General features: G+C 72.6%; 65 protein-coding genes. 62 read left to right on the top strand and 3 right to left on the bottom strand.

Annotated elements, in window-relative coordinates; genetic code table 11:
- Positions 1 to 745 precede the first annotated feature (745 nt).
- The 3 genes from ACL02T_RS33175 (at position 746) to ACL02T_RS33165 (ending at position 3,103) form a co-directional block, all read left to right on the top strand.
- Positions 746 to 868 carry a hypothetical protein gene (locus ACL02T_RS33175; protein WP_412834779.1) on the top strand — a complete coding sequence of 41 codons (123 nt, stop codon included), beginning with the start codon at positions 746 to 748 and terminating at the stop codon, positions 866 to 868.
- A gap of 294 nt (positions 869 to 1,162) precedes the next feature.
- Positions 1,163 to 1,558, top strand: coding sequence for a DUF302 domain-containing protein (locus ACL02T_RS33170; protein ID WP_412834778.1), 396 nt, complete (start codon positions 1,163 to 1,165; stop codon positions 1,556 to 1,558).
- 132 nt (positions 1,559 to 1,690) lie between these two features.
- Positions 1,691 to 3,103 (top strand): MBL fold metallo-hydrolase, encoded by a 1,413-nt coding sequence (locus ACL02T_RS33165; RefSeq protein WP_412834777.1) that lies wholly within the window; start codon positions 1,691 to 1,693, stop codon positions 3,101 to 3,103.
- Between the two features lie 78 nt (positions 3,104 to 3,181).
- Here ACL02T_RS33165 and ligD read toward each other — a convergent pair whose 3' ends face one another.
- On the bottom strand, positions 3,182 to 4,198 hold the full coding sequence (gene ligD / locus ACL02T_RS33160) for a non-homologous end-joining DNA ligase (protein ID WP_412834776.1): 1,017 nt from the start codon (positions 4,196 to 4,198) through the stop codon (positions 3,182 to 3,184).
- Positions 4,199 to 4,322: 124 nt separating this feature from the next.
- On the opposite strand from ligD, the gene ACL02T_RS33155 reads away from it, so the two are divergent.
- Positions 4,323 to 4,625, top strand: a complete 303-nt coding sequence (locus ACL02T_RS33155) for a hypothetical protein (protein ID WP_412834775.1) — start codon at positions 4,323 to 4,325, stop codon at positions 4,623 to 4,625.
- An 82-nt stretch (positions 4,626 to 4,707) separates the two neighbouring features.
- Complete coding sequence (msrB, locus tag ACL02T_RS33150; protein ID WP_412834774.1) at positions 4,708 to 5,157, top strand: peptide-methionine (R)-S-oxide reductase MsrB; 450 nt, start codon at positions 4,708 to 4,710, stop codon at positions 5,155 to 5,157.
- Here msrB and ACL02T_RS33145 read toward each other — a convergent pair.
- Complete coding sequence (locus tag ACL02T_RS33145; RefSeq protein WP_412834773.1) at positions 5,120 to 5,452, bottom strand: helix-turn-helix transcriptional regulator; 333 nt, start codon at positions 5,450 to 5,452, stop codon at positions 5,120 to 5,122. The genes msrB and ACL02T_RS33145 overlap by 38 nt on opposite strands.
- Positions 5,453 to 5,541: 89 nt before the next feature.
- Here ACL02T_RS33145 and ACL02T_RS33140 point away from each other — a divergent pair, with 89 nt between their 5' ends.
- From ACL02T_RS33140 to ACL02T_RS33030, 23 genes are all read left to right on the top strand, one after another.
- Positions 5,542 to 5,739: a helix-turn-helix domain-containing protein gene (locus tag ACL02T_RS33140; protein ID WP_412834772.1), complete on the top strand. Its 198-nt coding sequence runs from the start codon at positions 5,542 to 5,544 to the stop codon at positions 5,737 to 5,739.
- Between the two features lie 69 nt (positions 5,740 to 5,808).
- Positions 5,809 to 6,291, top strand: coding sequence for a hypothetical protein (locus ACL02T_RS33135; RefSeq protein WP_412834771.1), 483 nt, complete (start codon positions 5,809 to 5,811; stop codon positions 6,289 to 6,291).
- The gene (locus ACL02T_RS33130; protein WP_412834770.1) at positions 6,288 to 6,503 is read left to right on the top strand and encodes a hypothetical protein; all 216 of its coding nucleotides are present in this window, start codon (positions 6,288 to 6,290) and stop codon (positions 6,501 to 6,503) included. Before ACL02T_RS33135 ends, ACL02T_RS33130 begins: the two co-directional genes overlap by 4 nt.
- Positions 6,497 to 6,880 (top strand): hypothetical protein, encoded by a 384-nt coding sequence (locus ACL02T_RS33125; protein ID WP_412834769.1) that lies wholly within the window; start codon positions 6,497 to 6,499, stop codon positions 6,878 to 6,880. The genes ACL02T_RS33130 and ACL02T_RS33125 overlap by 7 nt, the downstream gene beginning before the upstream one ends.
- A complete protein-coding gene (locus tag ACL02T_RS33120) occupies positions 6,877 to 7,224 on the top strand; it encodes a hypothetical protein (RefSeq protein ID WP_412834768.1) in 348 nt (115 codons plus the stop codon). Before ACL02T_RS33125 ends, ACL02T_RS33120 begins: the two co-directional genes overlap by 4 nt.
- Entirely contained in the window at positions 7,221 to 7,808 is a 588-nt protein-coding gene (locus tag ACL02T_RS33115) for a hypothetical protein (RefSeq protein ID WP_412834767.1), read from the top strand. Before ACL02T_RS33120 ends, ACL02T_RS33115 begins: the two co-directional genes overlap by 4 nt.
- A complete protein-coding gene (locus ACL02T_RS33110) occupies positions 7,805 to 7,987 on the top strand; it encodes a hypothetical protein (RefSeq protein ID WP_412834766.1) in 183 nt (60 codons plus the stop codon). The genes ACL02T_RS33115 and ACL02T_RS33110 overlap by 4 nt, the downstream gene beginning before the upstream one ends.
- Complete coding sequence (locus ACL02T_RS33105) at positions 7,984 to 8,922, top strand: hypothetical protein (protein ID WP_412834765.1); 939 nt, start codon at positions 7,984 to 7,986, stop codon at positions 8,920 to 8,922. The genes ACL02T_RS33110 and ACL02T_RS33105 overlap by 4 nt, the downstream gene beginning before the upstream one ends.
- Positions 8,922 to 9,203, top strand: a complete 282-nt coding sequence (locus ACL02T_RS33100; RefSeq protein ID WP_412834764.1) for a hypothetical protein — start codon at positions 8,922 to 8,924, stop codon at positions 9,201 to 9,203. Before ACL02T_RS33105 ends, ACL02T_RS33100 begins: the two co-directional genes overlap by 1 nt.
- A complete protein-coding gene (locus tag ACL02T_RS33095) occupies positions 9,200 to 9,940 on the top strand; it encodes a hypothetical protein (RefSeq protein WP_412834763.1) in 741 nt (246 codons plus the stop codon). Before ACL02T_RS33100 ends, ACL02T_RS33095 begins: the two co-directional genes overlap by 4 nt.
- Before the next feature lie 65 nt (positions 9,941 to 10,005).
- A complete protein-coding gene (locus ACL02T_RS33090) occupies positions 10,006 to 10,236 on the top strand; it encodes a zinc finger domain-containing protein (protein ID WP_412834762.1) in 231 nt (76 codons plus the stop codon).
- 202 nt (positions 10,237 to 10,438) lie between these two features.
- The gene (locus tag ACL02T_RS33085) at positions 10,439 to 11,143 is read left to right on the top strand and encodes a hypothetical protein (RefSeq protein WP_412834761.1); all 705 of its coding nucleotides are present in this window, start codon (positions 10,439 to 10,441) and stop codon (positions 11,141 to 11,143) included.
- Complete coding sequence (locus ACL02T_RS33080) at positions 11,140 to 11,517, top strand: hypothetical protein (protein ID WP_412834760.1); 378 nt, start codon at positions 11,140 to 11,142, stop codon at positions 11,515 to 11,517. Before ACL02T_RS33085 ends, ACL02T_RS33080 begins: the two co-directional genes overlap by 4 nt.
- Entirely contained in the window at positions 11,514 to 11,807 is a 294-nt protein-coding gene (locus ACL02T_RS33075; protein WP_412834759.1) for a hypothetical protein, read from the top strand. The genes ACL02T_RS33080 and ACL02T_RS33075 overlap by 4 nt, the downstream gene beginning before the upstream one ends.
- Positions 11,804 to 13,000: a hypothetical protein gene (locus ACL02T_RS33070; protein ID WP_412834758.1), complete on the top strand. Its 1,197-nt coding sequence runs from the start codon at positions 11,804 to 11,806 to the stop codon at positions 12,998 to 13,000. The genes ACL02T_RS33075 and ACL02T_RS33070 overlap by 4 nt, the downstream gene beginning before the upstream one ends.
- Positions 12,997 to 13,215 (top strand): hypothetical protein, encoded by a 219-nt coding sequence (locus ACL02T_RS33065; RefSeq protein ID WP_412834757.1) that lies wholly within the window; start codon positions 12,997 to 12,999, stop codon positions 13,213 to 13,215. The genes ACL02T_RS33070 and ACL02T_RS33065 overlap by 4 nt, the downstream gene beginning before the upstream one ends.
- Positions 13,215 to 13,385, top strand: coding sequence for a hypothetical protein (locus ACL02T_RS33060; protein WP_412834756.1), 171 nt, complete (start codon positions 13,215 to 13,217; stop codon positions 13,383 to 13,385). Before ACL02T_RS33065 ends, ACL02T_RS33060 begins: the two co-directional genes overlap by 1 nt.
- Positions 13,382 to 13,651, top strand: coding sequence for a WhiB family transcriptional regulator (locus tag ACL02T_RS33055; protein WP_412834755.1), 270 nt, complete (start codon positions 13,382 to 13,384; stop codon positions 13,649 to 13,651). The genes ACL02T_RS33060 and ACL02T_RS33055 overlap by 4 nt, the downstream gene beginning before the upstream one ends.
- Positions 13,648 to 14,067: a VRR-NUC domain-containing protein gene (locus ACL02T_RS33050; protein ID WP_412834754.1), complete on the top strand. Its 420-nt coding sequence runs from the start codon at positions 13,648 to 13,650 to the stop codon at positions 14,065 to 14,067. Before ACL02T_RS33055 ends, ACL02T_RS33050 begins: the two co-directional genes overlap by 4 nt.
- Positions 14,064 to 14,315 carry a hypothetical protein gene (locus tag ACL02T_RS33045; RefSeq protein WP_412834753.1) on the top strand — a complete coding sequence of 84 codons (252 nt, stop codon included), beginning with the start codon at positions 14,064 to 14,066 and terminating at the stop codon, positions 14,313 to 14,315. The genes ACL02T_RS33050 and ACL02T_RS33045 overlap by 4 nt, the downstream gene beginning before the upstream one ends.
- Complete coding sequence (locus tag ACL02T_RS33040) at positions 14,308 to 14,514, top strand: hypothetical protein (RefSeq protein WP_412834752.1); 207 nt, start codon at positions 14,308 to 14,310, stop codon at positions 14,512 to 14,514. Before ACL02T_RS33045 ends, ACL02T_RS33040 begins: the two co-directional genes overlap by 8 nt.
- On the top strand, positions 14,507 to 15,364 hold the full coding sequence (locus tag ACL02T_RS33035) for a hypothetical protein (RefSeq protein ID WP_412834751.1): 858 nt from the start codon (positions 14,507 to 14,509) through the stop codon (positions 15,362 to 15,364). The genes ACL02T_RS33040 and ACL02T_RS33035 overlap by 8 nt, the downstream gene beginning before the upstream one ends.
- 97 nt (positions 15,365 to 15,461) lie before the next feature.
- Positions 15,462 to 15,848, top strand: a complete 387-nt coding sequence (locus tag ACL02T_RS33030; RefSeq protein WP_412834750.1) for a helix-turn-helix domain-containing protein — start codon at positions 15,462 to 15,464, stop codon at positions 15,846 to 15,848.
- A gap of 57 nt (positions 15,849 to 15,905) precedes the next feature.
- Here ACL02T_RS33030 and ACL02T_RS33025 read toward each other — a convergent pair whose 3' ends face one another.
- Positions 15,906 to 16,163: a hypothetical protein gene (locus ACL02T_RS33025; RefSeq protein WP_412834749.1), complete on the bottom strand. Its 258-nt coding sequence runs from the start codon at positions 16,161 to 16,163 to the stop codon at positions 15,906 to 15,908.
- 90 nt (positions 16,164 to 16,253) lie between these two features.
- On the opposite strand from ACL02T_RS33025, the gene ACL02T_RS33020 reads away from it, so the two are divergent.
- From ACL02T_RS33020 to ACL02T_RS32855, 34 genes are all read left to right on the top strand, one after another.
- Complete coding sequence (locus ACL02T_RS33020) at positions 16,254 to 16,790, top strand: hypothetical protein (RefSeq protein WP_412834748.1); 537 nt, start codon at positions 16,254 to 16,256, stop codon at positions 16,788 to 16,790.
- Complete coding sequence (locus ACL02T_RS33015; protein WP_412834747.1) at positions 16,787 to 17,554, top strand: DUF2637 domain-containing protein; 768 nt, start codon at positions 16,787 to 16,789, stop codon at positions 17,552 to 17,554. Before ACL02T_RS33020 ends, ACL02T_RS33015 begins: the two co-directional genes overlap by 4 nt.
- 17 nt (positions 17,555 to 17,571) lie before the next feature.
- Positions 17,572 to 17,733: a hypothetical protein gene (locus tag ACL02T_RS33010; protein WP_412834746.1), complete on the top strand. Its 162-nt coding sequence runs from the start codon at positions 17,572 to 17,574 to the stop codon at positions 17,731 to 17,733.
- Positions 17,730 to 19,790 carry a cell division protein FtsK gene (locus ACL02T_RS33005; protein ID WP_412834745.1) on the top strand — a complete coding sequence of 687 codons (2,061 nt, stop codon included), beginning with the start codon at positions 17,730 to 17,732 and terminating at the stop codon, positions 19,788 to 19,790. Before ACL02T_RS33010 ends, ACL02T_RS33005 begins: the two co-directional genes overlap by 4 nt.
- 119 nt (positions 19,791 to 19,909) lie before the next feature.
- Positions 19,910 to 20,077, top strand: a complete 168-nt coding sequence (locus ACL02T_RS33000; protein ID WP_412834744.1) for a hypothetical protein — start codon at positions 19,910 to 19,912, stop codon at positions 20,075 to 20,077.
- Between the two features lie 67 nt (positions 20,078 to 20,144).
- Positions 20,145 to 20,726 carry a hypothetical protein gene (locus ACL02T_RS32995; protein ID WP_412834743.1) on the top strand — a complete coding sequence of 194 codons (582 nt, stop codon included), beginning with the start codon at positions 20,145 to 20,147 and terminating at the stop codon, positions 20,724 to 20,726.
- Positions 20,727 to 20,983: 257 nt separating this feature from the next.
- Positions 20,984 to 21,217, top strand: coding sequence for a hypothetical protein (locus tag ACL02T_RS32990; RefSeq protein WP_412834742.1), 234 nt, complete (start codon positions 20,984 to 20,986; stop codon positions 21,215 to 21,217).
- A 171-nt stretch (positions 21,218 to 21,388) separates the two neighbouring features.
- Positions 21,389 to 21,844, top strand: coding sequence for a phage terminase small subunit P27 family (locus ACL02T_RS32985; RefSeq protein ID WP_412834741.1), 456 nt, complete (start codon positions 21,389 to 21,391; stop codon positions 21,842 to 21,844).
- Entirely contained in the window at positions 21,819 to 23,597 is a 1,779-nt protein-coding gene (locus ACL02T_RS32980) for a terminase large subunit (protein ID WP_412834740.1), read from the top strand. Before ACL02T_RS32985 ends, ACL02T_RS32980 begins: the two co-directional genes overlap by 26 nt.
- Positions 23,597 to 23,788, top strand: a complete 192-nt coding sequence (locus tag ACL02T_RS32975) for a hypothetical protein (protein WP_412834739.1) — start codon at positions 23,597 to 23,599, stop codon at positions 23,786 to 23,788. The genes ACL02T_RS32980 and ACL02T_RS32975 overlap by 1 nt, the downstream gene beginning before the upstream one ends.
- Before the next feature lie 2 nt (positions 23,789 to 23,790).
- A complete protein-coding gene (locus tag ACL02T_RS32970; RefSeq protein ID WP_412834738.1) occupies positions 23,791 to 25,722 on the top strand; it encodes a phage portal protein in 1,932 nt (643 codons plus the stop codon).
- A gap of 9 nt (positions 25,723 to 25,731) precedes the next feature.
- On the top strand, positions 25,732 to 26,334 hold the full coding sequence (locus ACL02T_RS32965) for an HK97 family phage prohead protease (protein WP_412834737.1): 603 nt from the start codon (positions 25,732 to 25,734) through the stop codon (positions 26,332 to 26,334).
- Positions 26,335 to 26,397: 63 nt separating this feature from the next.
- Positions 26,398 to 27,612: a phage major capsid protein gene (locus tag ACL02T_RS32960; RefSeq protein ID WP_412834736.1), complete on the top strand. Its 1,215-nt coding sequence runs from the start codon at positions 26,398 to 26,400 to the stop codon at positions 27,610 to 27,612.
- Between the two features lie 94 nt (positions 27,613 to 27,706).
- A complete protein-coding gene (locus ACL02T_RS32955) occupies positions 27,707 to 28,192 on the top strand; it encodes a hypothetical protein (protein ID WP_412834735.1) in 486 nt (161 codons plus the stop codon).
- Between the two features lie 2 nt (positions 28,193 to 28,194).
- Complete coding sequence (locus ACL02T_RS32950; RefSeq protein WP_412834734.1) at positions 28,195 to 28,329, top strand: hypothetical protein; 135 nt, start codon at positions 28,195 to 28,197, stop codon at positions 28,327 to 28,329.
- Positions 28,326 to 28,880, top strand: a complete 555-nt coding sequence (locus ACL02T_RS32945; RefSeq protein ID WP_412834733.1) for a hypothetical protein — start codon at positions 28,326 to 28,328, stop codon at positions 28,878 to 28,880. Before ACL02T_RS32950 ends, ACL02T_RS32945 begins: the two co-directional genes overlap by 4 nt.
- Positions 28,877 to 29,230 carry a phage head completion protein gene (locus tag ACL02T_RS32940; RefSeq protein WP_412834732.1) on the top strand — a complete coding sequence of 118 codons (354 nt, stop codon included), beginning with the start codon at positions 28,877 to 28,879 and terminating at the stop codon, positions 29,228 to 29,230. The genes ACL02T_RS32945 and ACL02T_RS32940 overlap by 4 nt, the downstream gene beginning before the upstream one ends.
- Complete coding sequence (locus tag ACL02T_RS32935) at positions 29,230 to 29,595, top strand: HK97-gp10 family putative phage morphogenesis protein (RefSeq protein WP_412834731.1); 366 nt, start codon at positions 29,230 to 29,232, stop codon at positions 29,593 to 29,595. Before ACL02T_RS32940 ends, ACL02T_RS32935 begins: the two co-directional genes overlap by 1 nt.
- Entirely contained in the window at positions 29,595 to 30,020 is a 426-nt protein-coding gene (locus ACL02T_RS32930; RefSeq protein WP_412834730.1) for a DUF3168 domain-containing protein, read from the top strand. The genes ACL02T_RS32935 and ACL02T_RS32930 overlap by 1 nt, the downstream gene beginning before the upstream one ends.
- A gap of 13 nt (positions 30,021 to 30,033) precedes the next feature.
- Positions 30,034 to 30,465 carry a phage tail tube protein gene (locus ACL02T_RS32925; RefSeq protein ID WP_412834729.1) on the top strand — a complete coding sequence of 144 codons (432 nt, stop codon included), beginning with the start codon at positions 30,034 to 30,036 and terminating at the stop codon, positions 30,463 to 30,465.
- A 37-nt stretch (positions 30,466 to 30,502) separates the two neighbouring features.
- On the top strand, positions 30,503 to 30,862 hold the full coding sequence (locus ACL02T_RS32920; RefSeq protein WP_412834728.1) for a phage tail assembly chaperone: 360 nt from the start codon (positions 30,503 to 30,505) through the stop codon (positions 30,860 to 30,862).
- On the top strand, positions 30,859 to 31,197 hold the full coding sequence (locus ACL02T_RS32915; protein WP_412834727.1) for a phage tail assembly protein T: 339 nt from the start codon (positions 30,859 to 30,861) through the stop codon (positions 31,195 to 31,197). The genes ACL02T_RS32920 and ACL02T_RS32915 overlap by 4 nt, the downstream gene beginning before the upstream one ends.
- Before the next feature lie 21 nt (positions 31,198 to 31,218).
- On the top strand, positions 31,219 to 33,891 hold the full coding sequence (locus ACL02T_RS32910) for a phage tail protein (protein WP_412834726.1): 2,673 nt from the start codon (positions 31,219 to 31,221) through the stop codon (positions 33,889 to 33,891).
- 18 nt (positions 33,892 to 33,909) lie between these two features.
- The gene (locus ACL02T_RS32905) at positions 33,910 to 34,329 is read left to right on the top strand and encodes a hypothetical protein (protein ID WP_412834725.1); all 420 of its coding nucleotides are present in this window, start codon (positions 33,910 to 33,912) and stop codon (positions 34,327 to 34,329) included.
- Positions 34,330 to 34,370: 41 nt separating this feature from the next.
- On the top strand, positions 34,371 to 36,245 hold the full coding sequence (locus ACL02T_RS32900; RefSeq protein ID WP_412834724.1) for a hypothetical protein: 1,875 nt from the start codon (positions 34,371 to 34,373) through the stop codon (positions 36,243 to 36,245).
- Positions 36,242 to 39,403 carry a phage tail protein gene (locus ACL02T_RS32895; protein WP_412834723.1) on the top strand — a complete coding sequence of 1,054 codons (3,162 nt, stop codon included), beginning with the start codon at positions 36,242 to 36,244 and terminating at the stop codon, positions 39,401 to 39,403. Before ACL02T_RS32900 ends, ACL02T_RS32895 begins: the two co-directional genes overlap by 4 nt.
- The gene (locus ACL02T_RS32890) at positions 39,400 to 39,687 is read left to right on the top strand and encodes a hypothetical protein (RefSeq protein WP_412834722.1); all 288 of its coding nucleotides are present in this window, start codon (positions 39,400 to 39,402) and stop codon (positions 39,685 to 39,687) included. The genes ACL02T_RS32895 and ACL02T_RS32890 overlap by 4 nt, the downstream gene beginning before the upstream one ends.
- Positions 39,684 to 39,848 carry a hypothetical protein gene (locus ACL02T_RS32885; protein ID WP_412834721.1) on the top strand — a complete coding sequence of 55 codons (165 nt, stop codon included), beginning with the start codon at positions 39,684 to 39,686 and terminating at the stop codon, positions 39,846 to 39,848. The genes ACL02T_RS32890 and ACL02T_RS32885 overlap by 4 nt, the downstream gene beginning before the upstream one ends.
- Positions 39,845 to 40,249 (top strand): hypothetical protein, encoded by a 405-nt coding sequence (locus tag ACL02T_RS32880; RefSeq protein ID WP_412834720.1) that lies wholly within the window; start codon positions 39,845 to 39,847, stop codon positions 40,247 to 40,249. Before ACL02T_RS32885 ends, ACL02T_RS32880 begins: the two co-directional genes overlap by 4 nt.
- 8 nt (positions 40,250 to 40,257) lie before the next feature.
- Positions 40,258 to 40,524 (top strand): hypothetical protein, encoded by a 267-nt coding sequence (locus ACL02T_RS32875; RefSeq protein WP_412834719.1) that lies wholly within the window; start codon positions 40,258 to 40,260, stop codon positions 40,522 to 40,524.
- Positions 40,521 to 41,459 (top strand): N-acetylmuramoyl-L-alanine amidase, encoded by a 939-nt coding sequence (locus tag ACL02T_RS32870; RefSeq protein WP_412834718.1) that lies wholly within the window; start codon positions 40,521 to 40,523, stop codon positions 41,457 to 41,459. The genes ACL02T_RS32875 and ACL02T_RS32870 overlap by 4 nt, the downstream gene beginning before the upstream one ends.
- A 110-nt stretch (positions 41,460 to 41,569) precedes the next feature.
- Positions 41,570 to 41,797 carry a hypothetical protein gene (locus tag ACL02T_RS32865; protein ID WP_412834717.1) on the top strand — a complete coding sequence of 76 codons (228 nt, stop codon included), beginning with the start codon at positions 41,570 to 41,572 and terminating at the stop codon, positions 41,795 to 41,797.
- 1 nt (position 41,798) lies between these two features.
- Positions 41,799 to 42,140 (top strand): hypothetical protein, encoded by a 342-nt coding sequence (locus tag ACL02T_RS32860; RefSeq protein ID WP_412834716.1) that lies wholly within the window; start codon positions 41,799 to 41,801, stop codon positions 42,138 to 42,140.
- A gap of 30 nt (positions 42,141 to 42,170) precedes the next feature.
- On the top strand, positions 42,171 to 44,951 hold the full coding sequence (locus ACL02T_RS32855) for a sialate O-acetylesterase (RefSeq protein WP_412834715.1): 2,781 nt from the start codon (positions 42,171 to 42,173) through the stop codon (positions 44,949 to 44,951).
- Positions 44,952 to 45,193 lie beyond the last annotated feature (242 nt).

The raw sequence follows: 45,193 nt of genomic DNA, 5'->3' as shown, positions 1-45,193 counted from the left end.
TAATACTAGCTCGACACACTGTTGAGTTCTCAAAAGACACCCGCACACCATGGCTCACCTGACGGAGAACTTCCGGGGCATTCCCCACCGTACACCCACACAGATCCACAAGAATCCAGGGGGGTCCAGCTCGGGGGGCGGCCAGCGGGCCTGTTGACCGAACCCCAGGGGCTCGTTCTGTCCGGCGTCTCGCTGACGACGAGAAAGTTACACGCCCCGGCCGGCGACTGCAAAACGGGGGTCCCCATCCCGAAAACGAGCCGAATGTGCAGGTCACGGCGCTGCGCACCGCGGCGCCGGCCAGGTTGACGCCAGATCTCGGGCGTCATGACGGCGCTCACATTCTCGACCACGATGCCGTGCCGACGAGCTGGGAGCGCGTGCCTCGCCGACCTCGCTGCCCATCCACCGCACGTCCACCACGCGGGGCGAGCATCCCGGAAGCCCTGGCCGGGGCGCGCGGGCGGGCGCACCTCACCGCACGACCACCAGGTCTCCACGCCTGGACGCCCCACCGGCGTTCCTCGAGACGGTGGGCGGACTACAGGGCGACAGCGAACCTGAGTTGAACCGTCGCCTCGACGGCCAGGGTGCGCCTCTTCCGTCCGGTGCAGCGCGGAGGCGACCGCCGGGTGCAGCGCACCCACATCGCCCTCCCGGCCGGTGCGCCGCCGGGTCGACCGACCGGCACCGACCACCCGCGCGGCCGCCCCTGCGCCGCGGATGTCGCCGCCGAGGAGGCGACGTGCGGCTCCACGACGAACTCGTCCCGCACGTCGAGGCGTATCCCCACGTCGAGCGGGTCCTCGAGGGACCACGCGCGGCCTCCCTGGACGACCACGTGCCCGCGTTCGAACGCTGCGCCTGAGGTGGACTGCTCCTCCCGGCGCCGCCGGACCCCGATCCGGTCCTCGCGCGGGCCGGTACGACGGTTCTTCCCGGTCTGCAGAGCGAGTGTTGCCAGTGCGCGCCGGAACAGGGAACCAGCCCGCGGCGTTATACCCCCAGGGGTACGCCACGCACGTCCCGAGCCCGGGACCCGCGCGGCACGGCTCGAGTCACCGGCCGGCGTCCGTTGCGTGTACCCCCGGGCGTACCGGGTAGGCATGTCCTCGGTGCACCCGAGGAGAGCGAGTTGCCGTCACGCAGAGAGGAGCACCGGATGGACGTCGCCCGCACCATCACGCTCGACCAGCCGTACGACGAGGTCGTCCCCCGGGTCCGGGAGGCCCTGGCCGGGCAGGGTTTCGGGGTGCTGACCGAGATCGACATGACGGCGACGATGAAGCAGAAGCGCGGCGTCGACATCGAGGACTTCGTCATCCTCGGCGCGTGCAACCCCGAGCTCGCCGAACGGGCCCTGGAGGTCGACCGCCGCGTCGGGGTTCTGCTGCCGTGCAACGTCGCCGTTCGCGCGACGACCGACGGTACCGGCACGATGGTGCAGCTGATGAACCCGCAGCTGCTGGCCGGCGTGATCGACGACCCCGACCTCGCCCCGATCGCCGACGAGGCCGACCGGCGGATGGGCGTCGTCCTGGAGTCCCTCCGGCACTGAGCCGAACACGGACACGGCCGAACCCCGTACCTCCCGGCCGGCGCGCCCTGCCGAACGCCCTGGTCGGAGCCCGACGCGAACACCGCAGACCCGAACGTCACGGGCTTTGCGGGAGAGGGAAGTGAGGAGCCGATGAGCGAGACGACCGACACCACCGGCGAGGCGGACCGGGCGCAGTTCCGGGTCGAGACGATCGAGACCGCCGGTTTGGGGGACCGCAGCTATCTGGTCGACGACGGCGAGACCGCCGTCGTGGTGGACCCGCAGCGCGACATCGACCGGGTCACCGGTCTGCTCGACGAGCGCGGGCTGCGGCTGTCGCACGTGATGGAGACCCACGTGCACAACGACTACGTCTCCGGCGGGCTCGAGCTGGCCCGCGCCGCCGGTGCGACCTACGTCCTCGCGACCGGCGACGAGCTGGACTTCGCGTACCACCCGGTCCGCGACGGCGACCTCGTCGAGGCCGGCCGGCTGCGGCTGCGGGTGCTGCACACCCCCGGGCACACCCACCACCACGTCAGCTACGTCCTGCAGGACGCCGACGGGCAGGTGCACGGGGTGTTCACCGGCGGCTCGATGCTCTACGGCGCCACCGGCCGCACCGACCTGGTGCGCCCCGAGGACACCGAGCAACTCACCCGCGCCCAGTACCACTCCGTACGCCGGCTGGCCGCCGAACTGCCCGCCCGCACCCCGGTCTACCCGACCCACGGGTTCGGCAGCTTCTGCTCGGCCACCCCGGCCAGCCCCGATGCCTCCACCGTCGGCGCGCAGGCCGAGACCAACCCCGCGCTCACCCGCGACGAGCAGGACTACGTCGACACCCTGATCGCCGGGTTGACCGCCTTCCCGGCCTACTACGCCCACATGAGCCCGATCAACCGCCAGGGCCCCGACCCGGTCGACCTGTCCCTACCCGAGCTCGTCGACCCGGCCGAGCTGCGCCGCCGGCTCGAGGCCGGAGAATGGGTCGTCGATCTGCGCGACCGCAGCGCCTTCGCCGCGGGGCACCTCACCGGCTCGCTCGGGTTCGAGCTGTCCACCACCTTCCTGCCCTACCTGGGCTGGCTCTACCCCTGGGGCGCCCCGCTGACCCTGATCGGGGAGTCGGCCGAGCAGGTCGCCGACGCGCGGCGCCAGCTCGTGCGGATCGGCATCGACCGGCTCACCGGCATGGCCCACGGCGACATCGAGCGGCTCGCCGACGGTCAGCCGCTGCGCTCCTACCGGGTCAGCGACTTCGCCGGCCTCGCCGATGCCGTGGCGAAGCGGTCCGGGGAGTTCACCGTGCTCGACACCCGTCGCGAGGACGAGCGCGCCGAGGGCGGGGTCCGCGGCTCGATGCACATCCCGATCCACGAGATCGCCCGACGGAGCGACGAGGTCCCCGACGGGGAGGTGTGGGTCTACTGCGGCTCCGGCTACCGCTCCTCGATCGCCGCGTCGATCCTCGACCGGCCCGGTCGCGACCTCGTCCTGATCGACGACAGCTACGCCCACGCCAGCGACGCCGGCCTGCACACCGAGGAGCCCGACGCCTGACCCGCCACCCCCCCGCAGCCTGAGCAGGCCCCGGCCGTCGTCCTGCTCCTCGGCCTGCCCAGGACCTCGGCGGTCGCGTCAGTCCGCCCTTCGCGCCCGCGAAGGCTGCACCCGCATCGGCTCGTCCGGCATCTTCGGGTACTCCGGCGGGTAGGGCATCTCGCCCAGTCCGTCCTGCTCGTACCACTCGAGGGCCTGCTCGCAGCCGCCCCGCTCGCGCCCCATGTCCGCGTGCGGGTGGCCGCGCTCGGCGAGCAGCCCCGGCACGGTGCGCAGGGTGAAGTCCCCGGGGGCGACCTCCGGTAGCGACTCCCAGCTGAGTGGCATCGACACGGTCGCCCCGGGCAGGCCACGGACCGACCAGGCCGACGCGATGGTGCGGTCCCGTGCCGCCTGGTTGTAGTCGAGGAAGACCCGCTCGCCCCGCTCCTCCTTCCACCACGCCACCGTCGCCTTGTCCGGGATCCGGTCGGCGACACGGCGGGCGATCGAGATGACGGCGCGGCGCACCTGGACGAAGTCCCACTCCGGGCGGATCGGCGCGGACACGTGGAGTCCCCGCCCGCCCGAGGTCTTGGGCCACCCGGTGAGGCCGGCCTCGGCGAGCACCTCCCGGAGCACGCCGGCGACGGTCACCGCGTCGGCGAAGCCCGTACCCGGCTGCGGGTCGAGGTCGATGCGCAGCTCGTCCGGGTGGTCGGTGTCCGGCGCCCGGACCGGCCACGGGTGGAAGTCGAGGGTGCCCATGTTCGCGGCCCAGGCGAGGGCCGCGGGCTCCGACGGTGCGAACGTGTCCGCCGTGCGCCCGCTCGGGAAGGTGACCCGCGCGGTGCGCACCCACTCCGGTGCCCCCTTCGGCAGCCGCTTGGCGAAGAACGGTTCGCCCGCCACGCCGTCGGGATATCGCTTGAGGTTGGTCGGCCGGTCCTGCAGCACCTCGATCATCGGGCCGGAGACCGCGAGGTAGTACTCGACGACCTCGCGCTTGGTGATCCCGAGCGCCGGGAAGATCACCTTGTCCGGGCTGGTCAGGCGCACCTCCCGGGTGCCCTCGGGACCCGGGACCGGCACCAGCTCGACCGTCTTCGACGCCATGGGCGCAACCTACCGGGGCCGGCCGACGAAATCCCCTCGTCGCGGCGGCGACCAGGTGCCGGCCTCCCGAGACGTGGCCGGCAGACCGCGCCGACGAGCGGGTTCGCGGCGCTACGCTCGGGACATGACCCCTCCGGAGCCGCGCCACCGGGAGCCTGCGTGGGCGCATCGCTTCGACGACGACCTCGTCGGGCTCGATCCGGCGGACCCCGAGGCGCGCGCCTTCGCCCAGCACCTGGACCGGATGCAGCGCGACCGGCCCTCGTTCACGGTCGAGGGCTACCTCGACGGCGTGCGGGACTTCGCCGAGGCGGCGAACCGGGCCCAGGGCGGCCGGTACTGGGCGGCCGTGCTCGTCGTGGTGCTGCTCCTCGTGGGCGTGGCGTGGGTGGTCGGCAACGCGCTCGTCGTCGTGGTGGGCCCCTAGGGTCCGCCGACCCGAAACATCCGGGCGTGCTCCTGCGTTGGACGGGGAGGCACCCCGTGCCGGGAAGGATGAGCGTGATGCCATGGGTCTGTTCAGCAGGGAGTCCGGAGCGCCCGAGGCGGCGCAGGAGCCGGCACCGACCGTCGTGAGGTCCGACGAGGAGTGGCGGGCCCGGCTCAGCCCCGCCGAGTACCAGGTACTGCGGCAGGCGGGCACCGAGCGGCCCTTCGTGGGTGAGTACACCGACACGAAGACCGTCGGCGTCTACAAGTGCCGTGCCTGCGGCGCCGAGCTGTTCCGCAGCGAGACCAAGTTCGAGTCGCACTGCGGGTGGCCGTCCTTCTACGCGCCGGCGGACGCCGCCGTGATCGAGCGGGCGGACACCTCGCTCGGCATGCGGCGGGTCGAGGTGCTGTGCGCGGCCTGCCACAGCCACCTGGGCCATGTGTTCGAGGGCGAGGGCTACCCCACGCCCACGGACCTGCGCTACTGCATCAACTCGATTTGTCTGCAGTTGCAGCCCGTCGAGTAGCCAGCTCGTCAGCACCACCCGCCGCCGGCGTCCCCTCGGGCGCCGGCGGCGCTGTGTTCAGGCCGAGGATCCACCACGCAGGAACACCAGTCACCTCCGACACCTTCTCGGCCACGGTGATGAGGTCGCGCGGCTTCGCCGTCCCAGCCTCCCAGCTCGAGTAGGCCTGGCGCCCGACACCGAGCGCAGCTGCGAACTCCGTCTGGCCTAGCTGCGCCTCATCACGGCGCACCTTCCGTAGCCGATCCGCCAGCGACCACTTCGGGAGTCGAGTCTCCGCGGCGTCAGTCGTCATGCCACCGACGATAGCAATAGTTAGGTTTCTCGCCTAGAGGCGGCGGGTCGGCGTTGACTCTGCGGTGGCTATTGCTATCTTCCTGGGCCATGAGCGAGCCCACTGCCCATCGCCACGAGGACGACGACATGTTGTCGCTGTCCGAGGCCGCACGCGTTCTCGGCGTCGCGGCGAACACGCTGCGCAACTGGGCCGATGCCGAGAAGGTCACCGCAGTCCGGACCCCCGGCGGTCACCGCCGCTTCCGATACCGCGACGTGCGCCAGCTGCTGGCCGCGTCCTCCTGAACCCGGACACGAAAGCGGGGCCGCGCCCTGGCCGGCGCGACCCCGAAGAACCCCGAAAGAGGTGCCGTCATGGTAACCGAGCACGCCCCGACCGGCTCGTTCCCGGCCGTCGCGCCGGTCGACGAGGCCGTCGACCAAGCCATCGCGGAGAGCGAGGCCGCCGGCTGGTTCGACCCGGCCACCGCCGAGGAGCTGGCCCACGCCGAGGAGCAGGCGCAGCTCGCCATCGCCGGCGACGTCGCCGCCGGTCTCGAGGCGCTCGCCGTCCTCGTCCGCGAGCACCCGCAGCTGGCCGAGCTGCTGCGGCTGCAGGTCGACAACCTGTCCGTCCCGATCCTCGACGACGAGCGCCGCGCGGCCGTGCTCGCCGCCGCGGAGGACCTCGGGGCGTCCGTCGCCCCGGCCCGCTTCACCGGCCCCGGGTTCGACTCCTGCGTCATCTCGTTCGGCGTCGGCGGCACGGTCCGCCTCGTCGTGTCGACCGTTGCCCCGACCGAGCGCCCGGCGACCCCCGCCGTCCCGTTCGTGCCGGAGCTGGAGACGTCGCTGTGACCGCCCTCGCCCCGGCCGCCGGGCACGTCGGCGCACACCGCCGCCGGCGCCGCGGTGCCCCGTCCCGGGTGTCGCAGTCCGCCCGGGACATCGCCCGCCGCTCCCGCCCGCACGGCGAGACCGCCCGGTTCGTCGCCTCCACTCTCCACGCCGCGCTGCTCCTCGGCGTGCTGCTCGCCGTCCCGCCGCTGATGGTGGTGTCCGGATGGTGACCGCGAAGGCCTCCGTGCTCGAGCACGTCCTGGCCGCCGCGCTCGGCCCGGGCCGCTACTGGGACGCCGACGGGATCCCCCTCGAGGGCTGGGAGTGGCGCTCGTTGTACGCCGACGCCGACTACCGCCGCCTCGACCGCACCTCGTTCGGGCCGGAGTGGACCGGCGCCGGCTGGGTCACGATCACGACCGAGTGGGCCGGCACCGACCTCCGCGCCGAGCCCGACCCGGACCGGGCCCCGCTGGTCTGGTCGACCCGCGTCACCGGCGGCGCCCTCGACGGGCAGGTCCGCCTCGCCGCGACCCGCGAGGTCGCCACCAAGGTCCACGGCCACGTCATCGGCCTCGTCTGCGAAACCCTCGGAGGTCCCCAGTGAGCGACACCGACGCCATCGCCTGGTGGGGCGGCTTCACCGCAGGCGCGATCGCCGCCTGGGTCGCGTTCGCCCTCGTCGTGTTCGCGACCTGGGCCCTGATCGCCGTGATCGGCCGCCGCGAGAAGCGCCGCGCCGACCGCGACGAGCAGCAGCCCCCGGCCGCTCCGGCGCCGATGCCGCCGGCGATGCTCGCCCCGGCGACCCTGCGCCCCGCCCGGGCCCCGCGGCCGCCGGAGCGGGCCGAGTCCCGCCACGCCGCCCCGGAGCCCGGTGAGCAGCTCGACCGGACCCGCGCGATGCCCGCCTACCGGCCCCGCAAGACCGTCTCACCGGCCGCACCATGAGGTGCACGGCCACGATCACCAGCGGCGAGCTACTGGTGAAGGTCGAGGGCGTCTACCCGGTGGGCCCGCTCGACGCGCAGCAGCTCGTCGGGGACGCTGCGTCCGCGATCGCCGAGTGGGTTCGCAGCTCCACGATCAGCCCCGCCCGTCGGGGTGTCCCCCGCGGCGAGGGGCCGGCCACCGCGCCGGCCCCGGCCGCTCCCGTTCCCCCGGTCGTCGACGTCTTGGAGGGCTCCCCCCACCCCTCCGTGACGGTGGTCGACGTCGACGACCGGGCCCCTGGCGGCGCTACTTCTCCCGCCGCCAGCTCACCGCCTCGACGTGCCCGCCGGGCGGTGAAGACGACGGCGGCCGCGCGACCGGGGACACGCAAGACGGTGCCCGCGGCCGCCGTCGTCGGGGACCCCGTCGACCTCGACACCCCGCAGCCGGCCCCACCGGCACCGGAGAAGCCCACGCAACACGCCTGCCGGGACGCCGCCGAGGAACTCCTCGCCGCCGGCGTCCCGGCCGCCGTCGTCGCGGCCGAACTGGACCTGCCGCTCGCCGACGTGCGGGCGTGGAAGAAGGAGATGGGCGGATGAAGAACACCATCGTCGTCACGGCGGCCGAGCCGAAGCATGGGATGCACCTCGAGGAGCTCGCGTCGGCGCTCGCCAAGCTGCAGGACCTGGCGCCTGCTGAGGCCGAGGTCCGCGTCCGGACCCGCTTCGGCGCCAACAGCAACGGGTCGCTCATCACCTCGATTGCGGTCGCCTGGTGAGGATCCTGACCTCGCACCTGCTCGGCGTGCTCGCCGACCTGCTGCAGACCACGCACGCCGACTCGGACGCCGGCGCGATCGGCGGGATCCTGCTGCACACCGCCCGGGGCAACCACGGGTCGGAGCCCGGTGCGCTCGAGCTGCTCGCCGGGATCTCCACCACCCGCCGGATCGCGGGCCACACCTACGCGCCGTGCGCCGGGCAGCTGGTCGCCCCGACCCTCTGGGCTCGGCGCGACGTCCGGTCGGTCGTCACCGTGTTCAAGGCCGCCCGGGGGAAGGACAAGAAGAACCTCCACGCCGTCGAGATCCACGCCGGCGGCGGCGAGGTCGAGATCCGCGAGGACCCCAACCTCATCGACGACGGGGTCCGCCTGACCTTCGGCGAGGGCGACGCGAGCGACTTCCCCGCCCCCAGCGTCTATCGGCTGCTCGCGTGTGAGTTCGCCGAGGAGTACCGGGACCTCGACGGGCGCGTCGTCGGTGCCCAGCCGATCACGCACTACATGTCGAGCGACCTGGCGCCGTTCCTCACGGTGGCCAAGCGGCGCGGCGAACTGTTGCGGCTGTTCCGGTCCCACCAGTTCCACCCGCAGCTCGTGCAGATCGGCGAGGCCTACCGCGGCATCCTCGCCCCCGCAATCCCCTCGACCACCGGCTACGACGAGCAGCGACCCGACGCCGACCTCTTCCCACCCGACCTCGACCACAAGCGCTGGCAGCCCGCCGAGCAGCCCGAGAGGCCAGCCGAGGAGCGCCGCCCGGACCAGCTTGAGTTCGACGTCGACGGCCTCATCGCGAAGCTCCTGGAGGGCACCGAGAGCGCCGGAGAGGCCGGCCAGGAGGAAGGCCAGGCCGGACCGGAGAAGCCCGCCGAGCAGGACGAGGGCCAGGACGCCGACGAGGACGGCGACGAGGGCCCGGCCGGTGCCTGATGACGATCGCGCCGGATCAGTCGCTGACCGGGGACCCCCTGACCGACGAGCTCGTCCCTCTCGTCACCGCGCTCGCCGACGCCGTCTACGCCGGCGACGCGGCCAGGACCGCGGAGATCCGCGCCCACGCCGAGGCTGTCGTCTCCGCGCGCGGCGCGGATCCCGCTGAGGCCGGCTGGGCGCTGGCCACTGTCGCCGCGGCCATGGTCCCCGGCGGCGCTCACCCGCGACTCCTATTGGCGTGGCGGGCAATCCCAGCACTTCAGGAAGTAGACCCGTGACCTGGTTCAAGATCGACGACGGGTTCCACTCCCACCCCAAGATGTTCGACGCCTCCGACGCTGCTGTGGCGTTGTGGACGCGCGCCGGCTCGTGGGCCGCACAGAACCTCACCGATGGGTTCGTGCCGTCCACCCTGCCCGCCCGCCTCTGCGACGACCCGGGGAAGGCGACGGAGGAGCTGATTCGTCGCGGGATGTGGACGCGAACCCGCGGAGGTTTCCAGTTCCACGACTGGCTCGAGTACAACCCGTCCAAGGAGAAGGTCCTCGCCGACCGGGCCAAGGACGCGGAGAAGAAGCGCAAGGCCCGCGCCGCTCTCGCGAAGAAGCGACGCACCGCCAACGCCCGTCCCCCCGCGAATCCCGCGGGAGTCCCAAGGGAGTCCCCTGGGGACGCCCCGGGGGAGTCCCCGTCTACCCGACCCGGGGTCCCTCATTCTTCGGGACCCCCCGGGGGCCGTGCCGGGCCTGACGGCCCTCCGGCCGACCCGGACGTCGCCCCGAGCGACCCACGAGCGCTCACCGACGAGCAGCTCGAAACGAACCGGCGCGGCATCGCCGCCGTTCGTGAGCAGATGCGCAACCGGCCCCGGCCCGACCGCGGCCAGCCTCGATGCCCGGACTGCCACGACCGCGACTGGGTCCTCGGCCCAGCCGGCCAACCCGTCCACCCGCCGACCCGATGCGACCACCCAACCGTCTCGACCAGCCGAAACCCGGAGAAGGTCAGTGCCTGAGCAGCTGTTCATCTGCGAAGATGTGCAGGTCCTCCCCGTCGTCGTCCCCGCAGGAGGCGACCACGATGACCAGCAGCCGGCCCACCCGAGCCCAGACCCGCGACCGGCACCGCCTGGAGTGGCTCTGCGAGCGGGAGGACGCCCAGACCGTCCCCTGCCCGGACTGCCATGCACCGAGCGGCTCCACCTGCACCCATCCGACCGGCCAACCCCTCGTCCGCGCCCCAGCGCACCCCGGCCGGATCCGCGCCCGACGAGCCGCCTCACCACCACCCGAGCAGCGCTCGCACGCCTGATCCCCGCCCCCCACCACGCCGCCCTCTTCGCCTGCGGCACCGCGTTCGGCGGACTCACCCTCGCCGGACACCCCTGGGCCGCGCTCATCGCGCTCGCCCTCACCACCGCCATCACCCACAACCCCAACCCCGACGAGCCCGCCCGACCCCACACCCAGACCTGGGCCAACTACGCCAGGACGAGGAAGAACGGAGCACACCAGTGAGCCTCTCGACCACCAGCGAGCACACACTCGCCGACGACGACCAGGACATCGCGATCCACTCGGCCAACGTCGGCACGATCACCGGACTCGCCGACCCGACCACCACGACCTGGAAGGTCAACCGGGAGCTGCTCGACGCCGACGCGACCACCCCGCCCGCCCTGGCGGCCGAAGACGGGGACGCCCTCGCCGACGTGTTCCTCCACGCGTTCTACGGCAACCGCGGCGGGCCGCTCACCGAGCTCTCCCACGTCGACCTCGTCAAACTCGCCGCCGCCCCGCCCTACCACGACACCTTCGCCCACCAGCTCGCCCAGCGCCGCGAACAGGCCGCCGCCGGCATCGCCGCGATCTACCCCCTACTCGCCGGCGCGATCCGCCAGACCGTCCTCGACGAGCTCGAGGCCGCCCAGATCGCCGGCACCCAGCTCATCGCGACCGACACCCTCCGCCGCTGGGGCGTGAACCTCGACGCCGTCGCCGACCACGCCGCCGAACGCCGCAAGCTCGCCGCCACCGGCGCCCGCCACCTCGCTGACGAGATCCGCCGCGAGATCGCCCACCCCCTCGACGACCCCGACACCGCCGCCGACGTCTACCGCGACGCCTCGATCTTCGACGCCGAACGCGAAGACCCGGCCGCCGCTGCCGCCTTCGCCGACGACGCAGTCCTGGTCCGCGGCTCGGAGGGGCAGGCATGAGCATCCTCGCAGCCTCGACGCCGCCGGAACCTCCCGTTGGGTCGGTCGTGCTCGACAAGACCGGCAGGGCCTGGCAGCTCCTGCGGGGCATGAAGCACTGGCTGGCCGCCGGGGCCACCGGCGAGACCGGGATCTTCGGCGGACCCGCGCCCTACAGCTGGACGGGGCTGCTCGTGGCGTACGGCCCCCTCCAAATGGTCCACAACCCGGAGGTCCCGGAGCTCGGAACCGACATCACGCGGGCCTTGGCCGGTCGAATCGAGAACGTGCGGACTCACATCGGTCAATGCGGGGACAGCACGGAGGCGGTGGTGGCACGACTCGACGAGCTCGGCGCGATCGCCGCCGAGCTGCGCGGCGAGGCCCAGCGATGATGGTCGGGAACCTGCAGGCGAAGCCCTGCAACGAGTGCCAGGCCCCGATCATCTGGCCGCGGTCCGCCCGCTCCGGCACGGCGACCCCGCTCGACGCGCAGCCGTCCCCGCGCGGGAACGTCGCCCTCTACGAGCGCGGCTCCGGCACCCAGATCGCCGCCGTGCTCACCCCACGCGCCGCCGCTGGGTACCGCGCCGCCGGCCAGCCCACCTACCTCCACCACGCCGTGTCGTGCCCGTTCGCGGCCCGCTGGAACAAGGGCGCGGCCCGGGCGGAGGGACGCTCGTGAACGCCCCCGCAGACACAGCCGCGCCCGCCGTGTGGTGGTCGCCCAGCCTGGACAGCGAGGCCGGCTACGGGCTGATCAGTCGGTTCGGTGGCCACTGGTGGCAGGAGTTACAGCACGGCTGGGCTGAGCGCCGCGACCTGCCTGCTGACGCTGTCCGCCTGGTCCCCGTCCGTGACGAGATGGAAGAGCATTTCATCGACGCGAACGAGCGCATGGGCGAGGCGCTGGTCGAGATCGGCATGGCGCTCGGCCTCGGCCGCCCCGGCGTCGGGCACACGTGGGGCTCTCCCGAGATCCTGGCGAAGATCGCCGAGCGCGACGAGCTCGCCGAGCTGGCCCGTACGGCTGCCGAAGCAGACCCGAGCCTTGCCGACGAGTTCGAGCAGATCTCCCGACCCGCCGCCGTGCCCGGCTCGATGGCCGCCGCGTTCTGGGCCCGGTACGACAACCTCTTGGCCGAGGTCGCTCGCCTGCGCGCCGGGGCGGTCCCGGACATCGGGCAGGACCGGAACGCCTGGGCACAGGAGAGCCGAGAGATCGTCCAGTCCGGGCGCTGCATATGCACCGAGGACGAAGCGTGCTGGGAGCACGAGGCGCTGGAGATGTGCGCGGAGCACGCCCAGCAGCAGGCGCCCGCCGCCCCCTCGTCGGGGGACACCGACGCCGACAAGAGAACGATCATGTCTGACCGCGCCCCCGCAGACAAAGCCGGCGCACCCGCCGTGCCGCACAAGGCGGCCGCGTTGCTGCTGGCTGCTGCCCGCGTTGACCCGAAGCTGCGAGCGGCAGCCGAGCAGGTGCAGGACGCGCTGATCGCGATGGAACGCGAGCTAGAACGCCGCCGCGCCGGGGCGGTCCCGGACACCGGGCAGCCCGCCGCAACGGCTCTGGTCCGTCTCGGGTGTGTCGACCACGGCCACCACGACGTCGCCCCGTATGACGCTGCCCGGATCGTCGCCTCACTGACCGCAGAGGTGGAGGAGATCAAGGCGCATCCGGAGGACCACGCCGGGGAGTCCGAGCCGTGCCCGCTGCACGACGCCCTGGAGTGGGCGGTCGACGTCGAGATGTACGCCGAGCACGTCGACTCCCGGCTGCTTGTGTCGGGCGCGTACGTGGAGGACCCGGAGACCGGAGAGGTCAGCCCCGCTGCCGCTTCCCCGTCGGGGGACACCGGGGAGGCTCAGGCATGACCAAGGCGATGCGTGAGCAGCTCTACTGCGGGTGCTGCGGCACCGAGCTTGGCCGATCCACGCGGTCAGATCCCGACTGGTGTAAGCGGTGCCTGCCGCACATCAAGAGGCACACGGAGGCGCCGCTGTGGGAGCGGACCTACTTCGCCCAGCACAAGCGGGACTGCCCGTTCCAAGCTTCCTCGTCGGGGGACACCGGGGAGGCCCGGGGCTGATGGGCGCCTACGAGCTGAAGCACTGCCCGCACTGCCACCGCGAGCTGAAGACCACCCGCGGTGGCCGGATCCCCCCGCACACCCTGCTGCGCGACGAGGGCGGCGGGTGCCCGGGCGGGCGCCTGTTCCCCACCGACGACCCCCGCGCGGGAACGGAGATCGACGGGTGACGACCACGACCCTCGAGGAGACCTTCGCCGACGGGGAGTGGAAGCTGCGGGCGGCGTGCCGCGGCCACCCCGACCCGGACCTGTGGTTCCCCGACGGCGGCCCGGGCCGGCCACGGCGCGATGCGCACTCGGCGGCGGTCGACGTGTGCCGGGGCTGCACCGTCCGGGCCCGCTGCCTCGACTACGCCCTGGCCCGGGACGACCGGCACGGCGTCTGGGGCGGCCGCACCCCGTCGCAGCGGGTCGCGCTCGGGCATGCCTCGTGACCACCTCCCGCCGCCAGCTCACGTCGCAGGGGCTGTTCGCCGCGCTGTCCCGACCGGCCGAGCAGCCCCCCGCGCCGGCCCCGCCACGCCGGCCGCGGCGCCGCGACGAGGAGAACTTCACCGCGAAGGTGATCTCGACGGCGCAGTGGCACGGCTGGAAGGTCACCCACTTCCGGCCGTCCCGCACCGCGTCCGGCCGCTGGGCCACCGCCGTGCAGGGCGACATCGGCTCGCCCGACCTCCTCCTCGCGCGGCACGGCGACGTGATCCTCGCCGAGCTCAAGACCGACGACGGCCGGCTCCGCCCCGAGCAGCGCGACTGGCTCACCCACCTCGGCCCCATCGCCGTCGTCTGGCGGCCGAGGGACTGGGACGCCGTCCTCGCCCGCCTCGCGAAAGGACCCACCACCCGATGACCACCGCGTGCCGGTGCGGCCACCCCGAGGCCGCACACGAGCACTACCGCCCCGGCACCGACTGCGGCGCCTGCGGCCGGGAAGCGTGCCCGCATTTCCGGCCCGCCGCCGCCCGCCGGCGCTGGGCGGTCCGACCCGGCGACGTCGTCACCCTGCTCGCCGCGGCCGCCTGGTACGCCCGCGTGTCCGCGGCCGCGGCCCGCGCCCGCCGCCGCGCCCGCCGCCAGCTGTGGAGCCCCGATGCCTGACCAGCTCGACCTCATCCCCGACCCCGCGCCGGCCCGGGGGCTGTGCCGCTGGTGCTCGACGAGCCTGCCGCTCCCCAGCGGGCTCGTCGCCCCGCACGACACCCCGTGCCCGTGCCAGCACGGGCACCCCCCGGGCCGGCGCTGCCCCTTCCTCACCACCTGCCCCGGATCGAACAGGGAGCCCCGCACCGATGTCTGACCAGACCTCCGCGCACCGCTGCCGCCGCGGCACCCGCTGCCCCCGCCGCCAGCTCGAGGGCGCCCGCTGGCTCGGCGCCGCCCTCGACGCCCCGACCGGGATCTGCGACACCGACTACCGGCTCCTCGACCGCGCCCTGGGCGAGCTCAACGAGCTGTGGCTCGCCCTGCGGATGCTCACCCGCCCCTCCCTCGCAGCCCCCGCCGGCCCCGGTCCGCGCGGCAGCAAGACCCCACCCCTGCCGCTGCGCGCCGAGCCGCTCGTCACCGCGGAGGCGATCCACCGCGAGCTGTCCGGGTGGGCCACCCTCACCCGCGCCGCCCTCAACACCCGCCCACCGCGCCGGCCCGACGTCCCGAAGGCCGTGCACCCCGACGACCGGCTCATGCACCTCGAGGCCTACGACGTCGGCCGCGACTCCCAGCACCTCGCCATGGCCCTCGACACCCTCCTCGCCCTCCCCCGCCGCCCGATGCGCCGCTGGGACCCCACCGGCACCCGCGAGGACGTCGCACACCTCGACGGCGCCGACGGCGCGGTGATCCTGCTGAACCTGCACCAGCACGCCATCGGCGTCGCCGGCCGCTCCCGCCTCGTGCACCAGTCGGTCTTGCCCTGCCCCCTCTGTGACTGTCAGACCCTCCAGCGCGACAACGGCGACTCGGACTGGCACTGCGCCTCGTGCGGGACACTGGTCCCCGAGAACAAGATCCAATTCTTCTCGCGGGTCCTACTACAGGATCTGGATGACGCCGACGCCTGCGACCAGTGCGACGAGCTCGGCCGCCGACACGACGACCCGAACGGCACACTCTGCGACCACCGGCCCGCGCAGGCCCACGCCTCGTGACGCTCGACCAGCTCGGCCAGGCCGGCACGTTCGTCGGCGTGCTCATGCTCCTCGCCGTCCTGCTCGCCGCGATCCTCGACGACAACCGACACGACCGGTGACCCGCCCCGACCCCTGGCCCTGGCCCGCCGACACCCCACGCGACCGCGACCGGCGCATCGCCCGCGCCTACCGCGGCGCCCTGCACGAGCTCCACCCCGCGGTGGTCGCCCACCTCGACCAGACCTTCCGCGACCTCGGGCAGGCCTGGATCAGCGAGGAGCCCGTCGCCTACGACCTCGAGGACCTCCTCACCCCCGAGCAGGTCGCCGACTTCGCCCAGGTAGCCCGCCGCACCGTCGACACCTGGCGCCTCGAACGCACACCCCCGCTCCCCACCGTGCGCACCCCCGACGGGATCCGGATCCGGTTCGGCGACCTCATCGAGTGGCAGGCCGACCGCCGCCGCCGCCGCGCGACGATCGGACCCGCCCCCCGGACGTAGCTCGGCCCCGGCGGCGAGCGCGTCCGCTCACGTCCGGGGCCGAGTGGTGCCGCTTGCTCAGCGGCCGTCTGTGTCCTTCGGGTGTACCCAGCCGTAGGCCGTCTTGTGGTCCACCTGGAGTGCCTTGCCGATCTGCCGCCACGACCACCCGCGGCGGTTCAGCTCGCGGGCTATGTCGCGGCGTGCCCAGGCGCGCGTCTCCTCCAGCTCCCGGTACGTGCCGAGCAGGACGTCTACAGGTAGGTCGTCGAGGTTGTCGAGGTTGTCGAGGAAACGGACCAATGCGGCTGGCACCTCGCGTCTCTGGCCCGTCACAGCCGGAGCCTATCGGGGCGGTGTTGATGGGGAATTGAAACCACGCTAGCGTGGAATCGGATCCCCAATCAACACGCAGAGGAGAGCCTCATGAGGTTCTGCGCGCTGCTGGTCGCCTTGGTCGCCGCCGCGGCGGCGTGGGCGGCCGGCTACGGCCCCCTCGTCGTCGCCCTGCTCGCCGTGATCGCCTGGGCCCGTACGAAGCGCACCGCCCGACCCGCCGGCGGGGCGTGGCGCACGACCACCGTGCGCGGCCACCTGCATGGCGGCCGCGACGGGAAGCTGATCGCCACCCACGAGGCCGGGCACGTCGCCGCGACCCGCGCCCTCGGCGGCCGGGTCCGCTCCGCCCGCATCTGGGACGACGGCGGCCTCGTCCAGGCCACCATCCCCGACACCCCGCTCGCCGCGGTCACCTTCCTCCGCGCCGGCGCAGTCGCCGCCGGCACCTCGCGCGGCGCGGGCGCCGACAACGACGCCATCCGGAAGGAGCTCCGCGCCATCCCCGCACGCGAGCGCCGGGACCTCGAGCGACAGGCCACCCGCGACGCCCGCCGGATCGTCTCCCGCGCCTCCACCCAGATCCGCCGCGACGCGGCGACCATGCGAGAGCGAGGACGGCTGTGACCGAGCCCCGCGACCGCGACTGGGTCACCTGGGCCGGCCTCGGCATCGTCGGCACGGCCGCCGCGATCATGTCGTTCGTCGCGCTGTCCGACCTCGCCCGGATCCTCGGCGCCACCGCCGTCATCCCCCTCGCCCCCGCAGGCGAGCCCGACCGCCCGGGCCCGGGAGTCCCGGTCGCCTGGCTGCTGCCACTGACCGTCGACGTGTTCGCGTTCGTCGCCACCCGGGTGTGGCTGCGCGGCGTCGCGAACGCCGAGGCCGTCACCTTCGCCCGCCGGGCGGCGTGGGCCGCGATCGTGACCACGGTGGTCGGGAACGGCCTCCACGGCTACCTCGTCTCCCGCGCCAACCCCGACGACCCCTGGATCGCCTCCGTCGTCGCCGCCGCCGTCCCCGCCGTCGTGTTCGGCGGCCTGGTCCACCTCGCCCACCTCGTCGGCCGCGGCCCCGACCACCAGCCGGACACCTCCGCCCGCCCGGACCCGTGGCTCACGATGCTCGACGACGTCCTCGCCGAACCCTGGGCCGCCGCCCTGCACGGATGGCCCCCGAAACCGGGTGAGCCCTACCGCGACCGGCGGGCGAACAACGCCCAGATCGCCGCCGACGTCCGCCGCGTCGAGGCCGAACTCGGCCGCGAGCTCAAGCGCGACGACATCGCCCGCCTCTGGGGCATCGGCAGCAGCCGCGCCACCGCCGTCCTCACCCTCAACACCCCCACCCACCAGCCCGTCGACGACCCGGCCGCGGCGCCGGCGGCCTGATGTACCGGAGCGAAGAGATGCCCATCCTGCGCGGCCTGGCCGCCCTGTTCGTCGTCATGGTCGTGACCGTCGGGATCATCGGCGCCCTCGTCCTCACCCGGCCGGCGCAGACCTGCTCGACCGACGAACGCCCCAGCCCCTACGGGGTCATCCGCACCGAGACCTGCATGATCCGATGACCACCACGACCCCCGACCAGCCGGGCGGCGAGCCCGCCCAGGTCGACCAGATCCCCGAGCCGAAGCGCACCGCGTTCGACCGGATCACCGCGCGTCGCGAGGGCGAGAAGAAGCCCATCATCGTGCCCTGGCTCCGCGACGCGGCCGAGCGCACCCAGATCGTCCGCTGGGCAGTCGGCTACGCCTGGCACGTCGGCCTGTTCCACCTCGTCCGCCTCCCGCTCTACCAGTGGCGCCTCATGCAGCGCGCACCGATCGGCGTCGGCCAGACCGTCAAGGCGATCGGCTCCGCCCTCACCGACTCCGAGGCGCGGCCCCTGCGCCGCTCCGCCGTCGCCCGCGACGACGTGAAGGAGTACATGCAGCTCGCCCGCGAGCGAAACGCCCGCATCCGGCACCGCGCGGTCGCCGCCGCCGCGATCGGCTTCGCCGTCCTGCTGCTCGTGCTCCTCATCGTGTTCGCCGCGGCCCCCGCCCTGCGCTGGCTCGCCGGCGAAGCCCTGATCATCGGGTTCGGCGTCGCTGGCCGATCCCGCACCACCCCGCTGATCAGCAAGGCGACCACCCCGCTGCACATCGCCCCCGTCCTACGCCAGGACGCCGTTGAAGTCGCGCTCCGCTCCCTGCCCAGCGTGCTCAAGAAGGACGCGGCGCTCGAGTGGCCGGACCCGATCATCAAGGACGGCCCCGGCTGGCTCGCCCGCGTCACCCTGCCCCCCGGCGTCACGGCCCAGCAGGTCATGGCCAACCGCCCCGGGCTCTCCTCCGGCCTGCGCCGCCCCCGCGGCTGTGTGTGGCCCGCCCAGGGCCCCGAGCACGACGGCGACCTGCTCATCTGGGTCGGCTTCCAGGACATCCGCACCGCCCGACAGCCCGCCTACCCCCTACTCGAGCGCGGCACCACCGACGCCTTCGCCGCCATGCCGTACGGCACGAACCAACGCGGCAGCAAGGTCGGCATCACCCTGATGGAGAACAACGTCCTGATCGGCTCCATGGCCGGCCAGGGCAAGACCAGCGCCATGCGCGTCCTCGGCTGCGCAGTCGCGCTCGACCCGACCGTCGAGCTGCGGATCTGGGAGCTCAAGGGCTCCGGCGACCTCGACGCCCTCGCCCAGGTCGCCCACACCTACGGCTCCGGGCAGGACGACGAGACCGCCCGCGGCTGCCTCGAGGACCTCCGCGCGATCCGCGCCGAAGTCGAACGCCGCTCCATCGAAATCAAGAAGCTCGCCCGCAAGACCCCCGAGCTCGTCCCGAACAACAAGACCACCCGCGAGCTGGCCAACCGCCGCGACCTCGGCCTGCATCCCATGGTCGTGCTGCTCGACGAGGTCCAGAACCTCTACAGCCACGAGACCTACGGCAAGGAAGCCGGCAAGCTCGCCCTCGACATCATCCGGCTCGGCCGCGCCTTCGGCGTGATCCTCATCCAGGCCACCCAGCGCCCCGACGCCGAGTCCCTCCCCCGCGGGATCAGCGCGAACGCCGGGATCCGGATCGCCCTACGCGTCATGGACGCCGACGCGAACAACATGATCCTCGGCTCCGGCATGTACGCCTCCGGCATCCGCGCCACCGAGTTCACCCCCAAGGACAAAGGCATCGCCTGGCTCGTCGGCGTCGAGGACGAGCCGATCGTGGCGAAGAGCTACAACCTCGACGCCACCCAGGCCAAGCGCATCGGCGAACGAGCCCGCAAGCTCCGCGAGGAGGCAGGCCGGCTCACCGGCCACGCCATCGACCAGGACGTCGCCCGCGCCGAAGACCGCGCCGCGAAGGTCGACCTCCTCGACGACATCCGCCAGGTCATGTCCGACCAAGGCGTCGGCTGGATGTGGAACGCCTCCGCCGCCGGCGCGCTCACCGCTCTGCGCCCCGAGGCCTACGACGGGCTCACCGCCGACACCCTCGGCCGGCTCCTCGCGAAGCGCGGCGTGAAGACCCGCGCGATGAACCGCAACGACCCCGACGGCAGCGGCCGGAAGAACCTCGTCGGGTTCGACCTCGAGGACGTCGTCCGAGCCCAGTCCGGACCGCTGCAGGAGGCCGGATGAGGTCGACACCCGTCGACCATGCAAGGTCGACGGGTCGACCCGGGTCGTCGACCTTCCGCAGGCCCCTGACCAGCGATGTAGACAAGTCGACCATCGGAACCCGACCCCCGGAGAATCCCGTGATCTGGGCACTTCTGGCCCTCGCCGCCGCGTCGCTACTGCTGGCCCTCACCGCCTACCGGATCCGCGCGGCCTGGGACCCTTTCACCAGCAGGGGCCGCCGGCGCGCCGTGTACTGGCTGCGCGGGTGGTGGAGAGGCGATCAGGCCGAGAACCGCGACGAGTGAGCGCCCGGAACCGTCGGCTGACCGTGATACAAGCCCAGCCATCTAACCCCCGAAGGAGCACCTTCCCTTGCCTGCGACCGTCCCCGCCGCCTCCCTGATCGCCCTGCAGCAGTGCACGGGGCAGTGTCTGCTCGCCCTCGACGACGACTGCGACTGCCGGTGCAGGGGCCGCTGGCACGGCGCGCTCACCGAGGCACGCATCCCGATCGACTCGGCCTGGCGGGCGCCGGTGGTCTCCGACCGGCGGCCCCAGGCCACGCTCCCGCCGACCCCGCCGCCACCCTCAGCGGATCTACGCCTGCTCCTCGACATCCTGGACGTCTGGACGAGCGGCGACGAGACCCCTGGCCGCATGCACAGCTTCACGATCGTCCGCAGGTTGGCCGAACGCTTCCCCACCCGCTACGACGAGGACTTCGGCTGTGAAGGACTTGCGCACGGCCTCACGCGCTTCGGCATCACGACGCGGCAGCTGAACATGCGCGTGCATCCCGGCGGCCCGCGGATCAACCGCCGAGGAATCACGTTCGACGAGCTGGCAGCGGCTATCGAGGAGAACATCCTGAGCAAGATGGGCCTGGCCTGGCCCGCGCTGTTCGACCCCGACTGGCACGACGACATCAAGGCCTTCGCCACCCGCCCGGCGTAGTCGTGATCACCTCATAGCCCATCTGGGCCAACCACTGTGGTACAACTCCGCCTGGCGGAGCTGTGCCCAGCTTCGCTACCCCCGGTGCTCCCCCACCGGAGATCCCCCCCGGGGAGGTCCCCCTGCCCCGCCGCCCTCCCTCCCGCTGTGCCCGCTGCCGCACAGGCTGGGCCGCCGCACCAGGACGGCCATGCACCGCATGCCAGGCCAAGGCCGACGAGGCAGCGAAGCGGGACACCACGGCTCGCTGGCGTTGGGTGTACGACGATCCGCGCTGGCCACTACTGCGTGATCAGGTGCTGTCCGAAGAACCAGCATGCGCGTGGGATGGATGCGGCGAGGCGAGCTCGGTCGCTGACCACATCAAGCCGCATCGAGGTGACGAGCAGCTCGCGTTCGAACGCAGCAACTTGCAGGGCTTGTGCTCGCATCATCACGGCGTGAAGACAGCGAGCGAGACCTTCGGCCGCCGCCGCGTGTACGGAGCGTGACCACATCCGCCCTGTTCGTCGATCCTCAGCGGGTAGGGGGGTCGGAAAGTCCGGGCCGTCGGGGGGCGCCGAACGCAGGGGGGGTGTCGCGCGCGTGAGCGCGAGTTTCGACCGGTTTTTGCACAGGCCAGGCCAGTCACACTGAGTAGCTGACCGGGGAAGGAGGCCGCGATGGGCGCTCGCGGCCCGCTCGCCCAGTCCGACAACGTCCGGTTCCTCCGCGGGAACCCGGGCCACCGATCCAGCACCGGCTCCGTGAAGGCCCCGCCCGGCGCGCCGAACCCGCCCGACCGTCTCGACCGGGAGGCGAAGGCCGAGTGGCGGCGCGTAGTGCGCGAGCTCGACCGCCTCGGCCTGGTCGCGAAGGTCGACCGAGCCGTGCTCTCGATGTACTGCGACGCCTGGTCGCGGTGGACGACGCTGGCCAAGCGTCTCGACGCCGAGGGCCTGGTCGTCGAGGGCTACCGCGGGTCCCTGGTGAAGCACCCGGCCTGGCAGCTGTACCGGGACGCCGGCGCGATGGTCGTCCAGCTCGCCAAGGAGATCGGCGTGACGCCCGCGGCCCGGCAGCGGCTGTCCGTCGCGGAGCCGGAGGACGACGATGGCGCCGAGGGGATCCTGGACTGACGCCGACTGGGAACACCAGCTCGACGAGTGGGCCGAGCAGGGGCTGATCGAGCGCACCGGCTGGGACCACGAGCCGCTCCTGCGGACCCCGGAGCCGACCCCGCAGCGCGGGAAGCCCGGCTACGTCGAGGGCGCCTGGTTCGACCCCGCGGCCGTCGAGCACTTCCTGCGCTTCTCGCTGCTGCTGCAGCACACCAAGGCCCGATGGGCGGGCGCCCCGGTCCGGCTCTACGACACCCAGATCCGCTGGGAGATCGGCCCGGCGCTCGGATGGAAACACCCGGATGGCCGCCGGATCATCACGACGCTGATCATCCTGATTCCGCGGAAGAACGGGAAGTCCACCGAGGCCTCCGTGCTCGGCCTCTACCTGTGGTGCGCGGATCGGGAGCCGGGTGCCGAGGTCTACGCCGCCGCCGGCGACAAGCTGCAGGCGAAGATCGTCTACAACGACGCGCTGACGATGGCGAAGAACTCGAAGGCCATCCGGAAGAAGGCCGGCCGCGGCCTGATGCGGTCGGTGATGGAGTACCCGGCAGCCGCCGGCACGACGAGCGTGTTCCGGGCCCTGTCCGCGGACGGCGACCGGCAGCACGGCCTCAACGTCCACGGCGGCGTCATCGACGAGCTGCACGTCCACAAGAACCGGTGGCTCGTCGACGCGATCGAGACCGGCACCGGCTCCCGCTCGCAGCCGCTGATCGTCATCATCTCGACCGCCGACAAGGGCGAGGACGAGTCGATCTTCGCGGAGAAGTACGAGTACCTCGAGCTGCTCGCCGGCGGGCACGGCCAGGACCCCACGACCTACGGCGTCGTGTACGCCGCCCCGACCGACGCCGACCCCTTCGACCCGGCCGTGCACCGCGCGGCGAACCCGCGCTACGACCTGACCGTCTCAGCCGACTACCTGGCCAAGGAAGCGAACCGGGCGGCCACCACGCCCGCCTACCTCAACGAGTTCCTCCGGCTGCACCTCAACATCCGGACGAAGGCCGACGTCCGGTGGGTCGCGATGACCGACTGGGACGCCAGCGCGAAGGAACCCGGCACCGGAATCCCGATCCCGGTCGACTACGAAGCCCTCGCCGGGCGCTCCTGCTACGCCGGGCTCGACCTGTCCTCGACCACCGACCTCACCGCGCTGACGCTGTGGTTCCCACCCGAGGAAGAGGGCGGCCGCTACGTGTGGGTGCCGTTCTTCTGGCTCCCGGAGGACTCGATCGACCGGCTCACCCGCAAGACCCGCGTCCCGTTCGACCGGTGGACGCGCGAGCGCGGCCACCTCGGCCCGCTGCTGCGCGAGACCGAGGGCAACGTCGTCGACTACCGCGCCGTCCGCGAGCTCGTGAACCGAGTTCACACCATCACACCGATCAAGGCGCTGGGCTACGACCCGTGGAACGCCATGGAGACCGCGCTGCAGCTGCAGGACGACGGCATCGTCGTCGAACCCGTCCGGCAGGGCTACGGCTCGCTGTCCGGGCCCACCAAGGCGATGGAGCGGCTCATCCTCGGCCGGCGGATCAGCCACGGCGGGCATCCGCTGCTGCGCTGGAACATCGACTGCGCCGCCGTCCGGCAGGACCCCGCCGGAAACGTGAAGCCGGTCAAGCCGGACACCCGCAAGAGCACCAAGCGCATCGACGGCTGGGTGTCCGGGCTCAACGCGCTCGCCATGGACCTGCTGCGGTCCGGCCCGGAAGAGAAGCCCGAGCCCCGCATCCGCGTCATCGAGGGAAGGAGGAGCTGATGCCCCCCACCTCGAGCCGCTGGGCCCGTGTCACCGGGCTCCGCCGCGATCGGGCGCTCCTGCAGCTGCTCGTCGAGCTTGCCGGCCTGGCCTCGTTCGTCATCGCCGGGTTCCTCGTCGGCCTCGTCGCCGGGTTCCTCGTCCTGGGCCTGGTCCTGGTCATCCTCGGCAACGTGCCGGCTGGGAGGTAGCCGTGCCGCTGCTCCGCTCGCTCCTCACCCCTGAGCGCCGCTCGAAGCGGATGGGGCGTCTCGACGGTCGCGGAACCTCGGCCGGTGTGCCGGTCGACCCGGAGCGGGCGCTGCAGGTCGCCGCGGTCTACAGCTGCGTGCGGCTGCTCGCCGAGGGCGCCGGGACGCTGCCGATCGCCGCGCTGCGCAAGGCCGAGGGCCGGCGGCTGGCCGGGGACGACCACCCGGCCGCGCACCTGCTGCACGAGCCGAACCCGAACATGGACGGCGCCGAGTACCGCCGCCAGATCGTCGCCTGGCAGGCGCTGCGCGGGAACGGGTTCGGCTACATCGAGCGGCAGAACGACGGCTCGGCGCGCGGGCTCTGGCCGCTCCGGCCCACCAGCGTCGAGGGTGCACGGATCCCTGACGGCCGGCTGGCCTACGACATCGAGCTCGCGGACGACGAGTTCGCGCCCCTGCGCGGGGTCAAGGTCGGATCGAAGACCCGCGTGCTCCGGGAGAACGTGCTGCACTACCGGGCGCTCGGGACCGGCGACTTCGGGCTGTCCCCGATCGCGCTGGCCCGCCAGTCCGTCGGTACCTCGTTCGCCGCACAGGCCTACGTCGGCGGGTTCTTCCAGCGCGACGCCTCCCCTGGTGGGGTCGTGTCCGTCGAGGGCGAGCTGTCGGACAAGCAGTACGAGCGAATGGTCGCCCAGTGGCAGGACCTGCACGAGGGCTTCGACCGGGCACACCGCCTTGCTCTGCTCGAGGGCGGGGCGAAGTGGGAGAAAGTGTCCCTCGCGCCGGCCGACGCCCAGTTCCTCGAGATCTACAAGGTCGGCCGCGCGGACATCGCCGGGATGTACAACATCCCGCCGTTCCTCGTCGGCGACACCGCGGCCACGACCTGGGGCTCCGGCATCGAGCAGATGTCGCTGGGCTACGTCATCTACGCCCTGGCCCCGTTCCTGACCCGCTTCGAACAGGAGACGAACCGGCTGTTCGGGCCACGCGCCGGCGGCTACTACACCCGGATCAACACCGGCGGGCTGCTCCGCGGCGACCTCCAGTCCCGCTACGCCGCCTACGCCACCGGCCGCCAGTGGGGCTGGCTGAGCGTGAACGACATCCTCCGCCGCGAGGACGAGGACCCGATCGGCGACGAGGGCGACCAGTACCTGCAGCCGCTGAACATGGTCCCGGCCGGATCTCCTGGGCCGGAGCAGACCCGCTCCGCCCCGGTCCCCGCCGGGTGGCGCCGGCAGGTGCGTGTGTCGCAGGTGACCGAGCAGTTCCCCGCGCACCTGACCCGCCACCGCGAGGCACTCGAGGACTACTTCACCGAGCAGCGCGACGAGATCCTCGCCGAGCTCGGTGCCCGCCGGTCACGCGACGCCGCGGCAGCCGCGGCCGAGGCCGCTTCACCGGCCTGGACCGAGCGGCTCGCCTCGCTGCTGCAGACCCTGGCCCTCGATGCCGCCGGCGACATCGGCGAGCTGGTCGCCGGGAAGCTCGGCGGGTCCTTCTCCGCCGGGCTCATGCGGCTGTTCTTCGGCGAGGAGACCTTCGCGACCGCCAGCAACATCAACACGACCACCGCGACCCGCGTCGAGCAGCTGCTCGCCGACCCCGAGGCCGACCCGCTCGACGCGATCACCGAGCTGTTCGCCGGATTCCTCGCCAACCGCGTCCCGCAGCTGGCCGACGCCCGAGTCGCGAAGGTCGGCAACGTCGCCGCGCTCGAGGCCGGACGGCAGAACGGGGCGACCCGCAAGACCTGGCGCACCCGCGGCGCCACGACCCGCCCGACCCATGACGTCCTCGACGGGGTGACCGTCGACCTCGACGACGACTTCCAGGTCGGCGAGGCCCGCGGCAGCTACCCCCGCGACCACCGGCTCGGCGTCGACGAGATCGCCGGCTGCGACTGCACGATCGACCTCTCGTAGGAGGCTGGGATGTCCATCACCGCCGAGCGCCGCGTCACGCCTCTCACCGAGCTGCAGATCCGCCGCGCCGCCGGCAACGAGGCCGCCGGCGGCCAGCTGCACTTCACCGGCCGCGCGATCGTCTACAACCAGCTGTCGGAGGACTTCGGCGGCTGGCGCGAGCGGATCATGCCCGGCGCCGCGACCCGCACCCTCGAGCGCGACCCCGACGTCCGGTTCCTGATCAACCACGACCCGAACCTCCTACTCGGCCGCACACGCAACGGCACGCTCACACTGCGGGAGGACGACGAGGGTGTCCTCGTCGACGCCGACCTCGCCGACGTCTCCTACGCACGAGACCTCGCCGTGCTGCTCGAGCGGCAGGACCTCAGCCAGATGTCGTTCGGGTTCTGGATCCGCGCGGACGGCTGGGCCGGTGACGTGCACCAGGTCTTCGAGATCGACCTCGACGGCGGCGACGTCTCCGCTGTGACCTACCCGGCCTTCTCCCAGACCTCCGCCGAGCTCGCCGAGCGGGCCCGCCGCGAGCTGGCCAGGCCCGAGGAGACCGGCCCGCCGATCGCCCTGCTCCGTCAGCGGCTCCGCCTCAACGAGCTCATCGCCCAGTAGACCCGCGGCGCACGACGCGCCGACACCCGGGACGCCCGGGACCCACCCACGGAAGGAATGCTCATGCCCAGCAGCGTGGAGCTCCGCCAGGAGCGCGCCCGGGTCGTCGAGTCGATGCGTGCCCTCATCGAGGGCGCCGAGGATCAGAACCGGAACCTCGACGCCACCGAGCAGGAGAACTACGGCCGCCACGAGACCGACTTCACCTCGCTCACCGAGCGGATCAACCGGCAGGAGGCGCAGGAGCAGCGCGACCTCGAGGCCGCCCGCTCCCTCGGTGACCGCGGCGCCGGCGGCGGTGAGGGAGCCCCCGGTGGTGGGGACGAGCAGCGCGGCCGCGACCGGCGGGCCGCGTTCGCCCAGTTCCTCCGTCGCGGCCGCGGCGGGCTCGCTCCGGAGCAGCGCGCTCTGGTCGAGAACACCAACGGTGAGATCCTCGTCCCGGAGGAGCTGGAGACCGAGATCCTCCGGTCCCTGCCGGACATCACCGTGTTCCGGTCGCTGTGCTCGACCCGCACGATCGGGTCGAACCGGGTCCGCCGGCGCTCCCTCGGGGAGGTGTCCGTCGGCTGGGGCAAGCTCGAGACCGGTACGGCGCTGACCGACTCGATGCCCGACACCCCGACCGAGGAGTACACCTACATCGAGGACCTCAACGGGCTCGCCAAGATCGGTGAGGACGAGCTGGAGGACTCCGACGTCAACCTCGAGGGGTTGGTCCGGGACAGCTTCTCCCGGGCGCTCGGGGAGGCCGAGGACACCGGGTTCGCGGTCGGCACCGGGCACGCCAACCAGCAGCCCGTCGGGATGATGACCACCGGCGGCGGGATCACCACGGTCGCCGCCGCGGCGGCCGCGGCGCTGTCCGTCGACGACATGCTGAAGCTGATCTACGGCGTCCCCGCCCAGTACCGGCGCAACGCCCGGTTCGCGATGGCCTCGGCCACCGAGCTGCTGATCGCGCAGCTGCGTGAGGGCGGCTCGACCGGCGCCTACATGTGGGAGCCGTCGGTGCAGGCCGGCCGCCCCAACACCTTCAAGGGCCACGCGGTGGAGAACCAGGAGGACATCGCGGCCGTCGCCGCGAGCGCCCGATCGGTGATCTTCGGGGACTTCAACGCCGGCTACCGCATCTACGACCGGCTCGGGATGACGGTGAAGTTCCTCGACCAGCTCTACGCCGAGGACGGCATGGTCGGCTGGAAGGTCCGCAAGCGCGTCGGCGGCGACGTCATCCGCCCGGAGGCGTTCCGCATCCTCGCCCACCCGGCGAGCTGACCGCTCCCCTGACCGTCGGCGCCCCGGCCTGGCCCTCAGGGGACCGGGCCGGGCGCCGGCACCCAGCACGCGACCTCGACCGAAGGGACATCCCGTGAAGCGTGTGAAGATCACCGCCGGCACGTCGATCGCCGGCACCGCGGAGGACGGCCGGAACTACCGCCTCAAGAGCAACGAGGTCGGTGACGTCCCCGACTCCCTCGCCAAGTCCTGGATCGACGCCGGCTACGCCGAGGCCGCCGACCGCGAGGACCTGGCGGACGCCGACCCGGCCGAGACGGAGAAGACCGTGGAGAAGACCCCGCCGGTCGCCTCCGGGGACCTGGCCGTCGACTCGGCGGCGAAGGAGGCCCGGGTGGCGCAGGAGACCCCGAAGACCGCCCGCGCGGCGAACCGGCCGCGGCGGGCAACCCGCACCGCCCCGAAGGACGCCCAGGCCCCGGCCCCGGCGACCAAGCCGGGGCAGACGGCGGCGAACACGCCCGACCCGGCACCGGGCAGCACCTCCGAGGACACCGACGACGACGCGAAGACAGCCGACACGGGCGACTCCGCAGCGAAGAAGGACGGGAGCAAGTAGCCGTGCTCGCGAGGGCCGGCGCCGCGCTCCTCGTGGCGCTGGCCCTCGCCGGCTGCACCCCCTACACCGGTCCCCCGCCCCGCGCCGCGGAGACCGTGCACCACCCCGTTCCCCCGCTCGACGAGGAGGTGCCGTGAGCGCGTTCAACACCGCGGCCCGCCTCCGCACGCTCGCCCGCAAGACCACCGACCAGCTCCCCGACGACCTCGCCGACCTGATCCTCGAGGAGGCCAGCCAGGCCGTCCGCGACGAGCTCGGCCAGCAGGTCGACCGCGTCGTCGACGACGTCTGGATCAGCGGGCCCGGCCGCGGCCGCGTCCTGCTGCTCCCCCAGCTCCCCGTCACCGACGTCGCCTCCGTCGAACTGGACAACGATCCGCTCACCGCCGCCAGCTACTCGTGGTCGATGGCCGGCGTGCTCAAGCGCAGCGGCTGCGATTGGCCCGACGAGCCGGGCCTCGTCGTCGTCACCTACACCCACGGCTACGCGCCTGACCAGATCCCCGAGACCATCCGCTCGGTCACCCTGCAGGTCGCCGCCCGCTTCGCGCTGAACCCCGACCAGGTCACCCAGCTGTCCATCGGTGACTACTCCCGCTCCTGGGCCAGCTCCGGCGAGGGACGCACCGGACGCGCCGAGCTGACCGAGTGGGAACGTCGCCGCCTCGCCCCCTACCGGGCCCGATGAGCTCCCCACACGCGATCACCCCGGACCTGCTGCCCGAGCAGCTGCAGGTGTGGCGGCTCACCAGCACCACCGATGACGGCGGTGGCCGCGAGACCACCTGGGCGCAAGTCGCGACCCTCCCCGGTCGGATCTCCCAGCCGACCACCCGGGAGCGGCAGACCGCGCAGGCCGACGGATCCGACCTGTCCCCCCGCGTGTATCTCGCCCCACGGGTCGACGTCCGCCGCGGCGACCAGCTACGCACCGACCGCGGCCTCGTCCTCCAGGTCACCGCCGTCTTCGAACCGTCCGAGCCGGTCTACACCCGCTGCGACGTCGAGCTCCGCCAGCCCGAAGGGAGCCGCGGCTGATGGCCCGCATCAAAGTCACCGGCGACAAGAAACTCGCCGCCCAGCTGGAGAAGCTCGCCGGGCAGGGCCGGGCGATCTGCGTCGAGGCCCTCGAATCGTGGGGCGACGACGTCCGCGACGACTCCCGCCGCCGCGCCCCGAGGGACACCGGCGAGATGGCCAGCCAGATCGAGGCCGTCGTCTCCCCAGCCGCGCTCACCTGCACCGTCGGTGTCGATGCCGACTGGGAGGAGCCCGGCTACTACGCCCCGTTCGTCGAGCACGGCACCAGCGAGATGGAGGCTCAGCCCTTCCTCTGGCCGGCGTTCCGTGCGCACCGAGACCTGCGCCCCTACGTGCGGCCCGCGCTGGAGAAGCGGCTCTGATGGCCACCGCTGCCTGGCCTGTGCAGCGCGCCCTCTACGCCGCCCTCGTCGCCCTCCCCGGCCTCGCCGGCGAACCCGGGCCCGGCGTGGTCGCCATCTACGACGAGCCCCCCGAGGACGCCCCGAAGCCCTACGTCGTCCTCGGCGAGCTCGACGAGCAGGCCGACGACGCGCACGACCGGCAAGGCATAGACGCCGGCATCACCCTGCACGTCTGGTCGGCCTACCGCGGGTTCCGCGAGATCGCCGGCATCTTCGTCCAGCTCGACACCGCCCTCGACCGGAAGCCCATCGAGATCCCCGGCCTCGTCGACGTGTCCATCGCGGCCGTCAGCAAGACCCTCCAGCGCGATCCCGACCCGGACCTCCGCCACGGCGTCGCCCGCTACCGCATCTGGGCGACAACCACCGACAGCATCACCTGAGAGGAGCACGACCATGGCAGGCGTCGACGGGTACGGGGTGAAGCTCGAGCGGTCCGACATGGCCGACCCGAGCCCCGTGTTCACCGCCATCGCGAACGTCACCAACGTGGGCGGGCCCGAGATCGAGCGCGAGACCCGAGACGTGTCCGCGCACGACACCCCCGACGGGTGGAAGGAGTTCATCGGCGCCGGGCTGAAGGACGGCGGCGAGCTGTCCCTCGAGGTGAACTACGACCCCCGCGTCCACGACACCCTCGTCGCCGACTTCGACGACGACCTCCCCCGCGACTACCGGCTGTCCTGGCCGCCGGACTCCTCCGGCGACCCGATCGGCGTCTGGGAGCTGTCGCTGATCCTCACCGGCTTCTCCCCGGAGGGCCCGGTCGACGACAAGCTCGCCGCCGAGCTGACCTTCAAGGTCAACGGCAAGCCCGTCATCAGCTGACCCCGACCAGCACCAGCACCCCCGAGGAGACCCCCGCATGGCCCTGCTGACCCGCCAGCAGATCGAGTCCGCCGACGACCTGCAGACCCAGGACGTCGATGTCCCCGAGTGGGGCGGCACCGTCCGGATCCGCCCCCTCACCGGCCGCGAGCGCGACCGCCTCGAGTCGTCGCTCATGGGCACCAACGGCAAGGTGAGCACGTCGAAGCTTGCGCTGTTCCGGGCCCGCGTCGCCGCCATGTGCATGATCGACGAGGACGGTGAGCGGCTGTTCGGCGACGCCGACGTCGAGGTCCTCGGCGCGAAGTCCGCGGCCGCGCTGCACCGCGTCGCCGAGGCCGCGCAGAAGCTGTCCGGGCTGTCCAAGGAGGACGTGGAGGACCTGACGGGGGAATGAGACGCCGGCCCTGGCGGCAGTTCGTCTTCCGCCTGGCCGGCTACCTCGGCATGACGGTCCGGGACCTCCTGGACCGGACCGACTCCCGCGAGCTCACCGAGTGGCAGGTCTACGAGCAGCTCACCGGGCCGCTCGGCGGGGCCCGCCTCGACTACGCCGCCGCGATCGTCTCGGCCTCCGTCGTGAACTCGTCGCAGGCGAAGGGCCGCGCCCGCCGGCCGGACGAGTTCCTCCCGAAGTGGGGCGGCCGGGAGAAGCAATCCCCTGAGGAGATGTGGCAGCAAGCCCAGCTGCTCAACCGCCGCTTCGGCGGCGACACCAGCCGAACTGCATAGCGCGCCGGAGGAGGTGAGCCCGTGGCCACCCTCGAGAAGCTGCTGGTTCACCTCGGCGTAGATGACGACCTCACTGCCGGCTTCACCCGCGCCCGGTCGTCGCTGAAGACGTTCGTCGCTGACGTCGAGAAGTCGAGCACGAACATCGACAAGCTCGGGTCCGGTCTGGCGAAGGTCGGCGCCACCATCGGCAAGGTCGGCGCCGGGCTCGCGGCGATGAGCTCGAGCGTGCAGGCCATCGGCGGGCTCGCCTCGGTCGCCGCGACAGCATCCGGTGCGCTGCTCTTGCTCCCCGCCGCCGCGGGCGCCGGCGCGCTTGCGATCGGCACCCTGAAGGTCGGGCTGGAGGGGTTCGCCGACGCCCTCGGCGACAACCCGAAGAAGGCCGCCGAGGCGTTGGCCAAGATGGCCCCGGCCGCGCAGGAGTCGGTCGGCGCGATCAAGGCGCTGGAACCGGCGTGGAAGGCGCTCAAGCTCGACGTCCAGCAGCAGATGTTCGAGGGCCTCAGCTCGCACATCTCGACTCTCGGGAAGACCTACATCCCGATCCTGCAGGGCGCGATGCGCGGCCTGGCCGCCGACATGAACTATGCCGCCCAGACCACGGCGCTCGTGTTCGCCAACGAGGCGAAGGCCACGCAGATGAGCACCGCCCTCGGGCAGGTGCGGCAGGCGTTCGGCTCGATCATGGACACCGTCGCGCCGCTCGCCGAGGGCCTGTCGAACATCTTCGCCGTCGGCGCCTCGTTCCTGCCCGGGCTGGTGTCCGGAGCCGGGAGCGCGGCTGAGGCCTTCGCCGCCTGGACCCGCGACACCGAGAACCTGCGCCGCATCATGTCCGAGGGGCTGTCGACGTTCGGGCAGCTCGGGCAGGTCGCGGGCAACATCGGCTCGATCATCTCGGGCATCTTCGACGCGGCGACCGTGTCCGGCGGCGGGTTCCTCAACAACCTGGTCATGATCACCGGGCAGATCGCCACGATGGTCAACAGCGCACAGGGCCAGGAGACGCTCACCACGCTGTTCGCGACCGGCGCCCAGCTCGCCGGGCTGCTGATGCAGGCGCTGCAGGCGCTGCTGCCGGTGCTCCCGCCGCTGGTGTCCGCGCTCGGCCAGGTCGCCGTCATCCTCGGCACCGCACTCGCCGGCGCGCTGACCGCAATCGCCCCGCTGCTGCAGTCCTTCGCCGAGTGGGCCGCGGCGAACCCGGGCGTCCTCGCCGGCACCATCGTCGCGCTTGCTGCGCTCGTCGCCGGGGTGAAGGGGATCCTCGTCCTCGGCGAGGTCGTGAAGATGGCCAAGGGCGTCGTCGACGCGCTGAACCTGATCAAGCAGGGCTTCACCGCGGTGAGCACCGCCTTCAACGTGCTGAAGCTCGCCTTCATGGCCAACCCGTGGCTGCTGCTCATCGGCGCGGTCATCGCCCTCGTCGCGATCATCATCACGAACTGGGACACGATCAAGACCTACCTGGCCGCGGCGTGGGAGTGGATCAAGACCACGGCCACGACGGTGTGGAACGCGATCGTGTCGTTCTTCTCCACGATCTGGACCAGCGTCGTGACGGTCGTGCAGACCGTGTGGGGCGCCATCACCGGGTTCCTGTCCACGGTGTGGTCCGGGATCGTCGCCGTCGCCACGGCCATCTGGACCCCGATCATCGCGTTCTTCTCCGCGATCTGGGACGCCGTCGTCGCCGTGTTCCAGTTCGTCGCCGGCGTGCTCCTCGCCGTCGTCTTCTCCATCCTCAACCCGATCATCGAGCTGTGGACGACCACCTGGTCGGCCATCCTCGACGTCGCCACGGTCGTGTGGGACGCGATCTCCAGCGCGATCAGCACAGCGCTCAACTTCATCTGGGGCGTCATCCAGACGGTCTGGAACGCGATCCTGTCCGTGATCACGACGGTCCTCAACGCCGTGTGGGGCGTCGTCTCGTCGGTCTGGAACACGATCTGGGGCTTCCTCGGCCCCATCCTGGAGACCATCGGCTCCGCCATCGCGACCGCGTGGAACGCGATCTCGTCGGTGATCTCGACGGTCATGAACGCCGTGTGGGGCGTCGTCTCCTCGGTGTGGAACACCATCGCCGGGTTCTTCTCCGACGTGTGGGCACGCATCTCCTCCGTCGTGTCCGACGGCGCGAACAGGGTGTGGGACTTCCTCACCGGCCTATGGGACCGGATCAAGGGCATCGCCGGTGAGGCCATCGGCTGGCTCGTCGACGCCGGCCGCAACATCGTCACCGGCCTGTGGAACGGCATCGCCGCCATGGGCACCTGGCTCTACGACAAGATCATGGGCTGGGTCCGCTCCACCGTCCCCGCCCCCATCCTGGAGTTCCTCGGCATCGCCTCCCCGTCGAGGCTCATGCGCGACCAGGTCGGCGAGATGATCCCCGCCGGCATCGGCGAGGGCATCATCGCCGGCGCCCGCCAGCTCACCCGCGTCGCCGAGGGCCTGGCCGCCGACACCGCCGCCGCCGCCGGCCGCGGCGCCGAGACCACCGACATCGGCGCGGCCTGGTCCGCGGCGCTCAACCGCATCCCGGTCCCCGAGCCCGCCCGGGAGCCGGCCATGGCCGCGGCGCCCGTCGTGAACCTCACCGTGAACAACCCCGTCGGCGAGCCGACCCACGTGTCGGTCAACCGCGACATGCAGCTGCTCTCCGCGCTCGGCACCTTCCGCCGCTGACCCCCGAGGAGGACCCCCGTGACCCTCACCTTCGCCGCCACGACCCGCAACGCGATCGCCGACGCCCTGGTCGACCTGCTCGACGCAGGCTCCGGCGCCGGCACGATCGAGATCCGCTCCGGTACCCGCCCGGCCGGCCCGGACTCCGCCGCGGCGGGAACGCTGCTCGCGACGATCACCCTCGCCGACCCGGCGTTCGGGGCGGCCAGCGCCGGCGCTGCCGCCCTGTCCGATCCCGCCTCGGTCAACGCCGTCGCGACCGGGACGGCGACGTGGTTCCGGGCGAAGGACTCCGACGGCACCGCCCGCTTCGACGGGAAGGTCACCGAAACCGGCGGCGGCGGGGACCTCACCCTGCAGACCACGTCGATCACGTCCGGGCTGGCCGTGGACATCACCGGCGGCACGGTCACCGCCTCGGCGGGCACCGCCGACTGACGCGCGTGCTCGAGCTCGACCAGCCCAGGAGGAGGTGACCCGTGGCTCTGCCGAAGTTCCGCGCCGCCGGCACCTACCTCGAGTCCGGATCCGGGGCCTCCGCCGTCCTCGTCGCCCCGGCCGGGCGCACCGCCGGGGACATCCTCATCGCGGAGGTCTACAAGGAGTCCACGACCGCCCCCACCGCGCCGGCCCCGTCCGGCGGTGGCGCGACGAACTGGACGCTGTTCGACACCGAGGCTCAGACCGCCAGCGGTGAGACGTACTACGTCTACCGCTACTGGTTGCGGTACACAGACGACGCCGCCGCCGGGATCTCCGGTGGGTCGGCGACGTTCACGTGGACCGGGGCGGTGTGGCGCGACGGGGTCATGCACGCCTGGTACGACACCGTGGCCACCGGCACCCCCGTCGAGCTGATCAACAAGGCTGCCGCCGGCGCCGGCTCCAGCTCCTCCCCCGCGGTGTCGGGCACCCCGGCCGGGGCGAACCGCACCGTGCTGTGGTTGCTCGGCTCCTACTGGGGCGGCACCTGGACCGGCGCCGGGCTGACCGGGTGGACCGCACGGATCCACGACAACGTGGGCGCCTTGTCCCTCTTCTCCCGCGAGTACGCCTCCCCCGCCGCCACCGGGTCGCTGACCGCGGCGTTGACCGGGACCGACGAGCTCACCCACGCCAAGACGGCATCCCTGATCGCTCTGGTCGGGGAGCCGTCGATCACCACCGGCAGCCTCGCCGCCAGCATCCCCGCCCCGGCCGCCGCCGTCGACGGCCAGGTCGTCGCCACCGGCGCGCTCGCCGCCGCGATCCCGGCCCCGGCCGTGGCGCTCGCGGGGGACGTCGAGGAGCCCGTCGAGAAGCTCATCGCCACGATCCCCGCCCCGACCGCCGCGCTCACCGGCACCGTCACCACCACCGGTGCGCTCGCCGCGACGATCCCGCCGCCGGCGGCGGCCGCGGCCGGCACGGTCACCCAGACCGGGCAGCTCGCCGCGGCCATCCCGCCGCCGACCATGGCGGCCGCGGCGCGGGTGCCGATCCCGGACATGCTGCGGCTCAACGGGCTCCCGATCCGCCGCTTCGCCCACCGCTCCCGCGACATGTCCACGCTGCTGCGGGTGCCGGAGAAGCGCGGCGGGGACATCGTGATCCCCGGCCGGCACGGCGAGCGCCGCATCCCCGGGAAGCTCTACGGCGCGGGTGTCGCCGCGCTCCCGCTCGCGATCGTCGGGGTCGACCCCGAGGACGGGCGGATCCCGGCCGGGTCGACGATGCGCCGGCAGCTGCACGAGCGGATCGACGAGCTCATGGAGGCCATCGGCGAGGAGACCGTCCTCATCGAGTACACCCGCACCAACGGTGAGGAGCGGGAGATCACCGGCGAGGTCCTCGACGTCATCGAGCCGAAGACCGAGCTGCAGTCCGGCGTCGCCGAGCTCGACCTCGTGATCCGGCTGGCCGACCCGTTCTGGCGCGACATCGACGACACCACCACGGACAACGTCGTGGAGGGCCCCACCGGCACCACCGCGCGGCTGTCCGGGTTCGACGGAGCGACGGCGCCGATGGAAGACCTCTTCGTCGAGCTCGGCCCCGTCGGCGCGGAGGCGTGCCTGAACCCGCGGCTCGAGCAGCAGTCGTCGGGGATCTGGGTCGCCTGGGCCGGCACCATCTCGGCCGGGCAGACGCTGCGGATCTGGACGCACGACGACCAGTGGGTCATCGACGGCACCGGCGGCCTCGTCGTCGCGGCCGCCGACTACGAGCGGCTGTCCTACGGCGGGCTCGTCACCCGCCGCTGGTTCGCGATGCGCCCCGAACCGGGCGGGCCCGAGCTCACCCTCACCCACACCGGCGGTGGCTCCTCGAGGGCCACGGTCGTCGGCCGGCGCAAGCACAAGACGGCCGCATGACCGCGCTGCGCGTCGACTTCTGGGCGCTCGACGACGACAACACCTACCTCGCGCCGCTGCCGCACGTCACCGACTGGACGGTCTCCCTCATCCCCGGCAAGCGCGGCGGCGTCGAGATCAAGTACCCGCTCACCGGGCTCAACGCCACGGTGCTCGAGGAGCGGGTCACCCGCCGCCGCGACCTCCCGATCGCGATCCGCTGGGACGGCACCGCGCAGAACGCGCTCCACGCCCGGCTGTACACCCGCGACGGGTCGGACGTCGACGAGACCGGGCTCATCACCTACAGCGGCTACCTCAACACCCAGCGCCTCGACGAGTACGAGCTCGGCCCCGGCGACGGGGAGGACGGCGCGCACGTGTTCCCGGACGCCACCGCCGGCCGGATCATGCGGGAGGTCCTCGAGCTCGCCCAGGCCGACGGCGCCCTCACTGACCTGGTCTGGACGTTCACCGACACCCACGACAGCAACGGTGTCGCCTGGACGAAGACCACCAACGCGGAGATCGGGCCGAAGAACAGCCTCCTCGACATCGCCGACCAGCTCCGCCAGTGGGGCATGGCCGAGGCCGAGGTCACCTCCTCCCTCGAGGTCGGGCTGTACGAGCCGGAGACCGTCGGCACCGACCACACCCTCACCAACCCGCCGCTCGTGCTGCGCGCCGGCCGGGACCTAGCCGACGCCACCCGCCGCTCCGACTCCAGCGGCGCCCCCACCAAGCTGCTCGTCGAGGGCGCCGACGGGATCTACGTCGAGGTCGACGACCCCACCGCCGAGGCGATCCGCGGCCGCCGCATCGTCCGCTCGGTCTCCCAAGGCCAGCTCGCCACCACCGGCGCCGCCACCGCCTACGGGCTGCTCGAGCTTGCCCGCTCCTCGGTCGGCGTGCAGGAAACCCAGGTGGCGCTGGGGATGCACCCCGACCACCCGACCCCGCTGCGGGACCTGCGGCCGTCGGACTGGGTGTACCGGGACACCACCCGCCGCCTCGAGCGGGAACGGATCGTGCAGCTGACGCTGTCGCAGGCCGGCGGGGAGGACCACCCGAAGGGGTCGGTCGTCCTCGGCGACCTCATCTCCTCCCTCGCCGAGGAGCAGCAGCGGCAGATCGACGGGCTCGTCGGCGGCCAAGTCGTCGCCGGCGCCTCCACCCCGGGCGCGGACGTCGACGACGGGCTCGCCCCCGCCGCACCCGGAGGGGTGACCGTCGACTCCTACGCCTACCCGAACCAGGACGGCACCCTCGCCGCGGTCACCGCGGACTGGCCGGCGGTCACGGAGAACTCCGACGGCTCCCAGATCACCGACCTGCGCGGCTACCTGGTGCGCTGGCGCTACCTCGACCCCGCCCTCCCGCAGGGCTGGACCACGCTGCCGGTCACCACCGACACCGACGCCGAATGGGACTCCCTCGTCGCCGGCGCCACCGTTGAGGTCGAGGTCGCCGCCCAGGACAAGTGGGACCGCACCTCCCCGTTCACCGCGGCCGGGGCGATCACCCTCGAGACCGACAGCACCCCGCCGCCCACCCCTTCCGCGGCGGTCGTCAGCAACTACATCGGGCTGCTGCGCACCGACTACGACGGGAAGGGCTCCGCCGGCGAAGCCATGCCGGAAGACACCGTCGCGATCGAGCTACACGCCTCCACCGACGCCGGCTACGACCCCGCCGCCGGCCCGCCCGTCGCATTCGCCGACGGCGGCAGCCTCATCGGGCAGCTCCGCGGCGCCGGGAGCTTCCCCTGGGCCCCCCCGGACGCGCTCGGGAACCCCGACTACGACACCACCTGGTACGTCCGGCTCGTCGCCCGCGACAAGACCGGCAACCGCTCCGCCGCGTCCGCGGCCGCCTCCGGCGTCCCCGGCCGCGTGGAGGAGGGCGACGTCGCGTCGGTCAACATCGGCGTCCTCACCGCCGGGATCCTCAACAGCCTGCTGATCGTCGGCGATCGGATCGCCACCGGCACCACCGGCAGCAGGGTCGAGCTCGACGGCGAGCAGGGCCTGTTCTGCATCAACGCATCCGAGGAAGTCGTCCTCTCCTACGACATCGACGACGAGATCCTCCAGATGATCGGCCGACTCATCGCCGGTGCCGGCGCCGGCGCCGGCCCCACCATCACCGTCGACCCCGGCCCGCCACCGCGGATCCTGCTCTACCCCAACGCGACCCAGCAGCGGTACAGCCTCAGCGCGCAATCCGGCACCCGCCCCGACGGCACCTCGGGCGCCATGCTGCAGCTCAACGCCCTCAACTCCTCTGGGCAGACCGACGGCTTCGCGCTCGACGCCTGGTCGACCAACGTGTGGATCGGGCACAAGATCACGAGTGGCGGCTTCGACGGCGGCATCCTCAAGCTAGAGCGCGATGGCCAGGCGGCGCTCGGCAACGAGAACGCTCCCGGAAACCCCCACGTCACTGTGGCGAACGACGGCACGGCCATCGTGGGGAACGACAACGGCTTCGTCATCGTCCTGCCCGACGGAAAGATCCAACTCGCTGGCGACAGCGGCGGCGTGGAGCTCTACGGGGAGTCCGGCGGGATCCTGCTCGACGGGCCCGGCAGCCTAGGACTCCTGTTCGCATCCGACGGGCGGGTCCGACTCAACGGCAACAACAACGCCAAGCTGTGGATAGAGCCCACCGGCTCCGTGATACTCGGGGGCCCGAACAACGGCTACCTGTCGATCTCTTCTGGTGGCACTGCGGAACTCGTGTCGGCTGGCACGGTCAAGAGCTTCGTCGTCGACCACCCTGACGACCCCGACCTCTGGCTCGTCCACGGCTGCACCGAGTCCCCCACCGCCGGGGTCGAGTACAACGGCGTCGCCACCATCGAGGGCGGCCGCGCCGTCGTTGACCTGCCCGCCTACTTCGACGCGCTCACCGTCCCGGGCTCGGCGTCGATCCAGCTGACCCCGTACGCGTGCACACACGCGTCGGGGCTGCCGATGCTCGCGCAGGCCGCGCCCACCGAGATCGACGGCGGCCGCTTCGAGATCGTCTCGACCGGCCCCGACGGCTCCCGCGTGGCCTGGCGGGTGTTCGCCACCCGCCGCGGCGCCGAGTTCGACGTCGAGCCGCGCCGCGCCGACTACACCCCGCACGGCGATGGGCCGTACCGGTACCTCACCCCGAAGGAGCCCCAGGGTTGATCACCGTCGCCCAGGCCGCCGCGGTCGGCGACCCGTTCGCCGGCGGCCTCGTGCAGTACGGCGCCCTCGGTCTCCTCGCCCTCGGCCTGGCGATCGCGGTGAAGGTGCTGTTCGCGCGCACCACCGCGAACGCCGACGCCGAACGCCACCGCGCGGACCGCCTCGAGGAGGAACTCCGCCGGATCAACACGGCGATCCAGGACCGGCAGCTCGGCGTGCTCGCCGAAGCCACCCGGGTCCTGTCACAGGTGCTCGAGGAGATGCGGCGAGAGGACCGGCGATGACGGCCGCCGAACGCGCACGTGCCACCGAGGAGCTGCTCCGCAAGTCGGAGGCTCTCCGCACTCAGCTGGTCGCCGCCGTCGACCGCCTGGAGCGGTTCGTCCACGAGCTCGGCGCCGAGGTCGAGCGCCGCACCCACGCCCCAGGAGGAGGTAATCCGTGAGCGACCTGTCCGCCCGCGCCGGCGAACTCGCCGACGAGGTGTCGCAGCTCCGCGCGGCCGTCGAGGGCCTGTCGAAGGGGCAGGAGGCACTCGACCGGCGCACCGGCCGCGCCGAGCGGCTCTCCGTCCGGACCGCGCTGGCCGGCGCCGCGCTCGGGATCCTGATCCTGCTCGGCATCGTGCTGGTCACCGAGCAGCGCTCCACCCAGGAACAGCTCGACGGGCTCGTGCAGCAGTCGCTGTGCCCGACCTTCCAGCTCCTCGTCGGCGGCTACGACCCCACTACTCGCCCACCCGGTGAGGCCCGCGACAAGTACGAGGACGCGTTCGCGCAGATCCGCGAAGCCCTCGCCGCCCTGCACTGCACCGGCGGGCTCGTCCCGCCCCGCATCGAACGTTGAGGAGCCCGGTGACCGACCCGCCCCTGTACCGCCAGGTCCGCGACGAGCTCCTCGCCGCCGACGTCCCACCGCAGCCGGGCGTGCTCGACGCCCAGTCGCTCGCGTACCGCGAGATGGGCGCCCACGACGTCGTCCTCGACGACGAGATCGAGGCCCACGCCGCCCGCCGCCACCTCCCGATGCCGCCCGCGGTGCACATCGCCGACGTGATCCTCCTGCCGGAGGACTACGAGCGGGAGTACTGGGACGCCGGACGAGAGGACCCACGCCCGTGAGCGTCTACGTCCCCTGGCTCGCCGACGCCGCCCGCCTCACCGGCTACCCCGTCGTCGAGCTTCACGGGTGGCGCGCCCGCGGGCACGGCGGGATGGCCGCCGTCGAGCTGTTCACGCTGCACCACACCGCCGGGCCGAAGGCCGGCGAGTACCCGTCGCTGGCAGTCGTGCGCGACGGCCGTGCCGGCTTGGCCGGCCCTCTCGCCCACTTCGGCCTCGGCCGCTCGGGCACCATCTACGTCAACGCCGCGGGCCTGGCCTGGCACGCCGGAGTGTCCCGGTGGGCCGGTGTGGACCCGGACGGGACGAAGTTTGACTTCTCCGACCTCAACAGCCGGGCGCTCGGTTGCGAGGCCGAGGACGACGGCGACGGCGTGTGGACCGCCGAGCAGCTCGACTGCTACCCGCGGCTGGCTGCGGCCTGCCTGTACTACATGCGCCGCTCCGCGGCCCGCGTGTGCGCGCACCGGGAGTGCGCCACCCCGATCGGCCGCAAGCCAGACCCGGCCGGGCTCGACATGAACGCGTTCCGGGCCCGGGTCGCCTACCTACTGACCAACCCGCTGCAGCTGATCCCGCGCGGCCGCGCCAGCTCGACCGGCACCGCGAAGAAGGAGCTCATCGACATGCTCGACCGCGTGCTCGCCAAGGGCGCGAACTACCACCGCATCATCTGCCCCGTCGGCCGGGCATCCGGCCTCGTCGGCGACGCCTACGTCTCGGTGTCGGCCGCCGGCGGCTGCCAGGGCACCATCGCGTTCCAGCAGAACGCCGACAGCGACGGCGCCCCGCCCGGCGCCGGCCCCATCTGGCAGTTCACCGCCCGCAACGCCAACCGGCTCTACGAGCGCATCCCGGACGGCACCGAGTACCTCGAGTGCTGGATCGACGCGGCTGGTGACGGCGCCGTCCTGATCGAACCCTTCCCGAAGTGACCCGCCGCCGGCCGCCAGCAGCCGTGCACTCCGCCCTCGCCGGGCCTCCAGATCACCCTCACCGCCCCCGACAGCACCGCCCTCGCCTGATCCCGATGGGAGACCACACCATGGCCGCACAGACCCGCCCTGAGCCCGTTCTGCTGCTCGACCTCGTCAAGGCCGTCATCGCCCTCGGCGTCGGCCTCGGCTGGTGGCAGCTCGGCGACACCGCCATCTCCACGATCCTCACCATCGTCGGTGGTGTCGCGACCCTCGTCCTGAGCTTCATCACGCGGTCGAAGGTCACCCCGGTCTCCGACCCGCAGGTCCCCGACACCACGGCCTCGGGGGTCTGACGTGGCGTTCACCGAGATCACCCTCACCCGGGACTACCGCCTCGCCCAGGCCGCCACCGAGATCACCGGGCTCAAGGTCCGGCTCACCCCGTCCGCGGCCATGACCAACACCGGCGACACCGTCCTGCCCATCGCCGTCGAGGCCACCGTCGGCGCCGACGGGGAGCTGCCCATCGCCGTCGCCGCGAACACCGACCCCGACACCACCCCCGCCGACACCAGCTACACCGTGCGCGAGTACGTGCCCGGCACCGGCTACTCCCGCACCTACAGCGTCGTCGTCCCCCACGACGCCGCGAGCGCCACCGCCGACCTCGCCACGCTCGAAGCCGCCGGCGCCTGACCCCGCCAACACCCTGAGGAGGAGGACAAGGTGGCGTTCACCGAGATCACCCTGACCCGCAGCTACCGCCTCGCGAAGGCCGGGGAACCGCTCGCCGGGATGCGGCTGCGCTTCACCCCCACCGCAGCCATGACGAACGCGGGCGACACCGTGCTGCCCAAGGTCGTCGAGGCCGCCGTCGACGCCGAGACCGGTGAGCTGTCCGTCGCCCTGGCCGCGAACACCGACCCCGACACCACCCCGGCCGGCACCGGGTACGTCGTCCGCGAACTCGTCGGCACCAGCTACGCCCGCCAGTACGCCGTCGTCATCCCCCACGACGCCGCCGGCGCCACCGTCGACCTCGGCACCCTCGACGAGGTCACCGCACCCGAGCTCGACGACTACGTCTCCCAGGCCGAGCTCGACGCCCTCGCCACGGTCGTCGCCGGGAAGGCCGCGGCCGCCGACCTCACCGCCCTCGAGGCCGAGCTCGACGGGAAGGCCGACGAGACCGACGACGCCGGCGCCACCGTCGTCCGCGTCCCCGCCGCCGGTGCTGCGGTAGGCGTTCCTCTGGCGTTAACGCAGGACACGGACGGGGAGTTCACGCTTGCGCCGGTCGCCGACCCCTCCGACGTCGGCTACGACCTGGTGGCGGTGCTCGGGCAGTCGAACAGCGTCGGGAACGGGGAGAACCTCGACGTCGCCATGCTGGACCCCACCCACCCGCGGGTGATGCAGTTCCCGGCGGCAGGCGCCTACTACCGGCAGATCGTGGTCGCCTCCGACCCGCTCCAGCACCAGCAGGCCCAGCCCGCGCCCGCCTGCGTCGGGTTCGGGATGACCTTCGCCCGCGAGTACGTCAAGACGATCCCGTCGAACCGGTCGGTGCTTCTCGTGCCCTGCGGCCGCGGCTCCACCGGATTCTCCGACCCGAACTACTCGTGGGACCCCGCCGCGACCCCCGCGCAGCTCAACCTCTACTCCAACGCGGTCGCCCAGATCCAGGCCGCGCTGGCACTCAACCCGCGGAACCGCCTGGTCGCGGCGCTGTGGCACCAGGGCGAGGGCGACACCGCCTACCTCAATCAGGCCCAGTACGCAGCCAGGCTCGACTCGGTCATCGACGACCTGCGCGCCCTGTTCGGCGCGGACCTGCCGTTCCTGGTCGGCCCGATGGTGCCCGAGCGGGTCGCAGGGAACATCAACGCCGGGTATCCGCTGGTCAACGCCGCGCACATCGACACCCAGTCGAGGAAGCCGCGGACGTTCTGGTTCCCTGGCCCCACCGGCTGCTACAACAGCGAGGCAAACGGCGGCACCATCCACTACAACGCAGCAGGTCAGCGCATCCTCGGCGGCGGGGACTGGGGCCGCAACATCGAGGGCTACGCCCGCGGCCTCCAGTTCGCCCGCGCCAACGTCACCGGCACCCCGCCAGTCGCCCCGACCGCGGTCCTGCTCACCCAGACCGGCGCGGCCACGATGACCGCCACCTGGCGGCGCGCCCCGGGGCGGCACACCGCGTTCGTCGTGGAGTACAACACCGGGTCCGGCTGGACCGTCGCGACCCGCAACGGGGCCGTGGCCTGCGACCACACCCAGACCCTCACCGGGCTCCCGTCCGGGGCGACCGTGCAGGTGCGGGTGTCCACGGTCAACGAGCAGGGCACCTCGACGCCCTCACCGGTCGCGGCGCTGACCCTGATCACCGCTCCCGCACAGGTCACCGGCCTGGCCGCGGGCACCGCAGGGCAGGCGTCGCAGCCACTGACCTGGAACCCCGCCGCACGGGCGGCGTCCTACACGCTGGAGTACAAGCGCACCGCCGACTCGACCTGGACCTCGGTCACCGGCCTGACCTCGCCGTCCTACACCGTGCCCGCCCTGATCGCCGCGACCAGCTACGACTACCGGGTCACCGCGGTCAACGTCGCCGGCTCGGCCACCGTCTCCGCCACCGTGACCGCCTCCACCGCCGCGCCCATCGCGCTGCTCACCGCCGTCGGCACCGGCGCCTACGGGGCGTACGGCCTGCGGAAGCTCAAGAGCGACTACAGCGGGTCGGCGGTCAAGGTCCGCCGCAGCAGCGACAACACCACCCTCGACATCGGGTTCACCGCCCAGGGCGACCTCGACACCGCCGCCCTGCTCACCTTCTGCGGTGCGAACAGCGGGTTCGTCGACACCATCTACGACCAGTCCGGCAACACCCGGCACCTCGCCCAGGCCACCGCCGCCGCGCAGCCGCAGATCGTGAGCGCGGGCGCGGTCATCACCCGCAACGGCAAGCCGTCCATGCAGTTCTCCGGCGCCCAGTCCTTGCAGGGCAACGTGGCCGGGCTCTACGCCGCAGGCGCGGCGACCACGCTCGGCGTCTACACCTCGCACACCACGAACGCCTCCGACTCGGTGTTCTGCGAGGGCTCGACCACCGGCAGCCAGGCCCGCTACATCCTCGGCTGGTGGTCCTCCGGCGGGGCCCCGGTGCTCCAGGCCACCGACGATGTCCCGAACACGATCAAGCAGGTCATCGGCACCGCCGTGGCCCAGGACGGAGCGCTTCACCAGGTCACCGCGCTCGACACCGGCACCGAGCTGGGGGGCTTCGTGGACGGTGCGACCAACCCGGCGTCCTCGGCCTACACCCGCTCCGGCACGGTCACCCTGACTCGGTTCGTCCTCGGCGGCACCACCTACGGCGCGTCGACGCTGGTCAGCCCCTACACCGGTTTCATCAGCGAGATCGTCACCTTCGCCTCCGCGCTCGGCGTCACGCCGCGCCAGGACGGGCAGGCCAACCAGAAGTCCTACTACGCCACCCCGTGATCCGTGACCAGGCATAACGCCAACCGTCGCGCGTGAGTGTTGTCGCCGGTCACCGCGACGTCTCGGATGAAGTCTGCTGTTCGCCGAACCGCAGGTCATGACCTGCCGCCGGGCCTGCTGTCGCCAGATCGACCAGACGCCTTAGGGAAGCATCCGCAGGTCAGAGCCATGTCGCCCTGACCGGTGCTGCACCCAACAGCAGAGGGCCCCGACCGCCATCCGGCGGCACGGACCTGCCGAGC

The organism is Pseudonocardia oceanicola, assembly GCF_047200735.1.
Lineage (GTDB): Bacteria > Actinomycetota > Actinomycetes > Mycobacteriales > Pseudonocardiaceae > Pseudonocardia.
This window is presented reverse-complemented; position numbering and strand designations above follow the sequence as displayed.

Coding starts and splice junctions, on each gene's coding strand:
- ACL02T_RS33170 (WP_412834778.1), top strand. CDS start 1,163: ATGGACGTCGCCCGCACCATCACGCTCGACCAGCCGTACGACGAGGTC.
- ACL02T_RS33165 (WP_412834777.1), top strand. CDS start 1,691: ATGAGCGAGACGACCGACACCACCGGCGAGGCGGACCGGGCGCAGTTC.
- ligD (WP_412834776.1), bottom strand. CDS start 4,198: ATGGCGTCGAAGACGGTCGAGCTGGTGCCGGTCCCGGGTCCCGAGGGC.
- ACL02T_RS33155 (WP_412834775.1), top strand. CDS start 4,323: ATGACCCCTCCGGAGCCGCGCCACCGGGAGCCTGCGTGGGCGCATCGC.
- msrB (WP_412834774.1), top strand. CDS start 4,708: ATGGGTCTGTTCAGCAGGGAGTCCGGAGCGCCCGAGGCGGCGCAGGAG.
- ACL02T_RS33145 (WP_412834773.1), bottom strand. CDS start 5,452: ATGACGACTGACGCCGCGGAGACTCGACTCCCGAAGTGGTCGCTGGCG.
- ACL02T_RS33140 (WP_412834772.1), top strand. CDS start 5,542: ATGAGCGAGCCCACTGCCCATCGCCACGAGGACGACGACATGTTGTCG.
- ACL02T_RS33135 (WP_412834771.1), top strand. CDS start 5,809: ATGGTAACCGAGCACGCCCCGACCGGCTCGTTCCCGGCCGTCGCGCCG.
- ACL02T_RS33125 (WP_412834769.1), top strand. CDS start 6,497: ATGGTGACCGCGAAGGCCTCCGTGCTCGAGCACGTCCTGGCCGCCGCG.
- ACL02T_RS33115 (WP_412834767.1), top strand. CDS start 7,221: ATGAGGTGCACGGCCACGATCACCAGCGGCGAGCTACTGGTGAAGGTC.
- ACL02T_RS33110 (WP_412834766.1), top strand. CDS start 7,805: ATGAAGAACACCATCGTCGTCACGGCGGCCGAGCCGAAGCATGGGATG.
- ACL02T_RS33100 (WP_412834764.1), top strand. CDS start 8,922: ATGACGATCGCGCCGGATCAGTCGCTGACCGGGGACCCCCTGACCGAC.
- ACL02T_RS33090 (WP_412834762.1), top strand. CDS start 10,006: ATGACCAGCAGCCGGCCCACCCGAGCCCAGACCCGCGACCGGCACCGC.
- ACL02T_RS33080 (WP_412834760.1), top strand. CDS start 11,140: ATGAGCATCCTCGCAGCCTCGACGCCGCCGGAACCTCCCGTTGGGTCG.
- ACL02T_RS33075 (WP_412834759.1), top strand. CDS start 11,514: ATGATGGTCGGGAACCTGCAGGCGAAGCCCTGCAACGAGTGCCAGGCC.
- ACL02T_RS33065 (WP_412834757.1), top strand. CDS start 12,997: ATGACCAAGGCGATGCGTGAGCAGCTCTACTGCGGGTGCTGCGGCACC.
- ACL02T_RS33060 (WP_412834756.1), top strand. CDS start 13,215: ATGGGCGCCTACGAGCTGAAGCACTGCCCGCACTGCCACCGCGAGCTG.
- ACL02T_RS33045 (WP_412834753.1), top strand. CDS start 14,064: ATGACCACCGCGTGCCGGTGCGGCCACCCCGAGGCCGCACACGAGCAC.
- ACL02T_RS33040 (WP_412834752.1), top strand. CDS start 14,308: ATGCCTGACCAGCTCGACCTCATCCCCGACCCCGCGCCGGCCCGGGGG.
- ACL02T_RS33035 (WP_412834751.1), top strand. CDS start 14,507: ATGTCTGACCAGACCTCCGCGCACCGCTGCCGCCGCGGCACCCGCTGC.
- ACL02T_RS33020 (WP_412834748.1), top strand. CDS start 16,254: ATGAGGTTCTGCGCGCTGCTGGTCGCCTTGGTCGCCGCCGCGGCGGCG.
- ACL02T_RS33010 (WP_412834746.1), top strand. CDS start 17,572: ATGCCCATCCTGCGCGGCCTGGCCGCCCTGTTCGTCGTCATGGTCGTG.
- ACL02T_RS33005 (WP_412834745.1), top strand. CDS start 17,730: ATGACCACCACGACCCCCGACCAGCCGGGCGGCGAGCCCGCCCAGGTC.
- ACL02T_RS32985 (WP_412834741.1), top strand. CDS start 21,389: ATGGGCGCTCGCGGCCCGCTCGCCCAGTCCGACAACGTCCGGTTCCTC.
- ACL02T_RS32980 (WP_412834740.1), top strand. CDS start 21,819: ATGGCGCCGAGGGGATCCTGGACTGACGCCGACTGGGAACACCAGCTC.
- ACL02T_RS32975 (WP_412834739.1), top strand. CDS start 23,597: ATGCCCCCCACCTCGAGCCGCTGGGCCCGTGTCACCGGGCTCCGCCGC.
- ACL02T_RS32965 (WP_412834737.1), top strand. CDS start 25,732: ATGTCCATCACCGCCGAGCGCCGCGTCACGCCTCTCACCGAGCTGCAG.
- ACL02T_RS32960 (WP_412834736.1), top strand. CDS start 26,398: ATGCCCAGCAGCGTGGAGCTCCGCCAGGAGCGCGCCCGGGTCGTCGAG.
- ACL02T_RS32940 (WP_412834732.1), top strand. CDS start 28,877: ATGAGCTCCCCACACGCGATCACCCCGGACCTGCTGCCCGAGCAGCTG.
- ACL02T_RS32935 (WP_412834731.1), top strand. CDS start 29,230: ATGGCCCGCATCAAAGTCACCGGCGACAAGAAACTCGCCGCCCAGCTG.
- ACL02T_RS32930 (WP_412834730.1), top strand. CDS start 29,595: ATGGCCACCGCTGCCTGGCCTGTGCAGCGCGCCCTCTACGCCGCCCTC.
- ACL02T_RS32925 (WP_412834729.1), top strand. CDS start 30,034: ATGGCAGGCGTCGACGGGTACGGGGTGAAGCTCGAGCGGTCCGACATG.
- ACL02T_RS32920 (WP_412834728.1), top strand. CDS start 30,503: ATGGCCCTGCTGACCCGCCAGCAGATCGAGTCCGCCGACGACCTGCAG.
- ACL02T_RS32915 (WP_412834727.1), top strand. CDS start 30,859: ATGAGACGCCGGCCCTGGCGGCAGTTCGTCTTCCGCCTGGCCGGCTAC.
- ACL02T_RS32895 (WP_412834723.1), top strand. CDS start 36,242: ATGACCGCGCTGCGCGTCGACTTCTGGGCGCTCGACGACGACAACACC.
- ACL02T_RS32885 (WP_412834721.1), top strand. CDS start 39,684: ATGACGGCCGCCGAACGCGCACGTGCCACCGAGGAGCTGCTCCGCAAG.
- ACL02T_RS32865 (WP_412834717.1), top strand. CDS start 41,570: ATGGCCGCACAGACCCGCCCTGAGCCCGTTCTGCTGCTCGACCTCGTC.